This window comes from Rhodovibrio sodomensis, from assembly GCF_016583645.1.
GTDB lineage: Bacteria > Pseudomonadota > Alphaproteobacteria > Kiloniellales > Rhodovibrionaceae > Rhodovibrio > Rhodovibrio sodomensis.
In genome coordinates, this window is record NZ_NRRL01000029.1 from 1 (window position 1) to 46,979 (window position 46,979).

Sequence of the window (46,979 nt, forward strand, 5' to 3'; positions counted from 1 at the left end):
CCCAGCTTCTCGCCAAGATCGAGGCGCGCAATCCCGACAAACGTGTGATCCACGTCATCTGGGACAACGCGGCTTACCACAAAGGGCCGGACGTCAGGGAATTCCTGGCGCGCCCCGAGTGTCGCGTTCACCTGATCCAGCTCCCGCCCTATTGCCCGCACTTGAACCCGATCGAGCGATTATGGGCGGTCATGCATCAGCGCGTGACGCACAACCGTCATTACCCCACCCGGAAACAATTCGCCGACGCCATCCTGGCGTTCTTCCGAGAGACTATTCCAAGAGAATGGAAAGCATTCCGCGAACAGGTGTCCGACAACTTCCGCATTATAACCCACCAAGATTTTCGGGTTTTGGAAGGTTAGGGGTATAGTGAATCCCGGGTTAAACGCGTACCGCTTAATGCGATCGCCTACTCCAGCCGATCGGCGATCAAGCGGCGACCCGGGCGATCAGGCGGTCCAGCAACCCGCGCCCCTGCGGCCAGCTCGCCAGCAGGCTCGGGAATGGCAGCGGATGAATTGGGAGCGTCCGAAAACGATCGATACAGCGGGCCGCGGGCTTCAGTCGTGTCGCCAGTCGGCGACGGTCAGGCAGTCCAGCGCATACGGGAGCCGGACGGTCGGCCGGACATCGGCCCGACCCGTCCGCTCCACGGTTGCGGCCCTCTCCGCGCGCGGATAGACGCCGCTGGGCTTGGTACCTTGGGCTCCGGCTTTCCAGCGCCAGCAGCGCCTACGTTTCCTCGCCGGCCCGGCGTTTTTCGCGGGCGATCTGGCGCTTGCGTTCGCCAGCTTCGGACAGCAGGCCTTCCGGCCGGGTGACCAGGATGATCTCCAAGAGGATGCCGATCAGCAGGATCCGCAGCGAGCCCGCGCGGGTCGACAGGTCGGCCGGCAGCAGGCCGGTCGCGAACTCGGTGCCCGACCAGATCAGCCAGATCACCAGGGCGCCGATCAGTGCGCCCTTGTTGTTGCCGCTGCCGCCCGCGATCAGCATCACCCAGACCAGGAAGGTCGCCAGCATCGGCCGGAACGCCTCGGGGCTCAGGAAGCCGAAGAAGTGGGCGTACATCGCCCCGGCCAGCCCCATCACGCAGGAGCCGAGCACGAACGCCTGGAGCCGGAACGCCAGCACGCTCTTGCCGGCGGCCATGGTGGCGTCCTCGTTCTCCCGGATCGAGCGCAGCACGCGGCCCCAGGGGGCGCGCCGGGCGATTTCCAGCAGGACGTAGACGATCGCGACCACGATGATCGTGAAGATCAGGAAGTTGAGCGTGAAGTTGCCGCCGAGCCAGTCCTCGAACGGCCGGCCGATCTCCATGCCGCGCACGCCGCCGGTCAGCCAGCCTTCGGTCTTGAGGAACAAACGCACGATCTCGGCGATACCGATCGAGGCGATCGCCAGATAGTCGGCGCGCAGGTTGAGGGTGATCAGGCCGACGAGCAGGGCCAGGATGCCGCTGGTGACGATCGCGCCCAGCATGCCGACCAATAGCGGCATCGCGAAGCCGCCCAGATGCGCCTCCGACGGCGGCCCGGTCAGGATGCCGCTGGTATAGGCGCCGACCGCGAAGAACGCGGCCACACCGATATTGAACAGGCCGGTCAGGCCCCACTGGATGTTCAGCCCTAAGGCCAGGATGCCGTAGATCCCGATCAGGCAGAGGGTGAACATCGCGTATTCGATGATGCCCGCCATGGTTTTACGCCTTCCTGCCGGCGAACAGGCCGGTCGGCTTGAAGATCAGCATGATCACCATCAGGGCGAACGCCACCGCCGGCTTGTACGGCGGCGACAGGATCACCGTGGAGTATTCCTGCGCCAGGCCGATGATCAGGCCGCCCACGATCGCGCCATAGGGCCTGCCGATACCGCCCAGGATCGCCGCGGCGAACACCGGCAGCAGGATGCGCCAGCCCATCACCGGGTGCAGGCGGGTGTCGAGGCCCAGGAAGATGCCGGCCGCCGCGGCCATGCCGCCGCCGATCACCCAGGTCCAGATAATCACCTTGTTGACCTCGATGCCGGTCACCTGCGCCAGGTCCGCGTTGTCGGACATCGCGCGCATCGCCTTGCCGGTCTTGGTCTTCTGCAGGAACAGGTGCAGCAGCACGACCAGGATCACCGCGCCGGCGACGATCAACAGATGGTCCGGCTTGACGTTCACCCCGGACAGGCGCCAGGGCATGTCGATCCCCTGACTGTAGTACTGGTTGCCGGCGCCCCAGAACAGCTGCACCAGCGAGCGCAGAATCAGCGCCACGCCGACCGAGGCGATCAGCAGGATCACCGGGGCCACCTTGCGCAGCCGCCGATACAGGATCTGGTCGACCGCGACCGCGACCACCATGGTCGCGGCGACGCCGAAGAAGAAAGACAGCTCCGGCGGCGCGCCCAGGATCGAGACCGGAAGCAGGGTGAAATAGGCGCCCAGCGTGATCAGATCGCCGTGGGCGAAGTGCGGGAAGCGCAGGATCCCGTAGACCAGCGACAACCCGATCGCGCCCAGCGAGAAGATGCTGCCGGCGACGATGCCGTAGATCGTGAGCTGCAGAAACTCGGCCATCTGGGTGTCTCGCGCCCCCTTATCCGCCCAGGAACATCTCGGCGACCTCACGATTGTTCAGGAGGTTCTCGCCGGTGTCGTGGTGGCGGTTGCGGCCGGTGGTCAGCACATAGCCGCGGTGGCACATCCGCAACGCCTGCTTGGCGTTCTGTTCCACCATCATAATGCTGACGCCCAAGCCGTTGACTTTATTGATATTCTGGAAGATCAGATCGACGATCGCCGGGGCCAGGCCGGCGGTCGGCTCGTCGAGCAGGATGAGCCCGGGATTGAGCATCAGCGCCCGGCCCATGGCGACCATCTGGCGCTGCCCGCCGGACAGCGCGCCGGCCGGCTGCCGGCGCTTCTCGTACAGCGCGGGGAACAGCTCGTAGACCTTTTCCAGGTCCTGGGAGAAGTCGTCGTTGCGGATGAACGCGCCCATCTCCAGGTTTTCCTCGACCGTCAGGGTCGGAAAGACGTTCTTTTCCTGCGGCACGTAGCACAGGCCCTGGCGGACGATCTGATCCGGGCGCAGGTTCGCGATCTCCTTGTCGCGGTAGGTAATGCTGCCCTCGCGGACCTTCACCAACCCGAACACCGCCTTCATCACGGTCGACTTGCCGGCGCCGTTCGGGCCGATGATGGCGACGATCTCGCCCGGCTCGACGCGTATGTCGACGCCGTTGAGAATGTCGACGTCGCCGTAGCCGCCGCGGATCTGATCGACCTGAAGCAGGCTCATGGCCGCTCGTCTCCCCCCTGGGATGTGCCCGTGCGTCACGCGTCCGCGTCCGCGGCGGCCGCCGCGCCGCCGCCGAAGTACGCCTCGAGCACGTCTTCGTTCCTACGGATCTCGTCCATCGTGCCCTGGGTCAGCACCGATCCCTGGGTCATCACGATCACCGGATCGCAGAGTTCGGCGATCAGGTCCATGTCGTGCTCGATGATGCAGAAGGTGTAGCCGTGCTCGCGGTTGAGGCGGCGGATCACCTCGGTGATCTTGCCCATCAGCGTCCGGTTCACGCCCGCCCCGGGCTCGTCCAGCAGCACCACCTTGGCCGGCGTCATCATCGTCCGGCCGATCTCCAGCAGCTTCTTCTGGCCGCCGGACAGGTTGCCGGCCAGTTCGTTGCGCACATGCGTCATCTCCAGGGTCTGCAGCACCTCCTCGGCGCGCTGGCGCGTGCGCGCCTCGTCCGCCCGGACGCGTCCCGGACGGAACCAGGCGTTGATCAGGCTTTCGCCCGACTGCTGGCCCGGCACCAGCATCAGGTTCTCCAGCGCGGTCATCCGCGCCAGTTCGCTCGGCACCTGGAAGGTGCGCACCATGCCCAGCTCGAAGCGTTTGTGCGGCGGCAGATTGGTGACGTCCTTGCCGTCCAGCAGGATCTGACCGGAGCTCGGCGGCAGGAAGCCCGCGATGATGTTGAACAGCGTCGACTTGCCCGCGCCGTTCGGGCCGATCATGCCGGTGATCGTCCCGGCGCCGACGTCGAGCGAGCAGTTGTCGACGGCGACCAGCCCGCCGAACGTCTTCGTGATGTTGCGGACTTCGATCATCGGCCCCTCTCGATGGTCGTCGATCGCCGGATCGCTAAGGTGGGTCGGCGGCGCGCCGGGCGCCCGGGCTACGCGGGGGTCGACTGGCCCCGGCCGGTTGGCCGCGGCGGACGGCTGAGGACACGGCTGTCCCGGCACCCCCCGCACCCATGGACGGCGCGCGGTATAGACGAGCAAATCTGCCGGGGCAAGGGCATGAACGCCCGCGCATATGTTCCAGCCGGCCCGGACCGCGGCCCCAGGGACCCCGCGCGGGTGCTTCAGCAGGCGCGGGCAAACGCTCTGACAGCCTAGCGGGGAGACGGTCCGGCGTCCGCGCCCTAGCGCCTACACAACACCAAACGCCGCACGGCCGGGTTTGTTCGCCTTGGCGAGTACGTAGTCGAGCTTGCGGGCCGCGGTCTCGCGCAGGCTGTCGTCGCCGCGCGCGGCATCGCCCACGACCGTCACCTCGGTCAGGGTTGCCGGGTCCATCGCCGTAACCCGAACGTATCGCCCGTGCGGCGTGAACTCGAAAATGATCTCGCGCATGCGCCTGTCACCCGTTGATGTCGGCCCAACCGACGGGTGTTGTAGGCGACATCGGGTTAAGGAAATCCCAACGGGTCACGCCAGCGCGGCCAGCCAGGCGGCGGCCGGGATGCCGACTGCGCCCAGCGCGCACGCGAGCTGCCCCCGCCGGCTGGTACGCAGCCGTTCCGGCAGGTAGGCCGCCGCGAGGCCCAGGCCGACGCCGGCGACGAAGCCGGCGACGTGGCCGCCGACGTCGGTGCGCTCCCCGCCGACGCCGAGGAAGGCGACCAGCATGATCCCGGCCGCGACCGGCGACCAGCGGCGCAGGCCCTGGCGCCAGCGCAACTCGCGGGCGGTCTGCGCCGCCCCGGCGAGGAAGCCGAGCCCGCCGAACACCGCCGTCGAGGCGCCGACAGCGACGTGGCTGGCGTCCTGGAATAGCACGTTCAACAGGTTGCCCAGGGTCCCGGCGAGCACCAGCGCAAGCCACCCCAAGCCGGTACCGAACTGCCGGCCGACCAGCATGCCGCACACCGCCCCGAACACGAGGTTGCCCAGCAGGTGCCCCAGATCGGCATGCAGCGTCAGGCCGGTGGCCGCGCGCCAGACGGCGCCGTCCAGGATCTGCCCGGCGTCGACTGCCCCCAGCTGCGTCCAGTCCAGCCCCAGCGGCCGGCGGTTCTGCGCGCCGAAGCCCGCCAGCAGCACCAGCGCGTAGCCGATCACGCCCATGAGCGGCGGGCTCGGCAGCACCCGCTCGCCGGACGCCGCATCCTCGGCGGTCGGCTGGGTCAGCAGGCCCAGGCGCTGAGCCGTGCTGACCAGCGGCGCGCGCCTGTTTTCCTCCCGGTAGCTGTCGAGCTCGAAGCGGGCGCGCAACACGTCGTCCTCGTGGACCAGCAGGCTAACGCCTTCAAAGTCCTCGTGAAGCTGGCACGGGATGCCCACGGCGACCAGTACCAGCGCCTGGCTGCGCGCCTCCATCCGGTCCCGGCACCGGCTGACCTCCACGCCCTCGCTCATCCGATCCCCTACGGTCCTGGCAGGCGCTCCCGACGGGCGGTCCCTGGCAGGCTGCCCAAGCGCGCTCCCGCTATCGCACGGACGCGGGTGACGGCGCCAGCCTGGACGGTCATGCTCGCGCCCGAATGCGCGCAGCCAAGCGCGCCCCATGCGATCCGACATGCTCGCGCCCGAATGCGCGCAGCCAAGCGCGCCCCATGCGATCCGACACCGCACGCAAGGTCGTCCGCCATGACTCTCGGCTTCGTCACCCTGCTCCTGGTTTGCCAGCTGATCGGCGAGACGCTCGCCCGGTTGCTGAACCTCGGGCTGCCCGGTCCGGTGATCGGGATGCTGGTCCTGTTCACCGGCCTGCTGATCCGCGGTCACGTCCCGGAAGGCCTGCGCGCGACGGCGAACGGCTTCCTCAACAACCTGTCGCTGTTGTTCGTGCCCGCGGGCGTGGGCGTGGTCACCCACCTGTCGCTGGTCGCCGACGAGTGGCTGGCGATCACCTCCGCCCTTGTCGTGTCGGCCGTGGTCACGATCGCCGTCACCGCGCTGGTGATGGTCTGGCTGTCGCGCCTGACCGGCAACGCGCCGGGCCCGGAAGCCCGCAAGGAGGACTAGGCCGATGGATACGGCGGTCGATACCGAACTCTATCGGATCTGGGTCTATCTGGCGCAACAGCCGTTGCTGGCGCTGACGGTCACACTGCTTGCCTATCAGGCCGGCCAGTGGGTCTATCGGCGCACCAACCTGCACCCGCTGGCGAACCCTGTCCTGTGGGCCGTGATCATGCTGGTCGGTCTGTTGAAGCTGACCGGCTGCAGCTACGCGCAGTACTTCGAGGGGGCGAAGTTCGTGCACTTCCTGCTGGGCCCGGCGACAGTCGCGCTGGCGGTCCCGCTGTACAACAATCTGAAGGAGATGCGCCGGGCCGCCTTGCCGATGGGCGTGGCGTTGGTGGTCGGCTCCCTGACCGCCTCGGCGAGCGCCGTCGGCACCGCCTGGGTGCTGGGCGCGACCCGGGACACGCTGGCCTCGCTGGCGCCGAAGTCGGTCACCACGCCGATCGCGATGGGCATCGCGGAGCAGATCGGCGGCCTGCCGTCGCTGACGGCGGTGCTGGTGATCCTGACCGGGATCATCGGCGCGGTGGTGACGACCTATACGCTGGATGCGCTGCGGATCCGCGACTGGCGCGCGCGGGGCTTCGCCACCGGCCTGGCCGCCCACGGCATCGGCACCGCCCGCGCACTGCAGCTGAATGACGCGGCGGGGGCGTTTTCGAGCCTGGCGATGGGGCTCAACGGTCTCGCCACCGCGATCCTGCTGCCCCTGCTCATCCGGCTTATCTTCTAGGCAGCGGAGGTGTAACTCGGGCGCACACTGAGGCGGGCGGCGGCCCAGAAGCCTTCCAGCCGGTGCAGGGCGTCGTTCGCCGCCGAGATATTCTTGTCGTCCAGGCCATTGCTGCCGAGATCGCCGGCGTGCGCCTCGAACAGCGCGTCCAGCTGGCGGCAGACCTCCAGGCCCTTGTCCGAGCAGCGCAGGTGCGTGGCGCGCTTGTCGTGCGGCGAGCGCTCCTGCTTCAGATAGCCGTGCTCGACCATCTTCTTGACGTTGTAGGATACGTTGGACCCGAGATAGTAGCCGCGCTGGGTGAGTTCGCCCACCGTCAGTTCGGCCTCGCCGAGGTTGAACAGGATCATCGCCTGCACCGCGTTCAGGTCGCGCACGCCCTGACGGTCCAGTTCGTTCTTCACGACATCCATGCACTGACGGTGCAGACGCTCGATCAGCGCTATGGTCTCCAGGTACGAAGCCTTCACCGGACTGTCCCTCTCTCCTGCGGGGTCTGTTGACGCGGCGCGTGAACGCGTACCCGCCAGGCACACGGCCGTATGCTTTTCTAGCCGAACGGCGTTAACGGTCGGTTACCCGGAAAACGTATCCACGCAGACCCCTCGGCAGAGACTGTCCGTGCCCCGCTGACGCATAGGGCTTCGGCGGCTAGCTCTCCGGCGTCTCCCCGCGCAGCAGGCGGTAGATCGCCGAATAGTCCTTGCCGCCCCAGCCGGCGTTGACCAGGGCGGCGTAGAGCGCCTGGGCATTGGCTCCCATCGGGGTCGACACGCCGGCGCGCATCGCGGCGTCCTGCGCCAGCTTCAGGTCCTTCCACATCATGTCGGCGGAGAAGCCGGGTTCGTAATTCCGGTTCGCCGCCGCGGTCTCGACCACGCCCGGGACCGGGTTGTGGTTCAGCATCGCCCAGCAAGATCCCGACGCCTGGCTGGAGATCTCGAACAGCTTCTCAGGTTCCAGGCCCTGCCGCTCGGCGAGCGTGAACGCTTCCGAGATCGCCAGCATGGAAATGCCCAGGATCATGTTGTTGCAGGCCTTGGCGACCTGCCCGTTGCCGGCCGGACCGGCGTGCACCGCCGCCTTGCCCATGATGTCGAACAGCGCCTTGGCGCAGTCGAAGGCGTCCGGATCGCCGCCGACCATGAAGGTCAGCTGGCCGGCCTCGGCGCCCGCGACGCCGCCCGACACCGGCGCGTCGAGCAACGCGTAGCCGCGATCCTGCGCGGCCGCGTGCACCGCCCGCGCACTGTCGACGTCGATCGTCGAGCAGTCGACCAGCAGGCACTGCGCGGGCGCGGTGTCCAGTACCCCGCCGGAACCGGTATAGACCTCGCGCACCTGCGGACCGGCCGGCAGCATTGTGACCACCGTCTGCACGCCCCGCACCGCCTCCGCGATTCTCTGCGCCACGGCGATCCCGTGGTCGCGCGCCCGAGCCTGCGCGGTGTCGCTGGGGTCGAAGCCGGTGACCCGATGGCCGGCCCCGACCAGGTTGGCCGCCATCGGCCCACCCATGTTGCCCAGCCCGATAAACCCAATCTCCGCCATGGCGCCCCTCCCCGGTTCAGTTGCTGACCACCAAGAACACTACCAGAACCAATGCTCACAGAGGTCTGTTTTTGAAGACTCTTTGGGGTCCCTGGTGACCTTTACGGTGTCTATCGCCTTGTTCGCGCTACCGCGCCGGTTCGTCCGCGCTCACGGCTCGAAGACGAGGTCGTGTTCGCTCAGCGAGTGGAACGCGCGTTCGATGGTCTCGTCGTCGACCTGCTCGATCTTGGCCGGGTTCCACGCCGGCGCCTGATCCTTGTCGACCAGCACCGCCCGGATGCCCTCGTAGAAGTCATGGCCGGCCATGCACGCCTGGCTCAGCCGGTATTCCATGGTCATGCAGGAATCGAAGTCCAGGTGCCGGCCGCGCTGGATCGCGGCGAACGCCAGCTTCATCGAGGTGGGCGAGCGTTTGGACAGCGTCTCTAGCGTCTCCGCCGCCCAGGCGGTGCCCTCCGCCTCCAGGGCGCGCAACACCAGGTCCAGGCTCGGCTGGCCGAAACAGCGGTCGATCGCCGGGCGAACGTCCTGAAGCGGTGCGGCGCCCGGATCCTGCGCGAACGCGGCCAGAACGTCGTCGATCGCCGCGTGGGCGTCGCCCGACAGATCGGCGTCGGCGATCGCCTGCGCGAGGTCGGCGTCCGCGTCGCTCGGCACATAGTGGGTCGCGAGACCGCTATAGACGGCGTCGGCCGCCTTCAGCCGGGCGCCGGTCAGCGCCAGGTACGCGCCGATCGCGCCCGGCAGGCGCGGCAGCACCCAGGTCGCGCCCACGTCGGGAAAAAAGCCGATCGCGGTTTCCGGCATCGCGGCCACGGTCCGGTCGCCGGCCACCCGGTGGCTGCCGTGCATCGACAGGCCCAGGCCACCGCCCATCGTGATCCCGTCGATCCACGCGACGTAGGGCTTGGAATACTGATGGATCAGACGGTTGAGGCTGTATTCTTCCCAGAAGAAGCGCCGGGTCAGCGCGCCGTCGCCCTCGCCGCGCTGGAGCGCCTTGCCGTCGTCCCAGACCGCGCGGACGTCACCGCCGGCGCAGAACGCCTTTTCGCCCTGCCCGCGGATCAGCACGGCCCGCACGCCGTCGTCGTCCTGCCAGGCGCGCAGCTGCGGGTCGGCGGCCTCGATCATCGAAATCGTCAGCGCGTTCAGCGCTTTCGGCCGGGTCAGTTCGATTTCGCCCAGCCCGCCGCGGCGGACAAACGCGATCTCATCCGTGCCGCCGATCGGCTCCGGGACGGCGCCCTTCGTCTGCTCGCTCACCCCTGGCTCTCCCCTGCCCGTGTCAACACAGCTGATGTCCGACGTCAGGGATGCCCGCCGGCGCCGCAGCTGGCAAGGGGTGCGGACTTGCTAGATCTTGCAGGTCGCGAGCCCGCGCTTCTGCAGGTACTGCTGATGGTACTGCTCGGCGGGCCAAAAGGTCGCCGCGGGCTGGATCTCGGTCTGGATCGTGGCGCGCAGCCGGCGCTGCCGGTCGTCGCGGGACCGCTCGGCGGCCTCGCGCTGGGCTTCGTCATGGACGAAGATGGCGGAGCGGTACTGCGTGCCCACATCCGGACCCTGGCGGTTCTTCTGGGTCGGGTCGTGGCACTCCCAGAAGATTTCCAGCAGCTGGTCGTAGCTGACCTTGTCCGGGTCGAAGGTGACCTCGACCGCCTCGGCGTGGCCGGTCCGCCCGGTGCACACCTGCTCGTAGGACGGGGTCTCGGTCTGCCCGCCGATGTAGCCGACGCGGGTGTCGGTGACGCCGTCGGTGTTGCGGAAGATCACTTCCGGCTGCCAGAAGCAGCCGGCGGCGAAGGTCGCGGTCGCCATGGCCGGTCTCTCCCCTGGAATGCGCGCGGGCCGGTCGATCGGCGAGCCGCGCGGATGAAGTCTTGCCTCTACCGCCCCTATCTAGCAGGGCTGTGCCAGCGGTCCAGCGGTGGACGCCGGCCCACGCCTTTGAATGCGCCGGAACGCTGCCCGACCGCCGCCCCGGCCTCGGCTCGCCGGCGTCAAGGTCGGCCCCGAAAAAGTCACTTCACCGAATCGCGCGCCGCCCTCTAGCGTGCGCGTTAACCTTGTATCATGCGCGAGCCCGCTGGAGCGGCGAACCCTTGCAGAATACCGAGACCCGAGCCGCCGCCGGCGGGTCGGCACCGGCCAAGCTCCGCGGCGGGACGTTCACGCTGATGGTGCTGGACGTGCCCGACCCCAGGCGCGCCGATCCGCTGTCGGGCGTCGAGGCCAAGCTGCGTCAGGCTCCAAGCTTTTTCGAGGACGCGCCGCTGGTGCTCGACCTGCAGGCGGTCCCGGATACTGATCGGTTCGACCTGTCGGAGACGGTGGAACGGCTGCGCACCCTGGGGTTCGTGCCGGTGGGCGTGCAGAACGCCGGCGACGGGCACGCCGCGACCGCGCTCAACCTCGGTCTGTGCCCCTTCCCCGCCTGGCGGTCCGGCCGGCAGCGGCCAAGCCGCGACCCCGGCCCGAAGACCGAGACCGAGCCCAAGCGCCCGGAACGGGAGAACCCGCCGCCACCGCCCGCCCAGCCGGCGAAGCTGCTGAGCCAGCCGGTGCGCTCGGGCAAGCGCGTCTATGCGCGCGGCGGCGACCTGGTCGCGGTGGCGCCGATCAGTGCCGGCGCGGAGCTGATCGCCGACGGGCACATCCACGTCTACGGCGCGCTGCGCGGGCGGGCGCTGGCCGGGGTCGGCGGCGACGAGAGCGCGCGCATCTTCTGCCAGAAGCTGGACGCGGAACTGGTGTCGATCGCCGGTGCCTACCGGGTGCGCGAGGACATCGACGAATCGCTGATCGGCCAGCCGGTGCAGATCTACCTTCAGGGCGAGGACCTGATCATCGACCCGCTACGCGATCCGACGGCATCGACACGCCGACGCTGACCTGACGCAGCGTACGGCACCAAGCAGGAGGGGCAGTCCCTTGAGCAAGATCATCGTCATGACCTCCGGGAAGGGCGGCGTCGGCAAGACTACTTCCGCCGCCGCCTTCGCCGCGGGCCTGGCGCAACGCGGCCACAAGACGGTCGTCGTCGACTTCGACGTCGGCCTGCGCAACCTCGACCTCGTGATGGGGTGCGAACGCCGGGTGGTGTTCGACTTCATCAACGTCATTCACGGCGAGGCGAAGCTGAGCCAGGCGCTGGTGAAGGACAAGCGGATCGACAATCTGTTCATCCTCCCGACCTCGCAAACCCGCGACAAGGATGCGCTGAACACGAAGGGGATCGGCGAGGCGCTGGAGCGGCTGCGCGAGCAGTTCGACTACATCGTCTGCGACAGTCCCGCCGGCATCGAGCACGGCGCGGTGATGGCGCTGTACTACGCCGACGAGGCGATCGTGGTGACCAACCCCGAAGTCTCCAGCGTGCGCGACAGCGACCGGATCCTGGGTGTTCTGCAGTCGAAGTCGAAGCGCGCGGAGGAAGGCGCCGATCCGGTCAAGGAGCATCTGCTGCTGACCCGCTACGACCTGGACCGGGTCGAGCGCGGCGAGATGCTGGCGATCGACGACGTGCTGGAGATCCTGTCGATCCCGCTGCTCGGCGTGATCCCGGAGGATCAGGCGGTGCTGCGCGCCTCCAACCTGGGCCAGCCGGTGGTGATGGACAACGAGAGCCAGCCCGGCCAGGCCTACGGCGACGCGGTGGGCCGGTTCCTCGGCGAGGATATCCCGCACCGCTTCATCAAGCGCGAGAAGAAGGGCCTGTTCGGCCGGATGTTCCGGAGGTCGGCATGAAGCTCCTGGACCTGTTCCGGAAACAACCCGCCTCCGCGCCGGCGGCGCGCGAGCGGCTGCAGATCCTGCTGGCGCACGAACGCGCGGGCCGCGAAGGCGGCGCGGACTTCCTGCCGCAACTGCAGCGCGAGCTGCTCCAGGTGGTCAAGAAGTACGTCCAGATCGACGACGACAAGGTTCAGGTCCAGCTGGACCGCCAGGGCGACGTCGCCACGCTGGAGGTCAACGTCGAACTGCCGGAAACCGTGCCGGAGCAAAAGCGCAGCGCGTGAAGAGGCCCGGGCAACCGTCGGGCATGCTTCGACACGGCGCCTGCGGACGTCTGCTCAGCATGAAGTTATCGTTATAAGTAGTTGCTAAACTGATATTCTTCATCCTGAGCAGGCTCGCGTGCCAAGCCGTGTCGAAGGACGCCCGACGGGCGCACGCCGCCGGCCGGCCGCTCCCTCACGCCTCCGCCAGCAGCTTGCGGGCGATGATCAGGCGCATGATCTCGTTGGTGCCCTCGAGGATCTGGTGAACGCGCACGTCGCGCAGGTAGCGCTCGATCGGGTAGTCCATCAGGTAGCCGTAGCCCCCGAACAGCTGCAGCGCCTGGTTGCACACCTCGAAGCCGGCGTCGGTGGCGTAGCGCTTGGCCATCGCACACTGCCGGGTCGCCGTGGGATCGCATTGGTCGAGCAACCAGGCCGCCTTGTGCACCATCAGCCGGGCGGCCTCGAGCTCGGTTTGCATGTCCGCCAGCTTGAACTGCAGCGCCTGGAAGTCCGCCAGCGGGCGGCCGAACTGCTTGCGTTCGCGCAGGTGCGAGAGTGCCGCCTCCAGGCACGCGCGTGCGGGCCCAAGCGAGCAGGCCGCGATGTTGACCCGGCCGCCGTCCAAGCCAGCCATCGCCATGCGGAAGCCCTGCCCCTCCGCGCCCAGCCGGTTCGCCGCCGGCACGAACGCGTCGTCCAGCATCACCTGCGCGGTCGGCTGACTGTGCCAGCCCAGCTTGCGTTCCTGCGCGCCGAACGACAGGCCGGGCGTGTCGGACGGCACCAGGAACGCGCTGATCCCGTCCGCGCCCTCGCCGCCAGGGTGGCCGCCGCCGGTGCGCGCCATCACGAGATACAGGTCGCTGCGCCCGCCGCCGGAAATGAACGCCTTGGCGCCGGACAGGCGATAGCCGCCGTCGACCGCGCGCGCCTTGGTCATCAGCGACGCGGCGTCGGACCCCGCGCCCGGCTCGGTCAGGCAGTACGATGCGAATGCGGTCATCGCTGCCAGATCGGGCAGGAAGCGCCGGCGCTGGTCCTCGCCGCCGAAGACGTCGATCATCCAGGCGACCATGTTGTGGATCGAGACGTAGGCCGCCGTCGACGGACAGGACGCCGACAGCTCCTCGAACACGATCGCCGCGTCCAGCCGCGACAGCGCCGAGCCGCCGACATCCGCGCGCACGTAAAGCGCCGCGAAGCCGAGACCGGCCGCCTCGCGCAGCGTCTCCTCCGGGAAGACATGCCGCGCGTCCCAGCCGGCCGCGAAGGGCGCCATCCGCTCGCGCGCGAACTGCGCCGCGGCGTCCCGAAACGCCCGCTGATCCTCGGTGAGCGCGAAGTCCATCAGAAGCAGGCTCCGATCAGGGTTCGGACTGGGTCCACGCCGGAATAATAGGCTGCCTGCGGCTCCGTGGCCAACCGGACCGGCGGATTGCCGAAATTCCTTCGGAGTGTCATATCTATTCAGGAATACTGAACCCGCAGTGGAGCGAACGTACGTGTCTCGAACCCTGCACTGCTACGCCGAAGGCCGCGACGGCGGGTGGGAGGCGATCTGCCTCGACCTCGACATCGCCGTGCAGGGCGATTCGTTTGCCGAGGTGTACCGGGCCCTGGACGAAGCGATCGCTGCCTATCTGGAAACGGTCCACGACCTACCGGAAAGCGAGCAACGCCACCTGCTACGCCGAAAAGCGCCGATATACGTACGATTGTCGTTTCTGCTCCGGGCGGTTCGGACAATCTTGTTCGGCCGTGACAGCGATCCGCAATACGCCGACTTTACTCTTGCGGCGGCGGCCTAACGGAAAACCCGCTTCGGCAACCCGGACTGTCGGATCATGGACCTCAAAGTATTGCGCTTTGGTTCCTCCTTGTCCTTATGTCCCGCAACGGTGACCACCCGCGTCCGCCCATCGACCACGCCCTTGTAAACACGGTGGCTGCCGCGTTGGCGGTCGAACGCGAAACCGTGGGCTTCGAGGATCTTGATGAACTCGCGATAGGTCATGTGGGATATGTTCGACTAGGCTTCGCACGTCCTCAACGCACGGAATATCGCTTATCAGGCACAAAATCGGGCTGGCGGGTGTGAAACTGATGCGTTTCCCGGCGATGGACCTTATTTTGCCTAACACATGACGCATCCTGAGCCAGGCCGGACTGTCACGGCAGGGAAAACACCACATTCGGGAGGTTCCAGACACTCATGACCGAGTCCAGCAAGCATCCGGAGACGATCTGTCTGCATGCCGGCTACCGCGCCGATCCGGCGACGGGATCGGTGGCGCCGCCGATCTACCAGACCACGAGCTACCAGTTCGAGAACACCGAACACGCCCGCTCGCTGTTCGCGCTGGAGCAGCTCGGCAACATCTACACCCGGATCATGAACCCGACCCTGGACATCCTGGAGCAGCGGGTCGCCGCGCTCGAGGGCGGTGCGGCCGCGCTCGCGGTGTCCAGCGGCCAGGCGGCGTCGGCGATGGCGGTGCAGAACATCGCCCAGGCGGGCGACAACATCGTTTCCTCCACCGACCTCTACGGCGGCACCTACGTGCTGTTCAACAACACCCTGCGGCAGATGGGCATCGAGGTGCGCTTCGTGGACCCGGCCGATCCGGAGGAGTTCCGGCGCCGGTCCGACGCGCGCACGCGCGCCTGGTACGCCGAGACGCTGCCCAACCCGCGCCTGCAGGTGTTCCCGATCGAGGAGGTCGCCAAGATCGGGCGCGAGGAAGGCATCCCGCTGATCGTCGACAACACGGCCGCGCCGGTGATCTGCCAGCCGCTCAAGCACGGGGCGGCGCTCGTCGTCTACTCGGCGACCAAGTACCTGGGCGGCCACGGCACCTCGGTCGGCGGGGTGATCGTCGACGGCGGCAACTTCCCCTGGGACAAGCACCCCGAGCGCTTCCCCCTGCTGAACCAGCCGGACTCGAGCTACCACGGCGCGGTCTGGACCGAGGCCGCCAAGCCGCTCGGCCCGATCGCCTACGCGCTGAAGGCGCGGGTGACGCTGCTGCGCGACCTCGGCTGCGCGATGAGCCCGTTCAACGCCTTCCTGTTCCTGCAGGGCATGGAGACGCTGCCGCTGCGGATGCGCGAGCACTGCCGCAACGGCGAGGCGGTCGCCGACTTCCTGGAGAAGCACCCGCAGGTCGAGCGGGTGATCTACCCGACCAAGCAGGACGCGACCTACTACGGCCGGGCGGAAAAGCACCTGAACGGCGGCTTCGGCGCGCTGTGCGGCTTCGAGCTCAACGGCGGCGAGGATGCCGGCCGCAAGTTCATCGACAGCCTGCAGCTGCTCTACCACGTCGCCAACATCGGCGACGCCCGCTCGCTCGCGATCCATCCGGCGACCACGACGCACAGCCAGCTGACCGAGGACGAGCAGCGCGCCTCAGGCGTTTCGCCCGGCTACGTCCGCCTGTCGATCGGCCTGGAGCACATCGACGACATCCTGGCCGACCTGGATCAGGCCCTGAAGGCCGCGCACAGCTAAACTGGCGCCGCCCCTCTCCTCCCACCACTCAGTCCCCTCTCCTCCACCTGGGAGGCGAGGGCTAGGGAGAGGAGGGTGCCCGCGGCATCTCCTCGCGGCACGCCACGCAAATCCGGTAAGCGTTCCAACGGCGATGACGTGCGAACCTCCTCCCCTAACCCCTCCTCCCATGTGGAGGAGGGGGATTATTATGTTTGGAGAACAGAGACTTACCCGCCACCGGCATGGGCGGCGTCGTCGATGATCAGCTGGACGCGTTCGCGCTCGCCCCACTGGTCGAGCCGGAGCTTGCCGGCGACGTGCAGGCGCACGCCGCGATCGTCCAGCAGCGCCTTGCCGAGGTCGGTGTCGCGGGCGCGGAAGGCGATCGCCTTGAGGCGGTGGCCGTCGGCGCCTTCCAGGTGGCAGCGCACGTGGTCCTCGCCCACCACCTGCGCCCCGTGGATGCGCGCGTTGGGCACGGCGAAGCGCGGCTCCGCGTTGCCGGTGCCGTAGGGACCCAGCTTGTCCAGCTGGCGCAGCAGGTCGAGCGTCGCGCCGCCCGGATTGACCGCGCCGTCGAAGCCGAGCGACGGGACGTAGCCGGATGCGGCGAGCGCGCGGCCCAGCCGCGCCTCCAGGAAGGCGCGCGCGTCCGCCAGCTTGGCGGCGTCGACGCTCAGACCCGCGGCCATCGGGTGCCCGCCGCCGGCCGACAGGTGGCCGGCCTGCCGGGCCGCGATCACCGCCCCGCCCAGATCGACGCCGCGCACCGAGCGGCCGGAGCCCTTGCCCTGCCCGTGGTCGTCCAGCGCGATCACCAGGGATGGGCGGTCGTAGGCCTCCATCAGGCGGCTCGCGACGATCCCGATGACGCCCGGGTGCCAGCCGTGACCGGCGGCGAACACCAGGCCGTCGGCGGGCGGCGCCGCCGCGACCTGCTGGCGCGCCTCGTCCAGCACCTGCTGTTCCAGTTCGCGCCGGTCGCGGTTCAGCTGTTCCAACTGCTCGGCCAGTTGCTTCGCCCGGCCGGGCATGTCGGTGGACAACAGCTCGGCTCCCAGGTCCGCCCGGCCGATCCGGCCGCCGGCATTGACCCGCGGGCCCAGCACGAAGCCAAGGTGGAACGGCCCCGGCGCCTCCTCCAGCCGGGCGGCGTCGGCCAGGGCCGAAAGCCCGACGTTGCGGCGCTGCTGCAGCACCTTGAGTCCGCTCGCCACCAGCGCCCGGTTGACCCCGGTCAGCGGAACGACGTCGCAGACCGTGCCGAGCGCTACCAAATCGAGCCAGCGGCGCAGGTCCGGCTCGCGAACCGCGTCGGTGTAATAGCCGCGGGCGCGCAAGGTCCGGTTGACCGCGACCGCGAGCAGGAAGGTCACGCCCACCGCGGCCAGCTGACCGCAGCCGCTGTCGTCGTCCAGCCGGTTGGGATTGACCAGCGCGTGGCAGGGCGGCAGCTGCGGCTCGGCGGTGTGGTGGTCGATCACCACGACCTCCTGCCCGTCCGCCGCCGCGTGCTCCAGGGCGGCGTAGGCGGTGGTGCCGCAGTCCAGCGTCACGACGAACGGATAGCCCTCCGCTGCAAGGGTGTCGAACGCGCCCGGGTTGGGGCCGTAGCCCTCCTCGATCCGGTCGGGGATGTAGATCCGGCAGTCGGCGCCGAGCGCGCGCAGGAACCGCCGCAGCAGGGCGGCCGAGGTCGCGCCGTCGACGTCGTAGTCGGCGAGAACGGCGATCGGCTCACCGTCCTGGACCGCGTCGGCGATCCGCTCCGCCGCCCGGCTCATGTCCTGGAATCTGTCGGGGTTGGGCAGATCGGTCTTGAGCGAGGGGTTGAGGTAGGCCTGCGCGCCGTCCAAACCCACGCCCCGGCCGGCCATCACCCGGCCGACCACCTCGGGCAGGTTGAGGCGCTGGGCCAGCATCCGCGCCAGCCGGTCCTCGCTCAGACGCGCTTCCCAGCGCTTGCCGGACAGCGAGCGCTCGACGCCGAGGAAGCCGGGTCGGGCCGCCTCGGCCTGCACGGCCGCGGACGAGCTTGGCGCCATTCCCGTGTTCCCCCTGCCCTTGGTCGTGGCGTGCCCGGTGCCCGGGCTAGAGCGAAATGCTGAAAGGTGAAGCCACCTTTCAGCTGAATCTTGCTCTCTCTTCAAGAAGTTAGAGCGAAATTCACGCTGAAGGTCGACTCGACCTTCATCGAGTTTGCTCTAGCCGAAAAGGCGGTTCCACCTTTCGGTATCTTGCCCTAGTTCGTATCGCCGACCCAGGTCTTGCGCTGGAAATTGTGGTCGGCGGTGATGAAGCGGACCGTGCCGGTGGACGAGCGCATCACCATGGAGTGGGTCTCCGCGCCCTTAAACCGGCGGCGCACGCCCTGCAGCATGGTGCCGTCGGTGACGCCGGTCGCGGCGAACATGACGTCGCCCGACGCCAGATCGTGCAGGTCGTACTTGCGGTCGAAATCGGTGATGCCCCAGCGCTCCGCCCGGCCGCGCTCGTCGTCGTTGCGGAACACCAGCCGGCCCTGCATCTGGCCGCCGATGCAGCGCAGCGCCGCGGCGGCCAGCACGCCCTCCGGCGCGCCGCCAGTGCCCATGTACATGTCGACCCCGGCGTTGTAGCCGGTGGTCGCGATCACGCCGGAGACGTCGCCGTCGTTGATCAGCATGATCCGCGCCCCGGCCTCGCGCACCTGGGAGATGATCTCCTGGTGGCGCGGGCGATCGAGGATGCAGACGACCAGATCCTCGACCTCGACTCCCTTGGCCTTGGCGAGCGACTGCAGGTTGTCCTTCGGTTCGGCGTCCAGGTCGACCGTGCCCTCGGGGTAGTCCCCGCCAACCGCGATCTTGTTCATGTAGACGTCGGGCGCGTTCAGGAAGCCGCCGTGCTCGGCCATCGCGATCACGGCGAGCGCGTTGGCGCCGCCCTTGGCGGTGATCGTCGTGCCCTCCAGCGGATCCAACGCGATGTCGATGTTCGGGCCGCCGGAGCCGACCTCCTCGCCGATGTAGAGCATCGGCGCCTTGTCGCGCTCGCCCTCGCCGATCACCACCCGGCCATCGATCGCCAGGCTGTTCAGGGCCTCGCGCATCGCGTTGACGGCGGCCTGGTCGGCCGCCTTCTCGTCGCCGCGGCCCATCAGCCGCGAGGCGGCCAGCGCGGTCAGTTCGGTGACCCGAACGGCTTCCAGCGCCAGGTTCCGGTCGAGGATGGCCTTCGCCATGAGGTCGTGCTCCCTTGGTCGCCGGGATCGGCCCGAACCGGTGTTCCCGGCGGCACGCCGGCCGGCCCCGACGGGACCGGCGGTGCGCCCCGGAAACTCCGGGCCTGACTCCGCAGCGTTATGATTTGGCGTACGTTCCGTCGCCGCGGTCCTTGGTGCCGGATTATTCCATATCCGGCAAGCCGGCTAAAACGTCTCGATCCGGATCACCCGCGGCGGCTCCAGCACGGCTTCCAGCGCCTCGATCTGGGCGAGCGCCCCGCGCATGTTGGACTCCAGCGTCTCATGCGTGGTGATCACCACCGGGACCGCCTCGCCGCCCGGCCCGCGGCCGCGCTGCACCAGCGTCTCGACCGAAATGTCGTGGTCGCGCAGGGCCGCCGCCACGCCGGCGATCACGCCCGGCCGGTCGAGGCACATAAGGCGCAGATAATAACCGCCCTCGTGCTCGGCCATCGGCGCGGTCCGCGCGGCCTCCAGCGCGCTCGCCGGGACGGCGAAGGTGGGCAGGCGGATACCCCGCGCGATGTCGATCAGGTCGGCGACCACGGCGGAGGCGGTCGGCCCGGCGCCAGCCCCGGCGCCCTCGCTCAGGATCGAGCCGACGAAGTCGCCCTCCGCCACGACGGCGTTGTTGACGCCCTCGACGTTGGCGATCGGGACGTTACGCTTGACCATCACCGGATGGACGCGCTGCGAGATCTTGCCGTCGACCCGCTTGGCGATCCCGAGCAGCTTGATCCGGTAGCCCAATTCCTCGGCGAACGCGATGTCGACCGAGGTGACCTCGCGAATGCCCTCGACGTGCAGGCTGTCGTAGTCGACCTCGGCGTTGAACGCGAGCGCGGCCAGGATCGCCAGCTTGTGCGCGGCGTCGTAGCCGTCGACGTCGAAGCTCGGATCGGCCTCGGCGTAGCCCAGCTTCTGCGCCTCCTGCAGCACCTCCGAGAACTCCCGGCCGGTGTCGCGCATCTGGCTCAGGATGAAGTTCGAGGTGCCGTTCATGATGCCGTAGACGGCGGAGATCGCGTTGGCGGCCAGGCCTTCGCGCAGCGACTTGATCACCGGGATGCCGCCGCACACCGCCGCCTCGTAGGACAGCACGGCCCCGCTCTCCTCGGCCCGGCGCGCGAGGTCGGTGCCGTGGTGGGCGATCATCGCCTTGTTCGCCGTGATCACGTGCTTGCCGCCGGTCAGCGCGGTCTCCGCGACCTCCTTGGCCACCCCGTCGGCGCCGCCGATCAGCTCGATCACCACGTCGATTTCCGGGTCGCCGGCGAGCGCGACCGGATCGTCGAACCAGCGCACGGCTTCGAGGTTGAGGCCGCGGTCCTTGCGCCGGTCGCGCGCGGACACCGCCGTGACCAGCACCGGCCGGCCGCACCGCTGCGCGATCAGCTCGTAGTGCGTGTTCAACAGATGCAGCGTGCCGGCGCCGACCGTACCCAGGCCGGCGATGCCGATGCGCAGCGTTTCGCTCACAGCGCCACCTCGCGTCGTTCGCTGGGGAGTTCCTCGGGATCGGCCTTCTTCAGGAAGGCCTTGATGTTGCGCACGGCCTGCCGGGTGCGGTGCTCGTTCTCGACCAGGCCGAGGCGGACGTAACCCTCGCCGTACTCGCCGAACCCGACCCCGGGGCTGACCGCGACCTGCGCCTTCTCAAGCAGCAGCTTGGCGAAGTCAAGCGAGCCGAGGTGGCGGAACGGCCCGGGGATCGGCGCCCAGGCAAACATGCTGGCTTCCGGGCTCGGAACTTCCCAGCCGGCTTGGCTCAGCCCGCGGATCAGTACGTCGCGCCGGCCGCGGTAGCGCGCGCGCATCTCCCCCACGCAGTCCTGCGGGCCGTTCAGCGCGGCCGTCGCGGCGACCTGGATCGGCGTGAACGCGCCGTAGTCGACGTAACTCTTCACCCGGGCGAGCGCCGCGATCAGCTTGGGATTGCCGGCGCAGAAGCCGATCCGCCAGCCCGGCATGGAATAGGTCTTGGACAGCGAGGAGAACTCGACCGCGACGTCCTTGGCGCCCGGCACCTGCAGGATCGAGGGCGGCGGCGGGGTGTCGAAGTAGACCTCGGAATAGGCGACGTCGGAGATCGCGTAGATGCCATGGTGGCGGCAGAACGCGACCAGTTCGGCGTAGAAGTCGAGATCGACGGTGCGCGTCGTCGGGTTGGCCGGGAAGTTGACCACGACCGCCAGCGGCTTGGGCACGGAGTGGCGCACGCCGCGTTCCAGCTGGCGCAGGAACTCCCGGCGGAAGTCGGCCTCGTTGTCGTCGAACCCGGCCATCGGCAGATGGCGCAGGGCGGCGCCGGCGATGATGAAGCCGAACGCGTGGATCGGGTAGCTGGGGTTGGGCACCAGCAGGACGTCGCCGGGGCTGGTGATCGCCTGGGCGAGGTTGGCCAGCCCCTCCTTGGAGCCGAGCGTGACGATCGCCTCGCGCTCCGGATCGAGCTCGACGTTGAAGCGCCGCTGGTAATAGCCGGCAAGCGCCCGGCGCAGCCCGGGAATGCCGCGGGAGTTCGAGTAGCGGTGGACACCCGGCTTCTGCACCGCCTCGGTCAGCTTGTCGACGACGTGCTGGGGCGGCGGCTGGTCCGGGTTGCCCATGCCGAAGTCGACCACGTCCTCGCCGCGCTGGCGGGCGGCGGCCTTCAGCTGGTTGACCTCGGAAAAGACGTAGGGCGGCAGGCGCTTGATCTTGTGGAATTCGTCCATGGCTTCCTGTCGCGGCTCGCCGGCTTGAAGGAGACGGGTGACGCGGGCGCCCATCGAGCCCGGCCTTGTCGAAGTGGCCGCAGGCGTGGCGCCAACGTGCGTTCGCCCGCCGGTCGGCCTCGCGCCGGGTGGCGGCGCGTCAGCCCTGCAGGAAGATCTCCGCCCGGCGGTTGCCTGCCTCTCCGGTCGGCATGAACTCGTGGTAGACCGGGTCGTTGTCGCCGCGCGCCTCCAGCTGGATCGCCTCGCGCGGCACGCCCATCGATACCAGCGCATCGACGACCGCCTGCGCGCGGGACAGCGACGCGTTGAAGTTCGCCATCCGGTGATCGACCGGGTCCATCGCGGCGGTGCGCTTGCTGGCGTGACCGACCACGCGCAAATCGCGGCCCTGGCGCTCGTGAATCCGGGCCACCTTGCGCAGCACCTGCCGGTCGCGGTCCTGCAGCTTGGCCGAGCCGTGCCCGAAGTAGATCACCGCCACCCGCCGACTGCCGCCGGCCGTCGGCTGGCCGCCGGCGTCCTGGCGGGACAGGGTACGCGACTGGCCGACCGAGGGCCCCGGCGCGGCGATCGCCCCGTCGCTCTCGCGGCTGGCGCTCTGCTGCTGCGCCCGACTGCTCTGCCCGGTATCGGGGGCGCCGGAGCGGCCGTTGCCGCCGAAACTGGGCTGTGCGGGAATGTCGATCGGCTCGCCCTGCTGGCTCTGTTCCAGCTGCGGCACGTCCGCCGCGTCGGTCCCGCTGGTCTCCGAGCCGCCGTCCATCTGACCGGTGTTACCGCTCTGCTGCGCGCGAGCCGGCGTGTCCGATCCAGACGCCTGCGCGCCCGACCCGCCGCTTGGCTGCGATCGGCGCGCCTGCGTGGACGTGCCGGCGTCGTCGGCCGGCATTCGCTCGGCAACCTCGGGCCGGTCGGGTATGTCGGGGCTGACCGTCGCGGTCTGTTCGCCGCCGGCCGGCGCGCTCGCGGCCTGTCCGCCGCCGCCCTGGCGGCCCTGGCGCGCCTCGATCCCCTCGCCGGTCTGCCGCTGGTCGCTGTAGCGCGCGTTCGCCCGGTCCGCGGACAGGCTCTCGCGGATCGCCTGACGCTCTTCCCGGCCGCTGGGGCGGCGCGGCGGGGCGTCGGGCACACTGGACAGGCTGGGGTATTCGCCGGCGCCTTGCTGCGGCGCTTGGATGTCCTGCGGATCCGCCGGGGGCAGCGGATCGAGCGGCCGGGAGAAGGTGGTCCACGCGTCGCTGCAGCCCGCCAGCAGGCCGCCGGCCAGCAGCACGCCGGCGATCCGCAGCAGCCAGCCCGGTTCCCGGGCGGGCGTGCGGCGGGGCGTGCGCGTGTCGTTCATGGCGGGTGCCCCCTGGCCGGACATGGACGGGCCGCCGGGCCCGCCGCGGGCCGGATCGCTCGCCCGGCGGTCAAGCGCCCGGCGGGCAAGCATCCGACGGTCAGTCGGCCGGCGGTTCGTGGCATAGGCCTTATCCGACATCACCTTTCCTTAAGGTTAAATCGCCCCCGCGCGATCCCGGCCGCCGCGGCACCCGAAACCCTGCGCGGTGCAGGCGCACCGCGCCGGTCCGTGCCATCCGATCCCGCCGGTCTGTCGGGTGGTGCGGTTGCAACACCGCCCCTGATGCTTATGGTGAGCCCTGCAAGCGCTCGCCCGGTTCGTCGCGCGAGCCGCCCGGACATTTTCGCGGAGTTGCGTCGTTCGCCGCAATTGCGACGCCCGCAAAGTCAAGCAACCGGCAGGATCATAGGGAAGGCAATATGGCAGAGCAACAGGGCCAGGGCGAGGGTGAGGACGTGAAGCTCCCCGACCCGGTCGAGCTGTCGCAGACCATGCAGCGGATCGCCGAGCAGAGCCAGAAACTGGTCGGCGACTTCATGGAGCGCCAGGAGCTTGCGCACCCGAACGCCGCGTTCGATCCGGTCCATATCGCGAGTGCCTTCTACGAAGTCACCACCCGGATGATGACCGACCCGGCGAAGCTGGTGCAGGCGCAGATGACCCTCTGGCAGGACTACATGCGGCTTTGGCAGACCACCACCAGCCGGATGCTGGGCGGCCAGGAGTCCGAGCCGGTGGCCCAGCCCGACAAGGGCGACCGCCGGTTCAAGGACCCGGCCTGGGAAGACAACCAGGTGTTCGACTTCATCAAGCAGTCCTACCTGCTGACCGCGCGCTGGATGCAGTCGACCGTCAACGACGTCGAGGGCGTGGACGAGCACACCGCCAAGAAGGTCGACTTCTACACTCGGCAGTTCGTCGACGCGCTGGCGCCCAGCAACTTCGTCATGACCAACCCGCAGGTGCTGCGCACGACGCTGGAGACCGGCGGCGAAAACTTGCTGAAGGGGTTGGAGAACCTGCTCGAGGACATGGAGCGGGGCAAGATCAGCCAGACCGACCACGACGCCTTCGAGGTCGGCCGCAACCTGGCGGTCACGCCGGGCAAGGTGATCTATCAGAACGACCTGATGCAGCTGATCCAGTACAGCCCGTCGACCGAGCAGGTCTACAAGACCCCGCTGATGATTATCCCGCCCTGGATCAACAAGTTCTATATCCTGGACATGCGGGAGAAGAACTCGTTCGTGAAGTGGGCGGTCGACCAGGGATTCACGGTGTTCATGATCTCCTGGGTCAACCCGGACGAGAAGCTCGCGCAGAAGTCGTTCGAGGACTACATGGGCGAGGGGCCCCTGACCGCCCTGGACGTGATCGAGCAGGTCACCGGCGAGAAGCAGGTCAACGCGATCGGCTATTGCCTGGGCGGCACGCTGCTGACCTGCACGCTGTCCTACCTCGCGCAGACCAAGCAGAAGGACCGGGTGAAGTCGGCGACCTTCTTCACCACCATGGTCGACTTCTCCGAGGCGGGCGAGCTCGAGGTGTTCATCGACGAGGAGCAGCTGTCCTCGCTCGAGGAGAAGATGGCCTCGAAGGGCTACCTCGAGGGCAACTCGATGAACCAGACCTTCAACATGCTGCGCGCCAACGACCTGATCTGGTCGTTCGTGATCAACAACTATCTGCTCGGCAAGGAGCCGTTCCCGTTCGACCTGCTGTACTGGAACAGCGACTCCACCCGCATGCCGGCGGCGATGCACAGCTTCTACCTGCGCAAGATGTACCAGGAGAACAAGCTGCTGGAGCCCGGCGGGATCAAGCTGAAGGGCGTGCCAATCGACCTCAGCAAGATCGATCACCCGGCCTTCGCGCTGGCGACCAAGGAGGACCATATCGCGCCCTGGAAGTCGGGCTATGCGCTGACCCGCGCGATCAGCGGGCCGGTCAAGTTCACCCTGGCGGCAAGCGGCCACATCGCCGGCGTGGTCAACCCGCCGGCGGCCAACAAGTATAACTACTGGCTCAACTCCAGAAACCCGAAGGACCCGGACGCCTGGTTCCAGAACGCCAAGAAGGTGGACGGCTCCTGGTGGCCGGAGTGGCACAAGTGGATGGAGCAGAAGGGCGGCAAGGAGAAGGTCGCCGCGCGCGAACCGGGCGGCGGCGTGCTGACCCCGATCGAGGACGCGCCCGGGTCCTACGTGAAAATGAAGGCGAAGCAGTAACCCGCTGGCGTCCGGCTTGACGGCAAACGCCGATCGACGCCGCCCGGGGGTCGCGCTCCGGGCGGCGTTTTTCGTCCGACAGGCCCCAGCTGCGCTACAGCCGCTGGTCGGCCGTGCGGGCGAGCCAGTCGGTCACCACTGCGACCTGCTCGGGGTCGAGCAGCGCCGGCGCATGGCCGCAGTCCGGGATCTCGACCAGTTCCGCACCGGGGCCGCGCTTGGTCATCTGCTCCGCCGTCTCCGGCAATAGCAGGTCGCTGTCCGCCCCGCGGAGCACCAGCACCGGGCACTGGATCGTGTCCCACAGCTTCCACAGGTCGACGTCCTCGATCCGGCCCGGCTCGCGGAAGGCCGCGCCGATCTTGGGATCGTAGGCCAGCCGGTAGCCGCCCTCGCGGTCGTCCGGCCGCAGGGAGTGGCTGGCCAGATGGTGCCACTGCGCCGCGCTCAGGTTGCCGAACGGCGCGTGGATCCGCTTGATGTAGGCGAGGCCCCCGTCGAAATCGGCGAAATGCGGATCCGCGCCGACGTAGTCGGCCAGCCGCTGCAGCGCCGCCTTGGGCACGAACGGCCCGACGTCGTTGATCACCAGCCGGCGGATCGGGGTGCGCGGCTGGGCCGCCAGCATCATCCCGATCAGCCCGCCCATCGAGGTGCCGACCCAGTCGACCGCGGCGGCGTGGCCGCGCGCGATCACCGCGGCCATGTCGGCCATGTACTGCGGGTAACCGTAGGCGTCCTCGCTCGCCAGCCAGTCGCTGCCGCCGCGCCCGACGACGTCCGGGCACAGCACCCGGTGGGTCTGGCTCATCGCCTCCCCCAGGGCGTCGAAGTCCCGCCCGTTGCGGGTCAGGCCGTGGACGCAGATCGCCACGTCGTGCTTGTCCGCCGTGCCCCATTCGGCGAGCGCCAGGGTGTGAAACCCGTGCTGCGACAGGCCGAGCATCCGGTCCAGGCGTGGCCGGGTCTGGGTAATCATCGTCGCGTCCCCGTGGATGTCGTCGTGAGCGAACGCCCCCAACCCTGCCCCGCCGGCGGGACGCTTCCAAGGGGCGTGTATCGCGCGGGCACCCGGTTAAGCGGACCTCATACCCGGCTTACGAAAGCTCGTTTGCCGAAAGCCCGTCGTCGCGCGCCTAATCGCGGTCTCAACAGCGATGCATGCGGGAGCCACGCCGATGCCGGACTTCGACCTCGCCCAACGGTTTAGCTCCTCCCAGGGGCAGATCGCCCACGACAGTTTCGGGCGCGGGCCGAACCTGGTGTTCGTCCACGGCACGCCGTTCCGCGGCCTGATCTGGCGCGACCTGGTCGCCCGCCTGCACGCCCGCTTCCGTTGCCATGTGATCGACCTACCCGGCTACGGCGCGTCGGACAAGTACGACGGCCAGGAGGTGCGGCTGCGCAGCTTCGCCCGGGTTTTGGCGGAGTTTCTGGCCGCACGCCGTCTCAGCGATCCGGTCCTGGTCGGCCACGACTTCGGCGCGGCAAGCGTGCTGGGCGCGCATTTGGTGGAGGGCGTGCCGGTACGCGCGCTCGCGGTCGTCGACGGCGTGGTGCTCAGCCCCTGGGGCACGGACTACGCCCGGTTGGTGCACAGCGCTCCGCAGACCTTCAACGCCCTGCCCAGCTATATCCACGAAGCGATCCTGGCGGCCCACATCGAGACCGCCGCCGACCGTCCGCTTTCCGCCGGGTGGCAGCGCGAGTTGATCGCGCCGTGGACCGGCGCCGACGGCCAGGCGGCCTACCATCGGCAGATCCAGCAGTTCGACACCGCCTACACCGACCGGCTGGAGACGCTGTACCCGACGCTCGCGGTGCCGACGCAGGTGTTCTGGGGCGAACGCGACCAGTGGGTCGACCCGGCGGTCGGCCGGCGGCTGGCCGAGTTGATCCCTGGGGCGGGTTTTACTCTGTTGCCGGACGCCGGGCATCTGGCGATGCTGGACACCCCGGGCCTGCTGGCCCGGGAGCTCGGCGACTGGCTCGACCGGCCCTAAAGCCCGCCCGGCGGCTCGTTGCGGACTTCGACGAAGGTGTCCGGGCGGAAGCCGTTGAAGTCGGTCCCCAGCGCGTTCGAGTAGGCGCCGACGCGGTCGATCTCGATCCAGTCGCCTTCCCGCACGTCGCCCGGCAGGCGGAACGCCTTGGGGATCATGTCCAGGCTGTCGCAGGTCGGCCCGTGCGCGTCGAACGTCTCCTCGGGCGCGGTCGGGGTCGCGATCCGGCCGCCCTCCAGACGGATCAGCCGCGCGGGATAGCGCACGTCGGCCGCGGTCATCTCCGACAGCGAGCCGTAGACGCCGTCGTTGATGTAGAGCTGATTGCCTTTACGCAACTGCACCTGGACCAGCAGCGACTGGCCGTCGGCGACCAGCGCGCGCCCCGGCTCGCACAGCACACGGCAGCCCGCCGGCAGGCTGAGCCGGGCGATCGCGTCGCGGATCGCGGTCATGTAGGCGTTCAGGTCGGGCGCCTGCGTGCCCAGGTAGATCGCCGGAAAGCCGCCGCCGACGTCGAGCGCCGCCAGCTCGACGCCCGCCTGGGCCGCGACCTGGCCCGCCTGCGCGATCGCCTGGGTGAAGGCCGCGGGCTCCAGACACTGACTGCCGACGTGGAAGGCCAGCCCCGGCTTCATGCCGAGCCGGGCAACCTCCGCCAGGATCGGCGCGGCCTCCTCCGCGTCCGCGCCGAACTTGGCGGACAGGTGGTAGAACGCGCCCGCGGATTCGGCCGTCTTGAGGCGGACCATCACGGTCACTTGCGGATCGTCGCGCAGCTGCTGGGCCAGCTTATGCAGTTCCGCCATGTGGTCGACGACGTAGTGCTGGACGCCGTAGACGCGGTGCGCGCTGGCGATCGCCGGGCGCGGCTTGACCGGGTGCATGAAGAAGCACTCCGCCGCGTCGAACGTCTCCGCCACCCGCGCGATCTCGCTGAGCGACGCGGTGTCGAAGGCGTGCACGCCGCCGGCGTGGAGCGCGCGCAGGACGGCCGGATGCGGATTGCACTTGACCGCATAAAGCGTGGTGCCCGGAAACCCGGCCACGAAGCCGCGCGCCGCGCGCTCGAACACGTGCGGACGCAGGCAATAGACCGGATAGCTCGGCTGCAGCAGGCGGGCGACCTCGCCGGCGTCCGGGTAGCTGCGCGCCCGGCGCCGGGGATCGGGCACCGCGGCGGTGACCGCCTGGCTCGGATTGAACTGGGTCAATGGCGACTCCTAACGTCGGCCAGGATAACACGTGGGACCCGCCTCGCGGCGTTTTGATCGCGCGTGCGTCGACCCGGACGGCCTGCCCGGCCATGTTGGGGTCCGGGAACGACCGATCGCCGTCCCAACGGACAAGTTAGGCCGCGCGATGTTGCAGACGATCAAACGCCTCGCCCTTGCCACCCTGCTGGCCGGCGGCACTGCCCTGCCCGTCCAGGCCGCGCCGGCGGCCGACCTGTGGCCGCGCTGGCAGGCGCACGACGCGGCGTCCACCGCCACGATCGATCACACCGCCTGGGCCGCGTTCCTGGACGCGTATCTGGTGGTCCGGCCGGACGGCGCCAACCTGATGCGCTACGGCGAGGTGGGCGCGGACGGCCGGCGCAAGCTGGACGCCTACCTGGACCGGCTGGCCGGCGTCGAGATCTCGCGGTACAGCCGCCCGGTGCAGTTCGCCTACTGGGTCAACCTGTACAACGCGCTCACCGTGGACGTCGTGCTGGCGCATTACCCGGTCGAAAGCATCCGCGACATCGACATCTCGCCCGGCTGGTTCGCGAACGGCCCATGGGGCGCCGAGGTGATCACCGTCGAGGGCGCCGCGCTGACCCTGAACGACATCGAACACCGCATCCTGCGCCCGATCTGGCAGGACCCGCGCATCCACTACGCGGTCAACTGCGCCTCGATCGGCTGTCCCGATCTGCGGGCGGAGCCGTACACGGCCGACCGGTTGGACCGCCAGCTGGACGCGGCGGCCCGGGCCTACGTCAACGACCCGCGCGGGGCGGAGGTCGCGGACGGCGCGCTCACCGTCTCCAAGATCTACATCTGGTATCAGGAAGACTTCGGCGGCAGCGACGCCGGCGTGATCCGCCATCTGCGGCAGTACGCCGACGCCGAATTGGAAGCGCAGCTCGACGGCATATCGCGGATCGCCGACAGCCGCTACGACTGGTCGCTGAACGACGCGCCCGCCCGAGGCGGCTCCTGAGCGGGCCGGCGCCTGACCGGCCGGCCTTACCGGCTCACGCCATCCGGCGAAGCTGCTTGCCGTCGGCGTCCTTCCAGCCCTTGATCAGGCGATGCGCGTCGTTGCCCAGGACGATCCGGCTTTCCTGCATGTAGGCCTCGTGGTTGGCCTCGATGTCGTCCAGGTCGTAGCGGTAGTTCACCATGATCCCGGCGGCCTGGCGCAGCCCCTTGGCCGAGATGTCGCCCAGCCAGTTGATCCGCTCCAGCCGGGCGCCGTTCTTGAGGTGGAAGCGGGCGACCGGATCCAGCGGCGCGCCGTTGTCCCGCCGGGCCAGCAGATAGCGCGCCGCCAGCCGCCGCAGCGGCCCCTGCAGCGCGCCGGCCACGGCCGGGTCGTCCGGCCAGTTCGCGCGGGCGAGCAGGACCTGGAACGCCGCACGCGTGTTGTCCTGACCGCTCAGGCGCGCCAGCGCCTTGCGCTCGGCGTCCTCGACCAGCGCGTCGATCGTCTCCTCGGGTGCGGTGTCCAGCCACGTCCGGAAGCCCGGCAGGGGCGACAGGGTGGCGAACGTCTCGATCTGCGGCAGCTCGTGCGACAGGTGGTTGACGACCTGCTTGATCAGGTACTCGCCGAACGAGATGCCCTGCAGCCCGCGCTGGGTGTTGGTGATCGAGTAGAAGATCGCCGCCTTGGCGTCCTTCGGGTCGTCCTCCGGCGCGGTTTCGTCCAGCAGGCGCTGCACGCTGGCGGCCATCTCGCCGGTCAGCGCGACCTCGACGAACGCCAGCGGCTCGTCCGGCATGCGCGGGTGGAACAGGGCAAAGCAGCGCCGGTCGCTGTCCAGCCGGTTGCGCAGGTCGTTCCAGTCGCGGATCTCGTGCACCGCCTCGTAGGCGATCAGCTTTTCCAGCAGTGCCGCCGGCGAGTGCCAGGTGATCTGCTGCAGGTCGAGGAAGCCGACGTCGAACCAGGAGGTCAGCAGCTCGCGCAGATCACCTTCCAGCTGGCGCATGTACGGATCGTCGCCGCGGGCCTGCAGCACCTCCGCGCGCAGATCGACCAGGAACTTAACGCCGTCCGGCAGGGCGTTGAACTGGGTCAGGATTTTCACCCGAGGCGGCACCAGGGCGCGGCGCAGGCCCGCCTCGGCGGCGAGCCGCCGGTCGTCGTCGACCGCGGCCTGCACCTGCCCGATCGCCTGCTGCACCCGGTCGGGATCGCAGGCGAACTCGCGCGCCAGGATTTCCAGGAAGCGCCGCCGGCCGTCGGTGTCCAGCTCCAGATAGCGCCGGCCCAACTCGGCGGCCCGGCCGCGCGCCGACACCTCGCCGCCGCGCGCCTCCAGGCACTCCTTCATGAGCCGGTACAGCGCGCGGCTGTCGTCGGGCGCGGCCTCCGGCACCGACAGCCCGACCGTGCGCGCCGCGCCGACCGCGACGTCACGCCAGGCGACCGACAGGTTGGCGAGCGTCCGCTCGACCAGGCCCGATCCCCGCTCGTCGGTGTCCTCGGCCGCCCCGTTGCCGCTTCTGGTCGGCCTGACCGTGTCCTGTTCGCTCATCGCCGCGGTCCTCTTGGCGTGGGGCGCGGGCTTGCCGGTGGACGCCTGCGGGTGCCGGCGTCGGTCCTACTGGATCGACGGGCCCATCAGCGTTTCCGGCAGCCACAGCGCGATCTCCGGAAAGATGCACAGCAGAATGATACCAACCACCATGCACAGCATATACGGTAACGCGCCCCACAAGATCGTCGGCAGGCTCACATCCGGGGCAATCCCATTGATCACGTAGAGGTTCAGGCCCACCGGCGGGGTAATCAGCCCGATCTCCAGGTTGATCGTCATCATCACCGCGAACCACACCGGATCGAACCCGAGATTGGTGATGATCGGCAGCAGCGTCGGCGCGCTCATCAGGATCACCGCCACCGGCGGCAGGAAGAAGCCGGCCACCAGCAGGAACAGGTTGACGCACAGCAGCAGCAGGTAGGCATTGATGTCCAAGGTCGCGATGTATTGCGCCAGCGACTGGGTAATGAACAGCGACGACATCATGTAGCTGAACAGCTCGGCCGCCGCGATGATCATCAGGATCATCACGGATTCCTTCATGGAATCCCGGAAGATCGTCCAGAGCTGACGGCCCTTGGTGATGCCGTAGATCACCATCACCAGAAGCAGGCACAGCATCGCCCCCACACCGGCCGCTTCCGAGGGTGTCGCGACGCCGCCGTAGAGCACGTACAGGATGCCCACGATGATCAGCAGGAACGGCCCGACCTTGGGCAGCATCGCCAGCTTGTCGCGCAGCGTGTAGCTCACGCCCGGGGTGGTGAAACGGTAGCCCTTGCGCCGGGCGTCAATCAGGCCCCAGGCGATGAACAGCGCCATCAGCATGAGCCCCGGCATCAGGCCCGCCAGGAACAGCCGGCCGATCGAGGTCTCGGTCGCGATGCCGTAGACGATCATGGTGATCGACGGCGGAATCAGAATGCCGAGCGTGCCGCCCGCGGCGATCGACCCGGTCGCCACGCTCGCGGGATAGCCGCGCTGGCGCATCTCCGGGATGCCCATCTTGCCGATCGCCGCGCAGGTCGCGGGCGACGAGCCGGACAGCGCGGCGAAGATCCCGCACGCCCCGATGTTGGAGGCCATCAGCCCGCCCGGCACGCCGTACAGCCAGCGGTCGATCGCCTCGTACAGGTCCGCCCCGGCGCGCGAGGAGGCGATCGCCCCGCCCATCAGGATGAACATCGGGATCGACAGCAGCGCGAAGCTGTCCAGCCCGCCGTAGAAAATGTCGGGCACGAACTCCAGCGCGAACAAGCCGTCGTAGTAGACCAGGAACACCAGCGAGACGATGCCGAGCGCGAACGCGACCGGAATGCCCAGCAGCAGCAGGAAGATCGTGACGGCCCCGATCAGCAGGCCGAGTTCAAGCTCGCTCATCGATCGCGTCCCCCGGAAAGCGTGGTTTCAGCGCCGGTCCCGTCGGTCGCCGTCGATCTGTAGGGCCGCTGCCCGCCGGTCGGCGGCTGCGCGGCGGGCCCGCCCGGCGCCGGCGCCGCTTCGGTCTCTTGCAGCGCGTCGTCGGCCTCCAGATGCGAACTCGCGAACGGCAGGTCGCGCCCGGTCAGCAGGGCCATAATGTCGGCCAGGTACTGCAGCGCGGTCAGCCCGAAGCCGAGCGGGATCGCCGCATACGGGATCCACAGCGGCGGCGCCCAAACCGTTTCGGCGCGCCAGTTGTTGGCCCAGGACTCGTACCAGAAGCTCCAGCCGTAATAGGTCAGCACCGCGCAAAAGCCGAACGACAGCGTCGAAGCGATCAGCGCCAGGCCCATCTTGCCGCGATGGCCAAGGTAGATCGGCAGCAGGTCGACGTTCACGTGACCGCGCTTCAAAAGCACGTAAGGGCTGCCCAGCAGGGTCGCCCCGATCACCGAAAAGGTGACGAACTCGTGCTGCCAGATCGCGCTATCGTTGAGGACGTAGCGCACGAAGACGAGGTGGCAGACGGCCCCGACGGCCGCCGCCAGCAGCACGGCGGCGATCACGCCGCAGGCGCGCGACAGCCGCCAGATCAAAACCACGAATAGATCCATGATGTCGGCCCCGAGGGCTGGCGCGGAAGGACATGGTAAGCGGCCCGGCCCGAAAGCGCACCCGTACCGGGCGCCCTCGGCCCCAACCACCGGTGACCCCCCGCTAAATCCACGCTTTGAGCGATATCTCTAACAAAACGACGGGTTTTGGCGAAGCCATCGATCGTCACCGGCGCACGCGTCGCGGCCGCCTGGACCCCTCGGGCCCGGGCGGCCGCCACACCGTCGAAGCGCCGTCGGATCAGTCGACGGAGCGCGCCATCTCGATCAGCTTAGCGCCGTTCTCGACTTCCTCGGCGAAATTCTTGTAGGAGCTCTCCTGCGCCACGTCGATCCAGGCGTCGTACTGCGCCTTGGTCATCTTCGTGACCTTCACGCCGGCCTTCTTGTAGGTCTCGACCAGTGTCTGATCGAGCCCTTTGGCCTTCTCGAAGAAGAACTCCTCGGCCTTCTTCCCCGCGGCCATGAGCGCCTCCTGCTGCGCTTCGTTCAGCTGGTCGAACGAGCGCTTCGACATCAGGATCGGCTCGTACATGAACCAGAGCGCGTAGTCGCCCGGAGGCGTCAGGCAGCTGGACTGCTCATAGATGCGGTAGCTGACCAGCGACCCGGAGGACGTGTTGGCACCGTCCAGCACGCCGGTGCTCATCGCGGAGTAGATCTCCGAGCTCGGCATCGAGTTGATCGATGCACCGGCGGCGGCCAGCATCTGCTCGAACAGCGGGCCGGCCGCGCGCATCACCTTGCCCTCCACGCTCTCCGGCGTGGTGACGCAGAAGTCCTTGCCGACGAAGCCGCCGGCCAGCCACGCGTCGGACAGCACGACCACGCCGGCGTCGTTAATGATCTTCTTGATCCGGTCCATGAACTTGGAGTCGTTCAGCCGCCGGGCGTGATCGTGGTTCTTCACCAGGCCGGGCATCAGCGTGGCGGAGAACTGCGGATGGCGGCCCGAGGCGTAGTCCAGCGGGAAGGCCGAGATGTCGAGCTGACCCGTGGTCATCGCATCCCACTGCTGCTTCGGCTTGAACAGCGAGGCGCTGGGGTAGATGCGGACCTGCAGGTCGACGCCGGCGGCCTCGACCTCGTCCTTGATGATCTCGACCATCTCACCGCGGACGTCGTCCTGCGGCCACTGGTGCGAGGCGCGCAGCCGCTCGGCCGACGCCGGGGCGCCGAGCGCGGCCACGGCCACCAGCGCCACGCCGGCGCACAGGGCCCGACCCAAGCTCGGGCGTTTGAAGTTGGTCATGTCGGATACCTCCCGAAGGCATTTTGATGAGGCGCTCGGCGGCCTGTTGAATCGGCCGTATACGCCGGGCGCGGTTGGAACGGCTCTTGTCGGCCGATGCGTGGCGCGCCGCCGATCGGCGACCCCGAATGCCGGGTGGGGACATCAAGGTGGCGAGACGGCGCAGTACCGGACAGGCAGCCTGCGCCGCCCGGCCGTGCTAGGAAAGCGCAATCGGCGCCGGCGGACAAGCGGTCTTTGTATACAAGTCGGGTGTAGTTGCATAAAGTCTCTCCGACAGCGGGCGACACGGGCGATCGGCATGGCGGTGAACGGCATGGATTGGAACGCGGCCTCCACCGGAGGTTCCGCGTCGGAGGCGAACACGGCTGGCGGCGCCGGGCGCAAGCCGCGGCTGGCCGACCGGCTACGGTGTCAACTCGAGGAGGAGATCGCGACCGGCAAATTGCCGGGCGGCACGCGGCTCGACGAAACCGGCCTGGCGCGGCGCTTCGGCGTCTCCCGCACGCCGGTGCGCGAGGCGCTCAGCAGCCTGGCTTCCGCCGGCTTGGTCGAGACACGGCCGCGCCAGGGCGCGATCGTCGCCGGCCTGTCGCTGGGCGACTTGATCCAGATGTTCGAGGTGATGGCCGAACTGGAAGCGCTGTGCACCAGGCTTGCCGCACGCCGGATGACCGAGGCCGAGCGCCAGCGCCTGGAACAGACGTTGCACGCCTGTTTCGAGGCCGCCGATCCGGGCCGCCCGAACGACTACTACGAGGCCAACCTGGCGTTCCACGAGGCGATCTACGCCGGCAGCCACAACCCCTATCTCGCCGAGCAGACGCGCCAGTTGCGCAACCGGCTGCAGCCCTATCGGCGGACCCAGCTGACCGGCCCGGGGCGGATCGAAACCTCGTGCCGGGAGCACGCTGAGATCGTCGAGGCGATCCGCCAGGCCGACGCGATCAGCGCGGAAGGGGCGATGCGCCGGCACGTCACCATCCAGGCGGACACCTTTGCCGAGCTGGCCGCCCGCCTGCCGGAAAGCCCGGCGGCTGTCGACAACGCCTGAAGCGGGCCCGAACCGAGCCTGAACCGGGCGGCTGCCTCCGACCCGATAACGGGCGGCCTGCACGGGAAACCCGTTCGACCGATCAAGGTGCCAGCCATAGGCGCCGGATGAAAAACCCTGGGGAGTTCTCAAGCGACGATGAGCGGCAACCTCTACGAAAGCTTCCTCGACGTCTTCAGCGCCAACAGCGGCGCCCCCGCGATCGAGCTCGCCGACGGCACCACCTGGACCTACGGCGAGCTGACCGATCAGGTCGGCCGGCTCGCCCGTCGGCTGGTCGAGGTCGGCGTCGAACCGGGCGACCGGGTCGCCGTGCAGGTCGAAAAGTCGCCGCAGGCGCTGTTCACCTACCTGGCGTGCTTCCAGGCCGGGGCGGTCTATCTGCCGCTCAACACCGCCTATACCGGCCCGGAAGTGGCGTACTTCCTGTCCGACGCCAGGCCGCGCTGCTTCGTCTGCGATCCCCGGCGCGCCGAGGAGCTGGCGACCATCGCGGGCGAAGCCGGGGTGACGTCGATCCTGAACCTGGACCCGACCGGTTTCGGCACCCTGACCGACGGGCTGGAGGCGCTGGCGCCGATGACCGAGGTGGTCGAGCGAGATCCCGACGACCTGGCGGCGATCTGCTACACCTCCGGCACCACCGGCCGTTCCAAGGGCGCGATGCTGAGCCATCGCAACCTGGAATCCAACGCGCGGACGCTGCACGGCACCTGGGGCTTCCAGGACGGCGACGTGCTGCTGCACGCGCTGCCGCTGTTCCACGTCCACGGGCTGTTCGTCGCGTCCAACACGGCGCTGCTGAACGGCTCGAAGATGCTGTTCCTGCCCAAGTTCGACGCCGACCAGGTGATCCGCCTGCTGCCCAGGGCGCGCGTGATGATGGGCGTGCCGACCTTCTACGTCCGGCTCCTCGAACGCGACGACTTCACGCACGAGCTGGTCGCCAACATGCGCCTGTTCGTCTCCGGCTCCGCCCCGCTGCAGCCGGAGACCTGGCGGCAGTTCAAAGAGCGCACCGGCTTCGAGATCCTGGAGCGCTACGGCATGACCGAAGCCGGCATGATCACCTCCAACCCGCTGGACGCCGAGCGCCGGCCGGGCACCGTCGGCTTTCCCCTGCCCGACGTGCAGGTGCGCGTCGCCAAGCAGGACGGCACCGTGCTGGACCGGGACGAGATCGGCATCCTGGAGATCAAGGGGCCGAACCTGTTCCAGGGCTACTGGAACAAGCCGGAGAAGACCGCCGAGGAGTTCCGCCCCGACGGCTTCTTCATCACCGGCGACAACGCCAAGATCGACGCGCGCGGCTACGTCCACATCGTCGGCCGGGCGAAGGACCTGATCATCTCCGGCGGCTACAACGTCTACCCGAAGGAGGTCGAGCTGACCCTGGACGCGATCGACGGGGTCAAGGAATCGGCCGTGTTCGGTGTCCCGCACAAGGACTTCGGCGAGGCGGTCACCGCCATGGTCGTGGCCGAGGCGGGCAAGGAGAACGCGCTCACCGAAAAAGGCCTGATCGACGCCTGCCGCACCCAGCTCGCCGGCTACAAGACCCCCAAGCGCGTCTTTTTCGCCGACGCCCTGCCGCGGAATACGATGGGCAAGGTGCAGAAGGCCCAGCTGCGGACGGACTACGAGGATACGTTCCAGGGCGCGGCGTAGCGGGGCGCAAGTACCCGTCAGGCGTGCTTCGACACGGCGCCTTCGGCGCCTGCTCAGCATGAAGAAATCATTATAAGCTCCTGAAACAATTCCGACTTCATCCTGAGCAGCGCGCCGTCCGGCGCGCGTGTCGAAGGACGTCTGACGGGTACCGCACGCCCACCCACACCGCCGTCTTGCCGAATCGTGCCGGCGTGCGATCCTCCGGGCCATGAACCGCTTCGTGAAATGGGCGCTGCTCGCCCTCCCCGTGATCCTCGGCGGTGCCGCGATCGTCGCCGTCGCCGGCTACTTCTACCTGCGCCAGTCGCTGCCGCAAACCCAGGGCACCGCCGAGCTGCCCGCGCTCTCGGCGGAGGTCGAGGTCAGCCGGGGCGAACGCGGCATCCCGACCATCCGCGCGCAGAGCATGGCGGACGCCTATACCGCGCTCGGCTACCTGCACGCCCAGGACCGGCTGTGGCAGATGGACTTCATGCGCCGCACCGCCGAGGGGCGGCTGTCCGAGGTCGCCGGCCAGGGCACGGTCGGCCTCGACCGCTTCATGCGCATCCTCGACCTGGGCGATCTGGCCGAGGCGCAGTTGCAGCACCTGAACGACCGCACGGTGGCGGCCCTCGAGGCCTACTCGGCCGGGGTCAACGCGTTCCTGAAGACCGATCCGGTGCTGCCGCTGGAGTTCCACATCCTGGACTACGCGCCGGAGGCCTGGACACCGCAGGACAGCCTGACCTGGCTTCGGCTGATGGCGATGCAGTTGTCCGGCAATTACCGGGAGGAATTGACCCGCGCCGGGCTGCGCCAGCGCCTGGACGATGCGCAGATACAGTTCCTGTACCCCGACAGCGGCGCGGACCAGGCGACCACGCTGGCGGACGCCGCCACCGGCGCCGCGCTGGGGCAGATGGCGCGGCAGTTGGCCGACCTGCTGCCGGCGCGCCTGGAGCCGCGCGACGCCTCCAACGCCTGGGCGCTGCAGCGCCCGGGCGGCGGGGGCGCGCTGCTGGCGAACGACCCGCACCTGGGCCTGCGCGCGCCCGGGCATTGGTACCTTGCCCGGATCGAGACGCCGGAGCGCACGCTGGTGGGCGCCACCGCGCCCGGGGTGCCGTTCCACATCCTGGGCCGCAACCGCGACCTCGCCTGGGGGCTGACCACGACGCACAGCGACACCCAGGACCTGTTCATCGAGCGGGTCGATCCCGAGAATCCCAGCCGCTACCGCACACCCGACGGCTGGGACACGTTCGAAACCACGACCGAGACCATCCAGGTCGCCGAGGGCGAGCCGGTCGAGCTGACGGTCCGGCGCACCCGCCACGGCCCGGTGATCTCCGACAGCGTCGAGGCGGCGCGGACACTGGCGGGCGAGAACCAGGTGGTGGCGCTCGCCTGGCCGGCGCTGCGCGCCGACGACACCACGCCGGACGCGATCTACCAGGTGAACGCCGCGCGCAGCGTGGCGGACGCGCTGCGGGCGATGCGCAACGCCAACGCGCCGCAGCAGAACCTGTTCCTGGCCGACAGCGCCGGCGACGTCGGCCTGATCGCCGCCGCCCGGGTGCCGATCCGCAAGGCGGGCGACGGCACCCTGCCGCGCCCGGGCTGGACCGGCGAGTACGACTGGACCGGCACGATCCCCTACGACGTGCTGCCGCGGGTCCGGAACCCGGCGAGCGGGCGGTTGGTCAACGCCAACAACCGGCTGGTCGGCGACGACTACCCCTACCTGCTCGCGGCCCACTGGCCGCCGCCGTGGCGGGCGGCGCGGATCGACCGGCTGCTCGACCAAGCCGAGGGCTCCGCCGACATCGCGGCGATGGAGCGGATCCTGCTCGACACCCGCTCGCCCAAGGCGGAGATGCTGCTGGACGAACTGCTGTCGCATGCCCCCACCAATACCCGGCAGGGGGCCGCGCACCAGCTGCTGCGCCGCTGGGACCGGCACATGAACCGTGACGAGGCGGCGCCGCTGGTGTTCACCGCCTGGATCGACAACTTGAACCGGGCGCTGTTCCAGGACGAGCTGGCCGGCCAGTACAGCCGCTTCTCCCAGCCCGACCCGCGGATGATCCTGCGCGCGCTGAACGATCGCACGGCATGGTGCGACGACACCGGCACCACCGAGCGGACCGAGACCTGCACCGGGCAGGTGACGCGCGCGCTCGACCGCGCGATCGACCAGTTGAACGCCCGCTTCGGGGATGCCGAGAGCTGGCGATGGGGCGACGCGCACGTCGCGCGCTTCCCGCATCCGATGTTCTCCCGGATCCCGGTCCTGAACGGCCTGTTCACCCCGCAGGTCGGCACCTCCGGCGGCGACGAGACGGTCAACCGCGGCGGCGCCGACTACGACGCCCCGGTGGAGCAGCGCTACAGCCACGTCCACGGGCCGACACTGCGGATGGTGCACGACCTGTCCAAGCCGCCCGAAAGCTCGGTGTTCATGCTCTCGGACGGGCAATCCGGCAACCCGCTGTCGCCGCACTTCGGCGGGCTGGCGCAAGCCTGGCGCGACGGCGAATTCCTAAAACTGGTCGGCAGCGGACAAGAAGACGCGCATACTCTTCGGTTAGTACCTGAGGTGAACTAGGGGCGGGGTCGCGACCGCGCGGTCCGCCCGAAACGCCTGTCCCCGGGAGGCCGACCGCCATGACCGCCCTCGCCCACCCCGCCGCGGCGACCGACACCGACGGCCATGACGACCGCGCCCCCGACCCCGTCACACTGGCCGATATCCGCACCGCCGCGGATCAGCTGCAGGGCCACGTCGTCCGCACCCCGCTGATCTACGCCCCCCGCCTGTCCGACATGCTGGGCTGCGAGATCCATCTGAAGCTGGAAAACCAGCAGTTCACCGGCTCGTTCAAGGACCGCGGCAGCTACGTCAAGCTGCTCAGCCTGCCGGAGAGCGTGAAGGCGACCGGCGTGATCGCGATGTCGGCCGGCAACCATGCCCAGGGCATCGCTTACCACGCCCAGCGCCTGGGCATCCCGGCGACCATCGTGATGCCCGAGAATGCGCCCTTCTCCAAGGTCGAGCGGACGCGCTCGTTCGGCGCGCGGGTCGTGCAGTCGGGCGAGACGATCGACGAGTCCTTCCAGGTCGCCCGCGACCTGATGGACAAGGAGGGTCTGACCTTCGTCCACCCGTACGACGATCCCTCGACGATCGCGGGCCAGGGCACGATCGGGCTGGAGATGCTGGCTGACCAGCCGGACCTCGACACGATCGTCGTTCCGATCGGCGGCGGCGGCGTGATGGCCGGCACCGCGATCGCGGCCAAGGCGCTCAAGCCCGATATCCAGATGATCGGCTGCGAGAGCGACCTGTTCCCATCGATGTACCAGGCGATCCGAGGGCAGCAGCCGTCGTCCGGCGGCTCGTCGCTGGCCGACGGGATCGCGGTCAAGAGCCCGGGCAAGCTGACCCGCCCGGTGATCGAACGCTACGTCAGCGAGCACGTGCTGCTGACCGAGGATGAGATCGAGACCGCGGTCGCCGTGCTGTCGGAATACCAGAAGGTGGTCGCCGAGGGCGCCGGCGCGACGCCGTTCGCGGCCGCCAGCCGCTTGCGCGCGCAGTTGGCCGGGCGCAAGGTCGGCTTGGTGATCTGCGGCGGCAACATCGATGCGCGCGTGCTCGCCTCCGTGTTGATGCGCGGGCTGGTGCGCGACGGCCGGCTGGTCCGCCTGCGCGTCGACATCAACGACGCCCCCGGCATACTCGCCAAGGTGTCCGGTCTGATCGGGCAGACCGGTGCGAACATCGTCGAGGTCTACCACCAGCGGCTGTTCCACGACGTGCCGGTCCGCCGGGCGGAGATCGACTGCGTGGTCGAGACCCGCAACAGCGAGCACGTGCGGGAGATCGTCGAGGCGCTGCAATCCGGCGGCTTCCACGCCCGCACCCTGTCGACCCTGTCCGCCGACGGGCCGAGCCAGCTGTAAACCCGGCACAAGTCCGCCGATAAACCGCATTTTAACGTACCCGCCGGCAGACTGCCGACCCGAATTCCGGGGCCTGAGCAGGAAAGCCGGCGTCACATGCCTCTGATCATCGGCGCGATCATCGTGATCGTCTGCACGCTCGGCGGGTATGCCGCCCTGGGCGGCAAGGTCGCCGTGCTGTGGCAGCCGTTCGAGGTGGTGATCATCTGCGGCGCGGCGCTGGGCGGCTACATCATCGCCAACCCGACCAACGTGCTGCGCCGGACGCTGGGCGCGGTGCGCATGGCGATGCGCGGGTCGAGCGCGCGCAAGCAGACCTACCTCGACCTGCTGAGCCTGCTTTATCAGCTGCTCAAGCTCGCCAAGCAGAAGGGCAACCTGGCGCTCGAGACGCACATCGAGGCGCCCGTAGACAGCCAACTGTTCCAGCAGTTCCCCACGATCGCCAAGAACGCAGTGATGATGACTTTCCTGTGCGATCACCTCCGGCTGATCACCATGGGCTCGGAGGATCCGCACGAGATGGAAGCGCTGATGGACGAGGAGATCGAAACCGTCAGCCACGAGAACCAGAAGGTCGCGGGCGCCCTGCAGACGGTGGCCGACGGCCTGCCGGCGCTGGGCATCGTCGCCGCCGTGCTGGGCGTGATCAAGACGATGGGCGCGATCTCCGAGCCGCCGGAGGTGCTGGGCAAGCTGATCGGCGGCGCGCTGGTCGGCACCTTCCTAGGCGTCTGGCTGTCCTACGGCTTCGTCGGCCCGATCGCGAGCAAGGCCAAGCAGATGTACGAGGACGAGGACAAGTTCCTGCACTGCATCAAGTCGGCGCTGCTGGCGCACATGAACGGCGCCGCCCCGACCGTCTCGGTCGAGTTCGCCCGCAAGGTTCTCTACCGCGACCAGCGGCCGAGCTTCTACGAGGTCGAGGACGCCGTCGGCGCGCTGCCGCCGGTCGCCTGACCGCCACCCCGCGAATCTCTAACCGCTTCTCCCCCAACCGGACAGGACCGGCGCTTTCATGGCCGAGGATTCCAACCGCCCGCAGATCATTGTCAAAAAGAAGAAGAAGGGCGGGCACGGCGGCCACCATGGCGGCGCCTGGAAGGTCGCCTACGCCGACTTCGTCACCGCCATGATGGCGTTCTTCCTGCTGCTCTGGCTGATCAGCGCGACCACCGAGGAGCAGAAGGAAGGCATCGCCGATTACTTCACGCCGTCGACCGTGACCCAGAGCGATTCCGGCGCCGGCATGATCCTCAGCGGGCGGACGATGAGCGACGAGGGCGCACTGATCAGCGACCGCGCGCCGGTGGGCGTCAATATGAGCCTGCCGTCGCCGTCCGGCCCCGACAACGACCGCGAAGTCCAGGACCTCGCCAAGCAGCTCGCGGAACGCGAACGGCGGAACTTCGAGGATGCCGAGGAGAAGCTGAAACAGGCCGTCGCGGCGATCCCGGAGCTGTCGGACCTGGCCGACCAGGTGCTGGTCGACTACACGCCGGAAGGAATGCGCATCCAGCTGGTCGACGCGCGCGAGAACGCGATGTTCAAACTCGGCAGCGCCGAGCCCAAGCAACATACCCGCGACTTGCTGGCGCTGGTCGCCCAGGCGATCCAGGACCTGCCCAATCAGGTCGCCGTGAAGGGCCACACCGACGCGACCCCGTTCGCTGGCGGCGGCGACTACTCCAACTGGGAACTGTCGGCCGACCGCGCGAACGCCAGCCGCCGGGTGCTGCTGCGCGCCGGCCTCAAGCCCGACCGGATCGGCCGGGTGGTTGGCCGCGCCGCGCAGGACCCGCTGATGCCCGAGGAACCCGAAAACGCCCGCAACCGGCGGATCTCGATCGTGCTGTTGAACCAGGACCACGCGGCTGAAGCGCGGGAACGCGCCGCGGAAGCCGCCAGGTCCGGCAGCGACGGCTTGCAGACCGGCCCCTCGATCGTCCGCGACACGCCGGACGCGGGGTAGACGGCCATGGTCCGCGACGGGTCGGCGCTGCACGAAGATCACCTGCGGCCGCCCCTCTCTGCCCCAGCATTGCCGCCCCGTACTGCCGCCCCGTACTGTTGCGTGGAGACGTTTGAGGTCCTTCGACACCGACGCCTGCGCCCATCCCTAGGCAGGATTCAGGTATTTGTGTATCTGGCACGTCCCCTAACTTGATGCTGAGGTGCTGGCGGCCACGCCAAGGTGTCGAAGCCCGCCACACGGCGGCCTTGCGAGCGGTCGCCAGGCCACCTCGACCGGCGGCGCCGTTGCAGCTGCCCGACGCCGTTCAAAGCGCCCGATAAAGCGGCATTGCACCGCGGGCCATGCGCCGCCATGCTGCGGTGCAATGGCCCGCCGCACCACCCTGCCCGCCCGTCCCAATCCCGTGCCGGCCGTCCGCGCGTGGGACGGCGACGCGCCCGATCCGCTGGGCGCGCCGGAACTTTACGACGGCGTGCTGTGGCGGCGGACGCTCGCGTTCTTCGTCGACCTGTTCGTCCTCGGCTTCGTCTATCTCGCGATCGGTTTCCTGGCGACGCTGGCGACCGCGCTCACCTTCGGGGCGCTGGCGCCGGTGCAGGCCGCGGTGATGGCGCTGCTGCCCTCGATCTACGCCGCGATGACGATCCACTGGTTCGGCGGGACGCCCGGCATGCGCGCCCTCGGCCTTACGGTGCGCGACTGGCGCGGGCGGCCGTGCGGCCTGGCCCAGGGGTTCCTGATGGCGGTGGTGTTCTACGCCAGCTTCGGATTGACATCGGGCCTGATCATGCTGGTGCCGCTGTTCTCGGACCGGCGGCGCACGGCCCACGACATGCTGGCGGCGACCGTGGTGGTCCGCGCCGCCCACGCGCCCGCGACCGGGCACCGGGGGTGAGCGCCCCGCGCGTCTGCGGCGTCGGCGTGCCGCGTGCGGGCCAGCCGGCCGGCGTTAGCTGGTCAACCGGACGCGCCTGCTGTCATACTGCCCTGACTTTGCCCGTTGTACCGGCCGCACGCCCGGCCGCGCCGCGGCTTCCCGCGTTATGATCCGCGCCTGGAGGAATCTTCCCCATGACCGCCGGCAAACAGCAGCAGTCGCAAAGCGCCGTCCGGGCGAGCAAGGCCCCGCCCGAAACGCCGGCGGCCGCCCCGATCAGCCGGCCCGGGCTGTTGTCGAGCTACGATCCAGGGGGGTCTTACTGCGAGCTGCTGGGCCTGAGCGGCGAGGTCACCGAGGCGACCCAGACGATCCTGGAGCGGATCAACCAGATGGACGAGGCCAGCCTGCGCGCCCGCGCCCGGGACGCCGAGCTGGAGCTCTACAACTACGGCATCACGTTCACGGTCTATACCGAGAAGGACTCGATCGACCGCATCCTCCCATTCGACGTCATTCCCCGGGTGATCGCGCCGCCTGACTGGCGCACCCTGGATTACGGAGTGCGCCAGCGGGTGACGGCGATCAACGCGTTCCTGTGGGACGTCTACCACGACGGCAAGATCCTGAAGGACGGCGTGGTGCCGCGCGGCCTGGTGGTCGGCAACGCCAACTACCGCCCCGAGATGGAGGGGATGGACGTTCCGCAGGGGACCTACGTCCAGATCAACGGCACCGACCTGATCCGCGGTCACGACGGCGCGTTCTACGTTCTGGAGGACAACGCGCGCACGCCGTCCGGCGTGTCCTACGTGGTCGAGAACCGGCACCTGATGCTGCGCACCTTCCCGGACCTGATGGAGAGCGTGCCGGTGCGCCCGGTGTCCGACTACGGGCAGAAGCTGCGCGAGGCGCTGGGCGAGACCGCGCCCGATGGCGCCGACGATCCGGTGGTCGTGCTGCTGTCGCCGGGGACCTACAACAGCGCCTATTTCGAGCACATCTTCCTGGCCCGCGAGATGGGCGTGCCCCTGGTCGAGGGCCGCGACCTCGTGGTCGAGGACGACCGCGTCTACATGAAGACGATTCGCGGCCCCCAGCGGGTCGACATGATCTACCGGCGGATCAACGACGACTTCCTGGACCCGGAGGTGTTCAACCCGAACAGCATGCTGGGCGTGCCCGGGCTGATGCGCGCCTACTGGAAGGGCAATGTCGGGCTCGCCAACGCGGTCGGCACCGGGATCGCCGACGACAAGGCGGTCTACGCCTACATGCCGCGGATCATCCAGTACTACCTGGGCGAGGATCCGGCGATCCAGAACGTCGAGACGCACATCTGCCGGGAAAAGGAGGGCCTGCAGTACACCCTCGACAACCTGGACAAGCTGGTGGTCAAGCCGGTCGGCGAGGCCGGCGGCTACGGCATCACCGTGGGTCCGCACGCCAGCCGCGAAGAGCTCGATCACTGCCGGGAAAAGCTGCTGGCCGACCCGGCGAACTACATCTCGCAGCCGATGATCGACTTGTCGGTCTCACCCACCCTGGTCGACGAGGGGATCGAACCCCGCCGCGTCGACCTGCGGCCGTTCGCCGTCACCGGCAAGGACACCTGGGTGTTGCCAGGCGGCCTCAGCCGGGTGGCGCTGCGGCGCGGCTCGATCATCGTCAACTCCAGCCAAGGCGGCGGATCGAAGGATACCTGGGTCCTTGAGTAACCTGCTGGCACGCTACGTGGAGGCGATCTTCTGGCTGGCCCGCTACATCGAGCGGGCGGAGAACATCGCCCGGATCATCGACGTCAACGAGACCTTCTCGCGCGATAGCCGGGGCGGCCAGAACTGGTCGTCCGTGCTGCAGCTGTACGCCGACGACACGCGCTACCGGGAGATCTACGGCGCGCCGACCGCCGAGGGGGTGATCCACTTCTACACGCTGGACGCCAGCAATCCCTCGTCGATCGTCTCCGCGCTGAAGATCGCGCGGGAGAACGCGCGCACCCTGCGTCCCCTGATCTCGACCGAGATGTGGACGCAGATGAACATGTTCCATAACCGGCTGCGTGCGATGTCGGCTGACGAAGTGCAGAAGCCGCGGCTGCCGCGCTTTTGCGCGTTCGTGAAGGAAGGCTGCCACACCCACTATGGGATCACCGAGGGGACCTTCTACCGCGACGAGGGCTGGTACTTCTACCAGCTGGGCCGCAACCTGGAACGCGCCGACCAGACCACCCGCGCGCTCGACACCAAGTACCATCTGCTGCTGCCGAGCGTGCAGGACGTCGGCTCGCCGCTCGACGTGTCGCAGTGGAACGCGCTGCTGCGCTCAGTGTCCGGCTACCACGCCTTTCGACGGGTCCACCCGTCCGGCATGACCCCGGCCGACGTCGCCGGCTTCCTGCTGTTCCACCAGTCGTTCCCGCGCTCGGTCGTGTGCTGTGTCGAGACGGTCGACGAGACCCTGCACGCCCTGCGCGGCCAGTACGCGCTCACTGGCGGCGCCGACGCCATGGAGCGTCTGGACGAACTGCGCAGCGAGATGCGCAACGCCCAAATCCGGGAAGTCCTTAAAACCGGGCTGCACGAATATCTGGACGGGTTGCAGGGCGAGCTGATCAAGGTCAGTCAGGCGTTGGGCCGCGACTTCTTCGGCTACGCCGCCGCCGACCCGGCCGAATAGCCGCGCCGCGCCCCGCCCGCCGGTTCGCATGGGCCCAGGGGAATCGGGTGAACGGTTATGCGGTCACGAGGCTGGCCAGGAAGTCGTCGTCCCAGGCGGCACATTTGCGTCGCAGGCGAATAGACTTTGTGCCAGGAGCGTTGCGGAAAAGGTTGTGGGCGA

At 68.9% G+C, this 46,979-nt stretch carries 43 protein-coding genes; 20 read left to right on the plus strand and 23 right to left on the minus strand.

Annotated features, from left to right (window positions below):
• On the plus strand, positions 1 to 365 hold a 365-nt coding region (locus tag CKO28_RS12100), incomplete at its 5' end, for a transposase (RefSeq protein ID WP_200341040.1).
• 370 nt (positions 366 to 735) lie between these two features.
• On the opposite strand, the gene CKO28_RS12105 is transcribed toward CKO28_RS12100, so the two are convergent.
• From CKO28_RS12105 to CKO28_RS12130, 6 genes are all read right to left on the minus strand, one after another.
• Positions 736 to 1,701 carry a branched-chain amino acid ABC transporter permease gene (locus tag CKO28_RS12105; RefSeq protein WP_200341041.1) on the minus strand — a complete coding sequence of 322 codons (966 nt, stop codon included), beginning with the start codon at positions 1,699 to 1,701 and terminating at the stop codon, positions 736 to 738.
• Between the two features lie 4 nt (positions 1,702 to 1,705).
• The gene (locus tag CKO28_RS12110; RefSeq protein WP_200341042.1) at positions 1,706 to 2,569 is read right to left on the minus strand and encodes a branched-chain amino acid ABC transporter permease; all 864 of its coding nucleotides are present in this window, start codon (positions 2,567 to 2,569) and stop codon (positions 1,706 to 1,708) included.
• A 19-nt stretch (positions 2,570 to 2,588) separates the two neighbouring features.
• The gene (locus tag CKO28_RS12115) at positions 2,589 to 3,293 is read right to left on the minus strand and encodes an ABC transporter ATP-binding protein (protein ID WP_200341043.1); all 705 of its coding nucleotides are present in this window, start codon (positions 3,291 to 3,293) and stop codon (positions 2,589 to 2,591) included.
• A gap of 35 nt (positions 3,294 to 3,328) precedes the next feature.
• The gene (locus CKO28_RS12120; RefSeq protein ID WP_200341044.1) at positions 3,329 to 4,111 is read right to left on the minus strand and encodes an ABC transporter ATP-binding protein; all 783 of its coding nucleotides are present in this window, start codon (positions 4,109 to 4,111) and stop codon (positions 3,329 to 3,331) included.
• Positions 4,112 to 4,438: 327 nt separating this feature from the next.
• On the minus strand, positions 4,439 to 4,642 hold the full coding sequence (locus CKO28_RS12125) for a DUF6898 family protein (protein ID WP_200341045.1): 204 nt from the start codon (positions 4,640 to 4,642) through the stop codon (positions 4,439 to 4,441).
• 75 nt (positions 4,643 to 4,717) lie between these two features.
• Positions 4,718 to 5,647: a rhomboid family intramembrane serine protease gene (locus tag CKO28_RS12130; protein ID WP_200341046.1), complete on the minus strand. Its 930-nt coding sequence runs from the start codon at positions 5,645 to 5,647 to the stop codon at positions 4,718 to 4,720.
• Positions 5,648 to 5,878: 231 nt separating this feature from the next.
• On the opposite strand from CKO28_RS12130, the gene CKO28_RS12135 reads away from it, so the two are divergent.
• Together CKO28_RS12135 and CKO28_RS12140 are read left to right on the plus strand one after the other, a co-directional pair.
• Positions 5,879 to 6,256: a CidA/LrgA family protein gene (locus CKO28_RS12135; protein ID WP_200341047.1), complete on the plus strand. Its 378-nt coding sequence runs from the start codon at positions 5,879 to 5,881 to the stop codon at positions 6,254 to 6,256.
• 4 nt (positions 6,257 to 6,260) lie between these two features.
• Complete coding sequence (locus tag CKO28_RS12140; protein WP_200341048.1) at positions 6,261 to 6,992, plus strand: LrgB family protein; 732 nt, start codon at positions 6,261 to 6,263, stop codon at positions 6,990 to 6,992.
• Here the strand turns inward: CKO28_RS12140 and CKO28_RS12145 are convergent.
• From CKO28_RS12145 to msrA, 4 genes are all read right to left on the minus strand, one after another.
• Positions 6,989 to 7,462, minus strand: coding sequence for a MarR family transcriptional regulator (locus CKO28_RS12145; protein WP_200341049.1), 474 nt, complete (start codon positions 7,460 to 7,462; stop codon positions 6,989 to 6,991). The two genes, CKO28_RS12140 and CKO28_RS12145, sit on opposite strands and share 4 nt — an antisense overlap.
• A 181-nt stretch (positions 7,463 to 7,643) precedes the next feature.
• Complete coding sequence (mmsB, locus tag CKO28_RS12150; protein ID WP_200341050.1) at positions 7,644 to 8,543, minus strand: 3-hydroxyisobutyrate dehydrogenase; 900 nt, start codon at positions 8,541 to 8,543, stop codon at positions 7,644 to 7,646.
• A gap of 150 nt (positions 8,544 to 8,693) precedes the next feature.
• Positions 8,694 to 9,812 carry an enoyl-CoA hydratase/isomerase family protein gene (locus CKO28_RS12155; protein ID WP_338050119.1) on the minus strand — a complete coding sequence of 373 codons (1,119 nt, stop codon included), beginning with the start codon at positions 9,810 to 9,812 and terminating at the stop codon, positions 8,694 to 8,696.
• A 90-nt stretch (positions 9,813 to 9,902) separates the two neighbouring features.
• Positions 9,903 to 10,367 carry a peptide-methionine (S)-S-oxide reductase MsrA gene (gene msrA / locus CKO28_RS12160; RefSeq protein WP_200341051.1) on the minus strand — a complete coding sequence of 155 codons (465 nt, stop codon included), beginning with the start codon at positions 10,365 to 10,367 and terminating at the stop codon, positions 9,903 to 9,905.
• Positions 10,368 to 10,651: 284 nt separating this feature from the next.
• On the opposite strand from msrA, the gene minC reads away from it, so the two are divergent.
• Genes minC through minE form a run of 3 tightly spaced genes read left to right on the plus strand, consistent with a single transcriptional unit; the run spans position 10,652 to position 12,568 of the window.
• Positions 10,652 to 11,440: a septum site-determining protein MinC gene (gene minC, locus CKO28_RS12165; protein WP_242480516.1), complete on the plus strand. Its 789-nt coding sequence runs from the start codon at positions 10,652 to 10,654 to the stop codon at positions 11,438 to 11,440.
• Positions 11,441 to 11,480: 40 nt separating this feature from the next.
• Complete coding sequence (gene minD / locus CKO28_RS12170; protein ID WP_200341052.1) at positions 11,481 to 12,296, plus strand: septum site-determining protein MinD; 816 nt, start codon at positions 11,481 to 11,483, stop codon at positions 12,294 to 12,296.
• A complete protein-coding gene (gene minE, locus CKO28_RS12175; protein ID WP_200341053.1) occupies positions 12,293 to 12,568 on the plus strand; it encodes a cell division topological specificity factor MinE in 276 nt (91 codons plus the stop codon). Before minD ends, minE begins: the two co-directional genes overlap by 4 nt.
• A 175-nt stretch (positions 12,569 to 12,743) precedes the next feature.
• Here minE and CKO28_RS12180 read toward each other — a convergent pair whose 3' ends face one another.
• Positions 12,744 to 13,901 (minus strand): acyl-CoA dehydrogenase family protein, encoded by a 1,158-nt coding sequence (locus CKO28_RS12180; protein ID WP_200341054.1) that lies wholly within the window; start codon positions 13,899 to 13,901, stop codon positions 12,744 to 12,746.
• A 154-nt stretch (positions 13,902 to 14,055) separates the two neighbouring features.
• On the opposite strand from CKO28_RS12180, the gene CKO28_RS12185 reads away from it, so the two are divergent.
• On the plus strand, positions 14,056 to 14,361 hold the full coding sequence (locus tag CKO28_RS12185; protein WP_200341055.1) for a type II toxin-antitoxin system HicB family antitoxin: 306 nt from the start codon (positions 14,056 to 14,058) through the stop codon (positions 14,359 to 14,361).
• Here the strand turns inward: CKO28_RS12185 and CKO28_RS12190 are convergent.
• Entirely contained in the window at positions 14,358 to 14,567 is a 210-nt protein-coding gene (locus tag CKO28_RS12190; RefSeq protein ID WP_200341056.1) for a type II toxin-antitoxin system HicA family toxin, read from the minus strand. The two genes, CKO28_RS12185 and CKO28_RS12190, sit on opposite strands and share 4 nt — an antisense overlap.
• Before the next feature lie 198 nt (positions 14,568 to 14,765).
• Here CKO28_RS12190 and CKO28_RS12195 point away from each other — a divergent pair, with 198 nt between their 5' ends.
• Entirely contained in the window at positions 14,766 to 16,064 is a 1,299-nt protein-coding gene (locus CKO28_RS12195) for an O-acetylhomoserine aminocarboxypropyltransferase/cysteine synthase family protein (RefSeq protein ID WP_200341057.1), read from the plus strand.
• Positions 16,065 to 16,273: 209 nt separating this feature from the next.
• Here the strand turns inward: CKO28_RS12195 and recJ are convergent, their stop codons facing one another.
• The 5 genes from recJ to CKO28_RS12220 all read right to left on the minus strand — a co-directional run bounded on the left by recJ (position 16,274) and on the right by CKO28_RS12220 (position 23,475).
• Positions 16,274 to 18,091 carry a single-stranded-DNA-specific exonuclease RecJ gene (recJ, locus tag CKO28_RS12200; protein ID WP_200341058.1) on the minus strand — a complete coding sequence of 606 codons (1,818 nt, stop codon included), beginning with the start codon at positions 18,089 to 18,091 and terminating at the stop codon, positions 16,274 to 16,276.
• Positions 18,092 to 18,288: 197 nt separating this feature from the next.
• Positions 18,289 to 19,269: a class II fructose-bisphosphatase gene (gene glpX / locus CKO28_RS12205; RefSeq protein ID WP_200341059.1), complete on the minus strand. Its 981-nt coding sequence runs from the start codon at positions 19,267 to 19,269 to the stop codon at positions 18,289 to 18,291.
• Between the two features lie 186 nt (positions 19,270 to 19,455).
• Positions 19,456 to 20,751, minus strand: a complete 1,296-nt coding sequence (locus CKO28_RS12210; protein WP_200341060.1) for a homoserine dehydrogenase — start codon at positions 20,749 to 20,751, stop codon at positions 19,456 to 19,458.
• Positions 20,748 to 21,989, minus strand: a complete 1,242-nt coding sequence (locus CKO28_RS12215) for an LL-diaminopimelate aminotransferase (RefSeq protein ID WP_200341081.1) — start codon at positions 21,987 to 21,989, stop codon at positions 20,748 to 20,750. The genes CKO28_RS12210 and CKO28_RS12215 overlap by 4 nt, the downstream gene beginning before the upstream one ends.
• Before the next feature lie 139 nt (positions 21,990 to 22,128).
• Complete coding sequence (locus tag CKO28_RS12220) at positions 22,129 to 23,475, minus strand: OmpA family protein (RefSeq protein WP_200341061.1); 1,347 nt, start codon at positions 23,473 to 23,475, stop codon at positions 22,129 to 22,131.
• Positions 23,476 to 23,756: 281 nt separating this feature from the next.
• On the opposite strand from CKO28_RS12220, the gene CKO28_RS12225 reads away from it, so the two are divergent.
• The gene (locus CKO28_RS12225; RefSeq protein ID WP_200341062.1) at positions 23,757 to 25,565 is read left to right on the plus strand and encodes a PHA/PHB synthase family protein; all 1,809 of its coding nucleotides are present in this window, start codon (positions 23,757 to 23,759) and stop codon (positions 25,563 to 25,565) included.
• Positions 25,566 to 25,659: 94 nt separating this feature from the next.
• On the opposite strand, the gene CKO28_RS12230 is transcribed toward CKO28_RS12225, so the two are convergent.
• Positions 25,660 to 26,544 carry an alpha/beta fold hydrolase gene (locus tag CKO28_RS12230; protein WP_200341063.1) on the minus strand — a complete coding sequence of 295 codons (885 nt, stop codon included), beginning with the start codon at positions 26,542 to 26,544 and terminating at the stop codon, positions 25,660 to 25,662.
• 199 nt (positions 26,545 to 26,743) lie between these two features.
• Here CKO28_RS12230 and CKO28_RS12235 point away from each other — a divergent pair, with 199 nt between their 5' ends.
• Positions 26,744 to 27,568, plus strand: coding sequence for an alpha/beta fold hydrolase (locus CKO28_RS12235; RefSeq protein ID WP_200341064.1), 825 nt, complete (start codon positions 26,744 to 26,746; stop codon positions 27,566 to 27,568).
• Here the strand turns inward: CKO28_RS12235 and CKO28_RS12240 are convergent.
• Complete coding sequence (locus CKO28_RS12240) at positions 27,565 to 28,782, minus strand: type III PLP-dependent enzyme domain-containing protein (RefSeq protein ID WP_200341065.1); 1,218 nt, start codon at positions 28,780 to 28,782, stop codon at positions 27,565 to 27,567. The genes CKO28_RS12235 and CKO28_RS12240 overlap by 4 nt on opposite strands.
• 148 nt (positions 28,783 to 28,930) lie before the next feature.
• Between CKO28_RS12240 and CKO28_RS12245 the strand changes: the two genes are divergently transcribed.
• Complete coding sequence (locus tag CKO28_RS12245; RefSeq protein ID WP_200341066.1) at positions 28,931 to 29,776, plus strand: DUF547 domain-containing protein; 846 nt, start codon at positions 28,931 to 28,933, stop codon at positions 29,774 to 29,776.
• Positions 29,777 to 29,810: 34 nt separating this feature from the next.
• Here the strand turns inward: CKO28_RS12245 and CKO28_RS12250 are convergent, their stop codons facing one another.
• The 4 genes from CKO28_RS12250 to dctP all read right to left on the minus strand — a co-directional run bounded on the left by CKO28_RS12250 (position 29,811) and on the right by dctP (position 34,613).
• On the minus strand, positions 29,811 to 31,319 hold the full coding sequence (locus CKO28_RS12250; RefSeq protein WP_200341067.1) for a malonyl-CoA decarboxylase: 1,509 nt from the start codon (positions 31,317 to 31,319) through the stop codon (positions 29,811 to 29,813).
• 66 nt (positions 31,320 to 31,385) lie between these two features.
• The gene (locus CKO28_RS12255; RefSeq protein WP_200341068.1) at positions 31,386 to 32,705 is read right to left on the minus strand and encodes a TRAP transporter large permease; all 1,320 of its coding nucleotides are present in this window, start codon (positions 32,703 to 32,705) and stop codon (positions 31,386 to 31,388) included.
• Complete coding sequence (locus CKO28_RS12260; protein ID WP_200341069.1) at positions 32,702 to 33,361, minus strand: TRAP transporter small permease; 660 nt, start codon at positions 33,359 to 33,361, stop codon at positions 32,702 to 32,704. Before CKO28_RS12260 ends, CKO28_RS12255 begins: the two co-directional genes overlap by 4 nt.
• A gap of 241 nt (positions 33,362 to 33,602) precedes the next feature.
• Entirely contained in the window at positions 33,603 to 34,613 is a 1,011-nt protein-coding gene (gene dctP, locus CKO28_RS12265) for a TRAP transporter substrate-binding protein DctP (RefSeq protein ID WP_200341070.1), read from the minus strand.
• 301 nt (positions 34,614 to 34,914) lie between these two features.
• On the opposite strand from dctP, the gene CKO28_RS12270 reads away from it, so the two are divergent.
• From CKO28_RS12270 to CKO28_RS12310, 9 genes are all read left to right on the plus strand, one after another.
• Positions 34,915 to 35,667: a GntR family transcriptional regulator gene (locus CKO28_RS12270; protein ID WP_242480517.1), complete on the plus strand. Its 753-nt coding sequence runs from the start codon at positions 34,915 to 34,917 to the stop codon at positions 35,665 to 35,667.
• A 138-nt stretch (positions 35,668 to 35,805) separates the two neighbouring features.
• Positions 35,806 to 37,335 carry a malonate--CoA ligase gene (locus tag CKO28_RS12275; protein ID WP_200341071.1) on the plus strand — a complete coding sequence of 510 codons (1,530 nt, stop codon included), beginning with the start codon at positions 35,806 to 35,808 and terminating at the stop codon, positions 37,333 to 37,335.
• A gap of 211 nt (positions 37,336 to 37,546) precedes the next feature.
• A complete protein-coding gene (locus CKO28_RS12280) occupies positions 37,547 to 39,928 on the plus strand; it encodes a penicillin acylase family protein (protein ID WP_200341072.1) in 2,382 nt (793 codons plus the stop codon).
• A gap of 59 nt (positions 39,929 to 39,987) precedes the next feature.
• On the plus strand, positions 39,988 to 41,286 hold the full coding sequence (locus CKO28_RS12285; RefSeq protein WP_200341073.1) for a threonine ammonia-lyase: 1,299 nt from the start codon (positions 39,988 to 39,990) through the stop codon (positions 41,284 to 41,286).
• 96 nt (positions 41,287 to 41,382) lie between these two features.
• Positions 41,383 to 42,246, plus strand: coding sequence for a flagellar motor stator protein MotA (gene motA / locus CKO28_RS12290; RefSeq protein WP_200341074.1), 864 nt, complete (start codon positions 41,383 to 41,385; stop codon positions 42,244 to 42,246).
• Positions 42,247 to 42,304: 58 nt separating this feature from the next.
• Positions 42,305 to 43,258 carry a flagellar motor protein MotB gene (gene motB / locus CKO28_RS12295; RefSeq protein ID WP_200341075.1) on the plus strand — a complete coding sequence of 318 codons (954 nt, stop codon included), beginning with the start codon at positions 42,305 to 42,307 and terminating at the stop codon, positions 43,256 to 43,258.
• Positions 43,259 to 43,625: 367 nt separating this feature from the next.
• Positions 43,626 to 44,156 (plus strand): RDD family protein, encoded by a 531-nt coding sequence (locus CKO28_RS12300; protein ID WP_200341076.1) that lies wholly within the window; start codon positions 43,626 to 43,628, stop codon positions 44,154 to 44,156.
• A 176-nt stretch (positions 44,157 to 44,332) separates the two neighbouring features.
• Entirely contained in the window at positions 44,333 to 45,856 is a 1,524-nt protein-coding gene (locus CKO28_RS12305; RefSeq protein WP_200341077.1) for a circularly permuted type 2 ATP-grasp protein, read from the plus strand.
• The gene (locus CKO28_RS12310) at positions 45,849 to 46,817 is read left to right on the plus strand and encodes an alpha-E domain-containing protein (protein ID WP_200341078.1); all 969 of its coding nucleotides are present in this window, start codon (positions 45,849 to 45,851) and stop codon (positions 46,815 to 46,817) included. Before CKO28_RS12305 ends, CKO28_RS12310 begins: the two co-directional genes overlap by 8 nt.
• Positions 46,818 to 46,979: the final 162 nt, after the last annotated feature.

Coding starts and splice junctions, on each gene's coding strand:
- CKO28_RS12190 (WP_200341056.1), bottom strand. CDS start 14,567: ATGACCTATCGCGAGTTCATCAAGATCCTCGAAGCCCACGGTTTCGCG.
- CKO28_RS12245 (WP_200341066.1), top strand. CDS start 28,931: ATGTTGCAGACGATCAAACGCCTCGCCCTTGCCACCCTGCTGGCCGGC.
- CKO28_RS12270 (WP_242480517.1), top strand. CDS start 34,915: ATGGCGGTGAACGGCATGGATTGGAACGCGGCCTCCACCGGAGGTTCC.
- CKO28_RS12260 (WP_200341069.1), bottom strand. CDS start 33,361: ATGGATCTATTCGTGGTTTTGATCTGGCGGCTGTCGCGCGCCTGCGGC.
- motA (WP_200341074.1), top strand. CDS start 41,383: ATGCCTCTGATCATCGGCGCGATCATCGTGATCGTCTGCACGCTCGGC.
- motB (WP_200341075.1), top strand. CDS start 42,305: ATGGCCGAGGATTCCAACCGCCCGCAGATCATTGTCAAAAAGAAGAAG.
- dctP (WP_200341070.1), bottom strand. CDS start 34,613: ATGACCAACTTCAAACGCCCGAGCTTGGGTCGGGCCCTGTGCGCCGGC.
- CKO28_RS12110 (WP_200341042.1), bottom strand. CDS start 2,569: ATGGCCGAGTTTCTGCAGCTCACGATCTACGGCATCGTCGCCGGCAGC.
- CKO28_RS12125 (WP_200341045.1), bottom strand. CDS start 4,642: ATGCGCGAGATCATTTTCGAGTTCACGCCGCACGGGCGATACGTTCGG.
- CKO28_RS12215 (WP_200341081.1), bottom strand. CDS start 21,989: ATGGACGAATTCCACAAGATCAAGCGCCTGCCGCCCTACGTCTTTTCC.
- minE (WP_200341053.1), top strand. CDS start 12,293: ATGAAGCTCCTGGACCTGTTCCGGAAACAACCCGCCTCCGCGCCGGCG.
- CKO28_RS12140 (WP_200341048.1), top strand. CDS start 6,261: ATGGATACGGCGGTCGATACCGAACTCTATCGGATCTGGGTCTATCTG.
- CKO28_RS12275 (WP_200341071.1), top strand. CDS start 35,806: ATGAGCGGCAACCTCTACGAAAGCTTCCTCGACGTCTTCAGCGCCAAC.
- CKO28_RS12250 (WP_200341067.1), bottom strand. CDS start 31,319: ATGAGCGAACAGGACACGGTCAGGCCGACCAGAAGCGGCAACGGGGCG.
- CKO28_RS12255 (WP_200341068.1), bottom strand. CDS start 32,705: ATGAGCGAGCTTGAACTCGGCCTGCTGATCGGGGCCGTCACGATCTTC.
- mmsB (WP_200341050.1), bottom strand. CDS start 8,543: ATGGCGGAGATTGGGTTTATCGGGCTGGGCAACATGGGTGGGCCGATG.
- CKO28_RS12300 (WP_200341076.1), top strand. CDS start 43,626: ATGGCCCGCCGCACCACCCTGCCCGCCCGTCCCAATCCCGTGCCGGCC.
- glpX (WP_200341059.1), bottom strand. CDS start 19,269: ATGGCGAAGGCCATCCTCGACCGGAACCTGGCGCTGGAAGCCGTTCGG.
- CKO28_RS12220 (WP_200341061.1), bottom strand. CDS start 23,475: ATGTCGGATAAGGCCTATGCCACGAACCGCCGGCCGACTGACCGTCGG.
- CKO28_RS12285 (WP_200341073.1), top strand. CDS start 39,988: ATGACCGCCCTCGCCCACCCCGCCGCGGCGACCGACACCGACGGCCAT.
- CKO28_RS12135 (WP_200341047.1), top strand. CDS start 5,879: ATGACTCTCGGCTTCGTCACCCTGCTCCTGGTTTGCCAGCTGATCGGC.
- CKO28_RS12195 (WP_200341057.1), top strand. CDS start 14,766: ATGACCGAGTCCAGCAAGCATCCGGAGACGATCTGTCTGCATGCCGGC.
- msrA (WP_200341051.1), bottom strand. CDS start 10,367: ATGGCGACCGCGACCTTCGCCGCCGGCTGCTTCTGGCAGCCGGAAGTG.
- CKO28_RS12235 (WP_200341064.1), top strand. CDS start 26,744: ATGCCGGACTTCGACCTCGCCCAACGGTTTAGCTCCTCCCAGGGGCAG.
- CKO28_RS12180 (WP_200341054.1), bottom strand. CDS start 13,901: ATGGACTTCGCGCTCACCGAGGATCAGCGGGCGTTTCGGGACGCCGCG.
- CKO28_RS12230 (WP_200341063.1), bottom strand. CDS start 26,544: ATGATTACCCAGACCCGGCCACGCCTGGACCGGATGCTCGGCCTGTCG.
- CKO28_RS12280 (WP_200341072.1), top strand. CDS start 37,547: ATGAACCGCTTCGTGAAATGGGCGCTGCTCGCCCTCCCCGTGATCCTC.
- CKO28_RS12115 (WP_200341043.1), bottom strand. CDS start 3,293: ATGAGCCTGCTTCAGGTCGATCAGATCCGCGGCGGCTACGGCGACGTC.
- CKO28_RS12305 (WP_200341077.1), top strand. CDS start 44,333: ATGACCGCCGGCAAACAGCAGCAGTCGCAAAGCGCCGTCCGGGCGAGC.
- CKO28_RS12120 (WP_200341044.1), bottom strand. CDS start 4,111: ATGATCGAAGTCCGCAACATCACGAAGACGTTCGGCGGGCTGGTCGCC.
- CKO28_RS12130 (WP_200341046.1), bottom strand. CDS start 5,647: ATGAGCGAGGGCGTGGAGGTCAGCCGGTGCCGGGACCGGATGGAGGCG.
- recJ (WP_200341058.1), bottom strand. CDS start 18,091: ATGGCGCCAAGCTCGTCCGCGGCCGTGCAGGCCGAGGCGGCCCGACCC.
- CKO28_RS12225 (WP_200341062.1), top strand. CDS start 23,757: ATGGCAGAGCAACAGGGCCAGGGCGAGGGTGAGGACGTGAAGCTCCCC.
- CKO28_RS12105 (WP_200341041.1), bottom strand. CDS start 1,701: ATGGCGGGCATCATCGAATACGCGATGTTCACCCTCTGCCTGATCGGG.